Origin of the sequence: Methylobacterium sp. ap11 (assembly GCF_900110515.1) — a bacterium.
Classification (GTDB): Bacteria; Pseudomonadota; Alphaproteobacteria; order Rhizobiales; family Beijerinckiaceae; genus Methylobacterium; species Methylobacterium ajmalii.
In genome coordinates this window covers 82,880-139,307 of record NZ_FOEB01000015.1, presented here as the reverse complement: position 1 = coordinate 139,307, position 56,428 = coordinate 82,880, and the positions used below count along the sequence as shown (strand labels likewise).

Annotated in this window: 51 protein-coding genes (1 of these 51 only partly in view); 25 read left to right on the top strand and 26 right to left on the bottom strand. The window is 71.5% G+C overall.

Going from position 1 to position 56,428, the window contains the following annotated elements:
• Positions 1-29: the 5' end (the start) of a hypothetical protein gene (locus BMX97_RS21000; protein WP_091753216.1), read on the bottom strand. 244 nt of this gene lie to the left of the window's left edge; 29 of the gene's 273 nt are visible here — the first part of the coding sequence; it begins with the start codon at positions 27-29; its stop codon lies beyond the left edge, outside the window.
• A 68-nt stretch (positions 30-97) separates the two neighbouring features.
• Here BMX97_RS21000 and BMX97_RS20995 point away from each other — a divergent pair, with 68 nt between their 5' ends.
• The 3 genes from BMX97_RS20995 (at position 98) to BMX97_RS33825 (ending at position 2,682) form a co-directional block, all read left to right on the top strand.
• A complete protein-coding gene (locus BMX97_RS20995; RefSeq protein ID WP_091753215.1) occupies positions 98-808 on the top strand; it encodes a TetR/AcrR family transcriptional regulator in 711 nt (236 codons plus the stop codon).
• Between the two features lie 228 nt (positions 809-1,036).
• Complete coding sequence (locus tag BMX97_RS33830; RefSeq protein ID WP_244538557.1) at positions 1,037-1,681, top strand: DUF1007 family protein; 645 nt, start codon at positions 1,037-1,039, stop codon at positions 1,679-1,681.
• Positions 1,675-2,682 carry a nickel/cobalt transporter gene (locus BMX97_RS33825; RefSeq protein ID WP_348273129.1) on the top strand — a complete coding sequence of 336 codons (1,008 nt, stop codon included), beginning with the start codon at positions 1,675-1,677 and terminating at the stop codon, positions 2,680-2,682. Before BMX97_RS33830 ends, BMX97_RS33825 begins: the two co-directional genes overlap by 7 nt.
• 21 nt (positions 2,683-2,703) lie before the next feature.
• Here BMX97_RS33825 and BMX97_RS20985 read toward each other — a convergent pair whose 3' ends face one another.
• Together BMX97_RS20985 and BMX97_RS20980 are read right to left on the bottom strand one after the other, a co-directional pair.
• Positions 2,704-3,582 (bottom strand): MBL fold metallo-hydrolase, encoded by an 879-nt coding sequence (locus BMX97_RS20985; RefSeq protein ID WP_244538556.1) that lies wholly within the window; start codon positions 3,580-3,582, stop codon positions 2,704-2,706.
• Between the two features lie 177 nt (positions 3,583-3,759).
• Positions 3,760-6,474 (bottom strand): ATP-binding cassette domain-containing protein, encoded by a 2,715-nt coding sequence (locus BMX97_RS20980; protein WP_091753213.1) that lies wholly within the window; start codon positions 6,472-6,474, stop codon positions 3,760-3,762.
• Positions 6,475-7,013: 539 nt separating this feature from the next.
• Here BMX97_RS20980 and BMX97_RS20975 point away from each other — a divergent pair.
• From BMX97_RS20975 to BMX97_RS20955, 5 genes are all read left to right on the top strand, one after another.
• Entirely contained in the window at positions 7,014-7,712 is a 699-nt protein-coding gene (locus BMX97_RS20975) for a carbonic anhydrase (RefSeq protein WP_244538555.1), read from the top strand.
• A gap of 90 nt (positions 7,713-7,802) precedes the next feature.
• Positions 7,803-9,218 (top strand): MDR family MFS transporter, encoded by a 1,416-nt coding sequence (locus tag BMX97_RS20970; protein WP_091753212.1) that lies wholly within the window; start codon positions 7,803-7,805, stop codon positions 9,216-9,218.
• Between the two features lie 147 nt (positions 9,219-9,365).
• Positions 9,366-9,707 (top strand): hypothetical protein, encoded by a 342-nt coding sequence (locus BMX97_RS20965; RefSeq protein ID WP_060848228.1) that lies wholly within the window; start codon positions 9,366-9,368, stop codon positions 9,705-9,707.
• Positions 9,708-9,729: 22 nt separating this feature from the next.
• Positions 9,730-10,353, top strand: a complete 624-nt coding sequence (locus BMX97_RS20960) for a DapH/DapD/GlmU-related protein (RefSeq protein ID WP_244538554.1) — start codon at positions 9,730-9,732, stop codon at positions 10,351-10,353.
• A gap of 227 nt (positions 10,354-10,580) precedes the next feature.
• Positions 10,581-12,206: an acyltransferase family protein gene (locus BMX97_RS20955; protein WP_091753210.1), complete on the top strand. Its 1,626-nt coding sequence runs from the start codon at positions 10,581-10,583 to the stop codon at positions 12,204-12,206.
• A gap of 29 nt (positions 12,207-12,235) precedes the next feature.
• Here the strand turns inward: BMX97_RS20955 and BMX97_RS20950 are convergent, their stop codons facing one another.
• Together BMX97_RS20950 and BMX97_RS20945 are read right to left on the bottom strand one after the other, a co-directional pair.
• Entirely contained in the window at positions 12,236-13,546 is a 1,311-nt protein-coding gene (locus tag BMX97_RS20950; protein WP_091753209.1) for a 2-oxo acid dehydrogenase subunit E2, read from the bottom strand.
• 135 nt (positions 13,547-13,681) lie between these two features.
• Positions 13,682-14,800 (bottom strand): DUF2336 domain-containing protein, encoded by a 1,119-nt coding sequence (locus tag BMX97_RS20945; protein ID WP_091753208.1) that lies wholly within the window; start codon positions 14,798-14,800, stop codon positions 13,682-13,684.
• Between the two features lie 285 nt (positions 14,801-15,085).
• Here BMX97_RS20945 and BMX97_RS20940 point away from each other — a divergent pair, with 285 nt between their 5' ends.
• On the top strand, positions 15,086-15,328 hold the full coding sequence (locus BMX97_RS20940; protein ID WP_060848225.1) for a hypothetical protein: 243 nt from the start codon (positions 15,086-15,088) through the stop codon (positions 15,326-15,328).
• Between the two features lie 16 nt (positions 15,329-15,344).
• A complete protein-coding gene (locus BMX97_RS20935) occupies positions 15,345-16,139 on the top strand; it encodes a hypothetical protein (RefSeq protein ID WP_091753207.1) in 795 nt (264 codons plus the stop codon).
• A 60-nt stretch (positions 16,140-16,199) separates the two neighbouring features.
• Here BMX97_RS20935 and BMX97_RS20930 read toward each other — a convergent pair whose 3' ends face one another.
• Positions 16,200-16,787: a DUF1254 domain-containing protein gene (locus tag BMX97_RS20930; protein WP_060848224.1), complete on the bottom strand. Its 588-nt coding sequence runs from the start codon at positions 16,785-16,787 to the stop codon at positions 16,200-16,202.
• Positions 16,784-17,539, bottom strand: coding sequence for a DUF1214 domain-containing protein (locus BMX97_RS20925; RefSeq protein ID WP_091753206.1), 756 nt, complete (start codon positions 17,537-17,539; stop codon positions 16,784-16,786). The genes BMX97_RS20930 and BMX97_RS20925 overlap by 4 nt, the downstream gene beginning before the upstream one ends.
• A gap of 183 nt (positions 17,540-17,722) precedes the next feature.
• Here BMX97_RS20925 and BMX97_RS32235 point away from each other — a divergent pair, with 183 nt between their 5' ends.
• Positions 17,723-18,319 (top strand): acyltransferase, encoded by a 597-nt coding sequence (locus BMX97_RS32235; protein WP_143074668.1) that lies wholly within the window; start codon positions 17,723-17,725, stop codon positions 18,317-18,319.
• A gap of 218 nt (positions 18,320-18,537) precedes the next feature.
• Here BMX97_RS32235 and BMX97_RS32230 read toward each other — a convergent pair whose 3' ends face one another.
• From BMX97_RS32230 to BMX97_RS20910, 3 genes are all read right to left on the bottom strand, one after another.
• The gene (locus BMX97_RS32230; protein WP_143074667.1) at positions 18,538-19,548 is read right to left on the bottom strand and encodes an O-fucosyltransferase family protein; all 1,011 of its coding nucleotides are present in this window, start codon (positions 19,546-19,548) and stop codon (positions 18,538-18,540) included.
• Between the two features lie 310 nt (positions 19,549-19,858).
• Positions 19,859-20,878, bottom strand: coding sequence for a glycosyltransferase family 61 protein (locus BMX97_RS20915; RefSeq protein ID WP_177202295.1), 1,020 nt, complete (start codon positions 20,876-20,878; stop codon positions 19,859-19,861).
• 519 nt (positions 20,879-21,397) lie between these two features.
• Positions 21,398-23,611: a transglycosylase domain-containing protein gene (locus BMX97_RS20910; protein ID WP_091753203.1), complete on the bottom strand. Its 2,214-nt coding sequence runs from the start codon at positions 23,609-23,611 to the stop codon at positions 21,398-21,400.
• Between the two features lie 256 nt (positions 23,612-23,867).
• On the opposite strand from BMX97_RS20910, the gene BMX97_RS20905 reads away from it, so the two are divergent.
• Together BMX97_RS20905 and gshB are read left to right on the top strand one after the other, a co-directional pair.
• Positions 23,868-24,434, top strand: coding sequence for a YcgN family cysteine cluster protein (locus BMX97_RS20905; protein WP_091753202.1), 567 nt, complete (start codon positions 23,868-23,870; stop codon positions 24,432-24,434).
• Between the two features lie 211 nt (positions 24,435-24,645).
• Positions 24,646-25,602 carry a glutathione synthase gene (gene gshB / locus BMX97_RS20900; protein WP_091753201.1) on the top strand — a complete coding sequence of 319 codons (957 nt, stop codon included), beginning with the start codon at positions 24,646-24,648 and terminating at the stop codon, positions 25,600-25,602.
• Positions 25,603-25,855: 253 nt separating this feature from the next.
• Here the strand turns inward: gshB and BMX97_RS20895 are convergent, their stop codons facing one another.
• From BMX97_RS20895 to BMX97_RS20885, 3 genes are all read right to left on the bottom strand, one after another.
• Positions 25,856-27,013 (bottom strand): AI-2E family transporter, encoded by a 1,158-nt coding sequence (locus BMX97_RS20895; RefSeq protein WP_091753232.1) that lies wholly within the window; start codon positions 27,011-27,013, stop codon positions 25,856-25,858.
• Between the two features lie 88 nt (positions 27,014-27,101).
• The gene (locus BMX97_RS20890) at positions 27,102-27,524 is read right to left on the bottom strand and encodes a hypothetical protein (RefSeq protein WP_091753200.1); all 423 of its coding nucleotides are present in this window, start codon (positions 27,522-27,524) and stop codon (positions 27,102-27,104) included.
• Positions 27,525-27,732: 208 nt separating this feature from the next.
• On the bottom strand, positions 27,733-28,188 hold the full coding sequence (locus BMX97_RS20885; protein ID WP_091753199.1) for a molybdenum cofactor biosynthesis protein MoaE: 456 nt from the start codon (positions 28,186-28,188) through the stop codon (positions 27,733-27,735).
• A 159-nt stretch (positions 28,189-28,347) separates the two neighbouring features.
• Here BMX97_RS20885 and BMX97_RS20880 point away from each other — a divergent pair, with 159 nt between their 5' ends.
• From BMX97_RS20880 to BMX97_RS20870, 3 genes are all read left to right on the top strand, one after another.
• On the top strand, positions 28,348-29,376 hold the full coding sequence (locus tag BMX97_RS20880; protein ID WP_091753198.1) for a gamma carbonic anhydrase family protein: 1,029 nt from the start codon (positions 28,348-28,350) through the stop codon (positions 29,374-29,376).
• Positions 29,377-29,705: 329 nt separating this feature from the next.
• A complete protein-coding gene (locus BMX97_RS20875) occupies positions 29,706-30,389 on the top strand; it encodes a hypothetical protein (RefSeq protein WP_091753197.1) in 684 nt (227 codons plus the stop codon).
• Complete coding sequence (locus BMX97_RS20870) at positions 30,379-30,774, top strand: type II toxin-antitoxin system death-on-curing family toxin (RefSeq protein WP_091753196.1); 396 nt, start codon at positions 30,379-30,381, stop codon at positions 30,772-30,774. The genes BMX97_RS20875 and BMX97_RS20870 overlap by 11 nt, the downstream gene beginning before the upstream one ends.
• Positions 30,775-30,894: 120 nt before the next feature.
• Here the strand turns inward: BMX97_RS20870 and msuE are convergent, their stop codons facing one another.
• Positions 30,895-31,470, bottom strand: a complete 576-nt coding sequence (gene msuE, locus BMX97_RS20865; RefSeq protein WP_091753195.1) for an FMN reductase — start codon at positions 31,468-31,470, stop codon at positions 30,895-30,897.
• A gap of 124 nt (positions 31,471-31,594) precedes the next feature.
• Positions 31,595-32,290 (bottom strand): HAD family hydrolase, encoded by a 696-nt coding sequence (locus tag BMX97_RS20860; protein WP_091753194.1) that lies wholly within the window; start codon positions 32,288-32,290, stop codon positions 31,595-31,597.
• Positions 32,291-32,501: 211 nt separating this feature from the next.
• Between BMX97_RS20860 and BMX97_RS20855 the strand changes: the two genes are divergently transcribed.
• Positions 32,502-32,822 (top strand): PetM family of cytochrome b6f complex subunit 7, encoded by a 321-nt coding sequence (locus tag BMX97_RS20855; RefSeq protein WP_091753193.1) that lies wholly within the window; start codon positions 32,502-32,504, stop codon positions 32,820-32,822.
• 66 nt (positions 32,823-32,888) lie between these two features.
• The gene (locus BMX97_RS20850; protein ID WP_060848211.1) at positions 32,889-33,935 is read left to right on the top strand and encodes a YeiH family protein; all 1,047 of its coding nucleotides are present in this window, start codon (positions 32,889-32,891) and stop codon (positions 33,933-33,935) included.
• A 241-nt stretch (positions 33,936-34,176) separates the two neighbouring features.
• Here BMX97_RS20850 and BMX97_RS20845 read toward each other — a convergent pair whose 3' ends face one another.
• The 3 genes from BMX97_RS20845 to BMX97_RS20835 all read right to left on the bottom strand — a co-directional run bounded on the left by BMX97_RS20845 (position 34,177) and on the right by BMX97_RS20835 (position 38,452).
• Complete coding sequence (locus BMX97_RS20845; RefSeq protein ID WP_091753231.1) at positions 34,177-35,571, bottom strand: TadE/TadG family type IV pilus assembly protein; 1,395 nt, start codon at positions 35,569-35,571, stop codon at positions 34,177-34,179.
• A gap of 189 nt (positions 35,572-35,760) precedes the next feature.
• Positions 35,761-37,512, bottom strand: coding sequence for a L,D-transpeptidase family protein (locus BMX97_RS20840; protein WP_091753192.1), 1,752 nt, complete (start codon positions 37,510-37,512; stop codon positions 35,761-35,763).
• Positions 37,513-37,801: 289 nt separating this feature from the next.
• Positions 37,802-38,452 carry a hypothetical protein gene (locus BMX97_RS20835; RefSeq protein ID WP_091753191.1) on the bottom strand — a complete coding sequence of 217 codons (651 nt, stop codon included), beginning with the start codon at positions 38,450-38,452 and terminating at the stop codon, positions 37,802-37,804.
• 420 nt (positions 38,453-38,872) lie between these two features.
• Between BMX97_RS20835 and fliF the strand changes: the two genes are divergently transcribed.
• The 6 genes from fliF to BMX97_RS20805 are packed head-to-tail and all read left to right on the top strand — an operon-like array spanning position 38,873 to position 47,745.
• Entirely contained in the window at positions 38,873-40,600 is a 1,728-nt protein-coding gene (gene fliF / locus BMX97_RS20830) for a flagellar basal-body MS-ring/collar protein FliF (protein ID WP_091753190.1), read from the top strand.
• Positions 40,600-41,523, top strand: coding sequence for a hypothetical protein (locus BMX97_RS20825; RefSeq protein ID WP_091753189.1), 924 nt, complete (start codon positions 40,600-40,602; stop codon positions 41,521-41,523). The genes fliF and BMX97_RS20825 overlap by 1 nt, the downstream gene beginning before the upstream one ends.
• A gap of 1 nt (position 41,524) precedes the next feature.
• Positions 41,525-42,850 carry a MotB family protein gene (locus BMX97_RS20820; RefSeq protein WP_091753188.1) on the top strand — a complete coding sequence of 442 codons (1,326 nt, stop codon included), beginning with the start codon at positions 41,525-41,527 and terminating at the stop codon, positions 42,848-42,850.
• Positions 42,847-44,148: a chemotaxis protein MotC gene (locus tag BMX97_RS20815; protein WP_091753187.1), complete on the top strand. Its 1,302-nt coding sequence runs from the start codon at positions 42,847-42,849 to the stop codon at positions 44,146-44,148. Before BMX97_RS20820 ends, BMX97_RS20815 begins: the two co-directional genes overlap by 4 nt.
• Complete coding sequence (locus BMX97_RS20810; RefSeq protein ID WP_091753186.1) at positions 44,145-47,189, top strand: flagellar hook-length control protein FliK; 3,045 nt, start codon at positions 44,145-44,147, stop codon at positions 47,187-47,189. Before BMX97_RS20815 ends, BMX97_RS20810 begins: the two co-directional genes overlap by 4 nt.
• A complete protein-coding gene (locus BMX97_RS20805; protein ID WP_060849502.1) occupies positions 47,152-47,745 on the top strand; it encodes a transglycosylase SLT domain-containing protein in 594 nt (197 codons plus the stop codon). The genes BMX97_RS20810 and BMX97_RS20805 overlap by 38 nt, the downstream gene beginning before the upstream one ends.
• 35 nt (positions 47,746-47,780) lie before the next feature.
• Here the strand turns inward: BMX97_RS20805 and BMX97_RS20800 are convergent, their stop codons facing one another.
• From BMX97_RS20800 to motA, 8 genes are all read right to left on the bottom strand, one after another.
• Positions 47,781-48,503, bottom strand: coding sequence for a response regulator transcription factor (locus tag BMX97_RS20800; protein ID WP_091753185.1), 723 nt, complete (start codon positions 48,501-48,503; stop codon positions 47,781-47,783).
• Between the two features lie 495 nt (positions 48,504-48,998).
• Complete coding sequence (locus BMX97_RS20795; protein ID WP_091753184.1) at positions 48,999-49,442, bottom strand: hypothetical protein; 444 nt, start codon at positions 49,440-49,442, stop codon at positions 48,999-49,001.
• On the bottom strand, positions 49,439-50,503 hold the full coding sequence (gene flhB, locus BMX97_RS20790; RefSeq protein WP_091753183.1) for a flagellar biosynthesis protein FlhB: 1,065 nt from the start codon (positions 50,501-50,503) through the stop codon (positions 49,439-49,441). The genes BMX97_RS20795 and flhB overlap by 4 nt, the downstream gene beginning before the upstream one ends.
• A gap of 20 nt (positions 50,504-50,523) precedes the next feature.
• Entirely contained in the window at positions 50,524-51,555 is a 1,032-nt protein-coding gene (locus tag BMX97_RS20785; protein ID WP_060848197.1) for a flagellar motor switch protein FliG, read from the bottom strand.
• Positions 51,556-51,565: 10 nt separating this feature from the next.
• Complete coding sequence (gene fliN, locus BMX97_RS20780; protein WP_060848196.1) at positions 51,566-51,922, bottom strand: flagellar motor switch protein FliN; 357 nt, start codon at positions 51,920-51,922, stop codon at positions 51,566-51,568.
• Positions 51,923-52,015: 93 nt separating this feature from the next.
• A complete protein-coding gene (locus tag BMX97_RS20775; RefSeq protein ID WP_091753182.1) occupies positions 52,016-52,309 on the bottom strand; it encodes a hypothetical protein in 294 nt (97 codons plus the stop codon).
• Positions 52,293-53,231: a flagellar motor switch protein FliM gene (locus BMX97_RS20770; protein ID WP_091753181.1), complete on the bottom strand. Its 939-nt coding sequence runs from the start codon at positions 53,229-53,231 to the stop codon at positions 52,293-52,295. The genes BMX97_RS20775 and BMX97_RS20770 overlap by 17 nt, the downstream gene beginning before the upstream one ends.
• 67 nt (positions 53,232-53,298) lie before the next feature.
• Positions 53,299-54,171 carry a flagellar motor stator protein MotA gene (gene motA / locus BMX97_RS20765; protein WP_091753180.1) on the bottom strand — a complete coding sequence of 291 codons (873 nt, stop codon included), beginning with the start codon at positions 54,169-54,171 and terminating at the stop codon, positions 53,299-53,301.
• A 446-nt stretch (positions 54,172-54,617) separates the two neighbouring features.
• On the opposite strand from motA, the gene BMX97_RS20760 reads away from it, so the two are divergent.
• A complete protein-coding gene (locus BMX97_RS20760) occupies positions 54,618-56,396 on the top strand; it encodes a flagellin N-terminal helical domain-containing protein (RefSeq protein ID WP_091753179.1) in 1,779 nt (592 codons plus the stop codon).
• Positions 56,397-56,428: the final 32 nt, after the last annotated feature.

Genomic DNA, 56,428 nt, shown 5'->3' with positions numbered 1-56,428 from the left:
CGGGACGGGCACATCACCGTGCGGGCCATGGCGCGCTCCTTGAAGGCGACCCCTGTCTCGTACTAATAACTGACCAGGCAGTCAATAAGGGTACGAGATGGCAGTGGCGGGACAGCGCCGGCGGCGCAAGGAGGAGCGGCCCGGCGAGATCGTGGAGGCGGCGTTCGAGGAATTCGCCCGCAGCGGCTTCATGGCGACCAAGCTCGACGACGTGGCGGCCCGCGCCGGCATCACCAAGGGCACGATCTACCTGTACTTCCCGAGCAAGGAGGACCTGTTCCTCGCCACGATGCACGAGATGAGCCGTCCCTCGCGCGAGCACCTGGCGGCCCTCACCGCCGCCCCGCAGGGCTCCGCGATGGCGATCCTGCGCACCCATTTCGCCTTCGAATACGAGCAGATGGTCGAGGACCGGCGCACCCGCGAGATCATCCGGATGCTGCTTGCGGAGGTCAGCCGCTTCCCCGACCTCGCCGACCGCTGGCGCGCCGAGGTGATCGGCCCGGAGGTGGAGGCCCTGCGCCGGGTCGTCCGCTACGGGATCGAGCGGGGCGAATTCCGGCCTTCCGCCGCCGAGGAATTCCCCCACCTGCTCTTCGCACCCGTCATCATGGCCTGCACCTGGCGGCTGATGTTCGGCGACGACCACGCCCTCGACGGGCCGGCCTACCTGGAGGGGCATCTGGACCTGCTGGAGCGGGGGCTGATGTGCGGTTCCCGCCCGAACCCTCCCCCCTCTGCGGGGGAGGGTGCCCCGCGGAGCGGGGCGGGAGAGGGGACGACGTTTCCGGAGAGGTCGCGACCTTGATGAAGGACGCCTCATCCTGAAGTGTCGCGCTGCCCATCTCCCGGCCCGCTCCGGGGGCCACCCTCCCCCGCAGAGGGGGGAGGGCTCGGGCGCGAGCCTTCGGATCGGAAGCACGGCCCCACCGCCCCGCTCCCGCCGCAATGCGGCGGGACCAGTGCGCCACCGGGGGCGCGACGCGCTTCACCATCGCTTCACCACGACGGGCGAGCGTCGCCGAAGGACATCGTCATGCTGCGCCCGTCCCGTCTCCTCGTCGGCCTCCTGCCTGCCGCCCTCGCCGCGGCGACGCCGGCCCTCGCGCATCCGCACGTCTGGATCACCACCCGGGCCGAGCTCGATTACGGGCCCGACGGGATCCTGCGGGCGGTGCGCCACGCCTGGACCTTCGATCCGACCTATTCCGCCTTCGCGATCCAGGGGCTGGGCCAGTCGACGACCGGGCCGGTCAACCCGGCCGCGCTCGCCGCGCTCGCCCGGGACAACGCCGAGAACCTCTCCGACAACGCCTACTTCACGGTGCTGAAGGTCAACGGCCGCAAGGTCGATCTCGGCGCCGCCGCCGATCCGGCGATGACCTTCTCGGACGGGCAGCTGACCCTGCGCTTCACCCTGCCGCTCAAGGCGCCGGTCGCCGGCACGGCCTCGCTCGAGGTCTACGACCCGACCTACTTCGTCGCCTTCAGCCTCGCCGAGGGCGGCGAGGTCGCGACGCTGGTCGGCGCGCCGGCCGCCTGCCGCGTCACCGCGCACCGGCCCAAGACGACCGCGCCGGCGCCCGCCGCCACCGGCATGTCGGAGGCCTTCTTCGAGGCGATCACCGCCGCCTCGACCTACGGCGTGCAGTTCGCCAACCGGATCGTCGTCGCGTGCTGACCCGCGCCCTTCCCCTCGCTCTCCCCTCCCGCGGGCTCCAGCGCCTGCTGCTGGCCGCCCTCGCGGTCCTGGCCGCGGCCGCGCTGCTGGCCGCCCTGCTCGGGCTGCTGGCTCCCGGCTTCCGGGCGCCGCCGCGCTCGCCCTTCGGCATCGGCTTTCGCGAGGCGAGCCCGAACGGCGCCACCAGCCTCGGCGCCTGGCTGCTCGCCATGCAGGCCGGCTTCTCGCGGGCGCTCCAGGCCGCGGTCTCGGCGGTCAAGGACGGCCGGGACGGGGCCCCGACCCTCGTCGGGCTCGGCTTCGCCTACGGGGTGCTGCACGCCGCCGGGCCCGGCCACGGCAAGGCGGTGATCGCCGGCTACCTGATGGCCGGCGAGCGCGCCCTGAAGCGCGGCTTTGCCCTGAGCCTGCTGGCGGCCCTGCTCCAGGCGGTCGTCGCCCTGGCGCTGGTCGGCGGCGGCGCGGTGGTCTTGCGCCTCACCGCCGCCGGCCTCAACCAGGCCGGCACGGTGATCGAGACCGCGGGCTTCGCCTGCGTGGCGGTGCTCGGGGCCGCCGTGACCTGGCGCAAGGCGGGGCAGCTCGCGCGCCTTCTCAACCGGGAGGCGGGCCCCGCCTGCGGGCCGGGCTGCGGCCATGCGGGCCTTGCCGACGGAACCAGGGTCGAGCGGCTGGCGGGCTGGCGCGAGCAGGCCGGCGTGGTGCTGGCCGCCGGGACCCGCCCCTGCGCCGGGGCGATCCTGGTGCTGGTCTTCGCCCTGTCGCAGGGCATCCTGTGGGCGGGCGTCGCCGCGACCCTGGCGATGGCGCTCGGCACCGCGATCACCACCGGAATCCTGGCGGCGCTCGCAGTCTTCGCCAAGGCGCTCGCCCTGCGGCTCGCCGGGGGGCGCGGCCAGGGCGGGGCGATCGCGGTCGGGGTCCTCGAATTGTGGGCCGCCGCCTTCGTGCTGGTGCTCGGGGCGGGTCTGCTCTCGGGCTGGGCCGCGACGGCGTTCTGACCGGGCGACTTCAGGCGACTTTCAAGCGACCTGGGCGACCCGCCTGCGCGGGCTCGCCTCCGCGGCGACGGCCGCGAAGGTGATCTCCTGGCGCTCGCGGGCCACGAAGGCGCCGGGCATCTGGCCCTGCATCTGGACCTCCAGGTCGCGCAGCAGCGAATCGGTGTGCTGCGGGTAGAGGTGCACGATGGCGAGTTTGCCGACGCCGCCGGCCTGGCACAGCTCGACGCCCTTCTGCCAGGTCGAGTGGCCCCAGCCGCGGCAGGACGGGTACTCGCCCTGGGTGAACATGCCGTCATAGACCACGAGGTCGGCGCCGCGCACGAAGTCGAGAAGCGCCGGATCGGGCCAGGGCTCGGAATGCTCGAGGTCGCTGATGTAGCAGGCCGAGCGGCCGGCATGCCGGAAGCGGTAGCCGGTGGCGCCTTGGGGGTGCTGCAGCGGGATGGTGTCGACGACCGCCCCGTCCGGGAAGGTCAGGCTCTCGCCGGCCCGGAACCCGTGATGCACGAAGCGGGCGGGGAACATGTCGAGGGTGATCGGGAAGAGCGGCGGCGAGAAGAGCCGGTCGAGGGGCTCGGCGGCGCTCTGCCCGTCGAGGTTGCCGCACCAGGTGTGGATCTCGCGGGAGGGGTCGAGGATTGCCGGCTTCATGAACGGCAGGCCGCCGACATGGTCGAGGTGGAGGTGACTGAGCAGCAGGTCCACCCGCTGGGGCACCCGGTCGCGGTGGTGGGCGCCGAACGCGTTGATGCCGGTGCCGGCATCGATCACGAATAGCCGCTCGCCGCAGCGGACCTCGACGCAGGGCGTATGCCCGCCGAATTCCACGAAATCGGGGCCCGAGGCGCAGGTCGATCCCCTGACGCCCCAGAACCGGAGCGTCAAGCCGGCTTCCATGAGAGGACCCCTCGTTGTCATGCCGGTGACCGTGATGGGGGTTGCAGGGAATGGATGTGCGACAACGCACATGGCGAATGCTCCGGCCGGACAGGCCGGCAAGACATGGGTGGGAACTCTACACGAAAGATGTGCAGCACGAACGGTGAGCACAAGACGAAGGTTCCCCCGGACGGCCTAATCTGCCGTTAAGCGAGTGCGGGCCCGCACCGGCTCTGTGGATGACGAGGTCGCCGGGGACGACGCGGCGGCCCGGTCCCCGAACGGCGCGGTCTCCCCGGCATCCGGCGGCGCGCCGGCCCGCACCACGGTGGTGCGCTCGGCCCGCAGCACGACGTCGAAGGGGGCGGCCTCGTCCGGCCGGCACTCGGCCGGCAGGCAGACCACGAGGCCGCGCCCGGCCCGCGCCGCCCGCAGCCGCTCGATGCCCGCCATCACCTCGGGGGCGCCGCGGTCGTCGAGGGCGAGGCCGACCACCAGGATGTCGGGACGGCGCACCAGGCAGCGGGCGAGGTCGATCGCCGCGCGCTCGAACGGCGTGAAGCCGTCGCGGCCGGCCAATCCGCTCTCCGCCGCCCGCGGATCGACCTGGCTCGCCAGGCCGAAGCGGTAGACCGTGCGCTCGAGGCCGCGCTCGCGCAGCACCGCCTGCATCAGGGCGCGCACCCGGGCGCCCGCCCCGGCCTCCGCCCCGGCGACGCGGCCGAACAGCAGGTTCTCCTCCAGGCTCGCCGCCGCCGTGACCTTGCGGGGATCGTAGAACTCGACCGAGCCGGTGAGCGAGGCCGGCAGCAGGGCCGCGAAGGTGCGCCGCGCCGCGACGAGGCGCGCCTCCATCGCCTCGTCGATGAGGCCGAAGCGGTGCCGGGTCTCGCTGTAGCGCAGGCACAGGCCGATCAGCCGGGCGCGGTCGCGCTGGCCGGCGGGGCCGCGGCGCCAGCCGGAGGCCTCGGGCTGGCGCGCCACCAGGTCCTCGAAGAAGCCGCGCTCGCGGGCCGGAAACAGCGAGAACGCGTCGAAGAGCGGGTGGTCGTCCGGCAGGTCGGAAAAGATCTCGACGGTGGCCCGGGCGATGGCGAGCCCCATCTCGGTCATCGGCCGGGTCAGGCCTTCCGCCTCCAGCACCGCCCGGGTGAAGGGGTGGCCGGCGAGCCGCGCCTCCGAGAAGGCCGAGCCGACCGGCGCGCCGAACAGGATGTTCTCGCCCACCGTCGCCTGGCGGTTGTAGCGGGCGGGGTCGAACGGCTCGATCAGATGGGCGGCGTGGTCGGCGGCGAGCGCCGCCCGCAGGGCGTCCCGGGTCTCGACGATGGCCGCGGCGGTCGTGGCGTCGAGGCGGCGCGGCAGCACGCTGGCGAGCCCGCGCCCGTAGACCAGCCGGTCGAGCCCGGTGACCGACAGCGCCTCGACCAGGCGCTCCTCCAGCTCGCCGGCGTTGGGCGTGCTCGCGTCGGGGCTCGATCCGTCGGCGAAGGCGGGGTCGCCGTAGAGGATGTTCTGCAGGAGCGTGCCGTTCATCAGCACCGGCTCGCCGCCCGCATAGGCGATGCGGCGCGCCCGCTCCGCCGGCTCGACCGAGCGCAGGTCGGTGCCCGCATAGGTCACCGCCCCGGCGGTCGGCTCGAGCTGGCCGGCGATCAGGGCGGCCAGCACCCGGCTGCCGCTGCCGCGGTCGCCCAGGATCGCGACGTGGCTCGGCATCGGCAGCGAGAGATCGAGCCCGATCAGGCGTTCGCCCGAGGCCGGATCGTAGGCCGCGACGGTCGAGAGCACGATCGGCCCGCCGTCCGGCAGGGGAGCGGACTGGCTGCGCAGCCGGCGCGGCGCCCGGGCGCGGGCCTCCAGCGAGGCGGCGGCGCGGGCGATCTCCCGGAAGGCCGGCAGGGCGGCGCGGCGCCGCCGGCTCTGGCGCAGGAAGGCCGCCACCGCGCTCGAGGCGATCGCGAGCGCCCCCAGCACCGCCGACAGGCCGCCGGCGCTCACCGGCGCGGCGGGGGCGGGGGCCTGCCACAGGGCGGCCGCCAGCATCACGGTCGGCACCAGCACCGCCAGGGCGAGGGCCGGGGCGCGGGCGCGGGAGAGGTCGTTCTCGGTCTCGGTGAGGGCCCGGCGCGCCCGCTCGGCGACGTGGCCGAGGCGGGCATGCTCGAAGGCGGTGGTGCCGTGGGCCCGCACCGCCGGCAGCCGCCGCACGAGGTCGGTCAGTCCGCGCTCGAGGGCGGCCCCCTCCAGCCGGCGCTGGTCGTCCCGGCGCTCGGTCCGGGCGATGAGGAGCTGGCGGGCGAGCGCCGCGGCGACGAGGCTGATGCCCGCCGCGGCGACGAGGCGCGGCGCCACCGCGGCGGCGACCGCCAGCGCCAGGAGCACGCTGCCCGCGGCGAGCGCCGGGACCAGGATGCCGACGGCGAGGAGCCCGTCGGCGGCGCGGATCGCCGCCCCGACCTGGCCGGCGAGCGCCCGGGCGTCGTCCCGGGCGGCGGGCCCGGAGCGCAGGATCGCGTCCTCGGCCACCTCGCGCAGGCGGCGCACCGCCTCGGCTTGCGCCGTCACGCAGAGCCGCGCCACGCCCCAGCCGAGCCCGGCGAGCGCCAGGGCGACGAGGATCAGGGCACCGAGCGCCGACAGGGTCAGGGCGCTCTCGGGCAGCGGCCAGCCGCGCACCAGCACCAGCCCGTGGCCGCCGAGGCGCTCGGGCAGCGGCACGACGAGGTGCAGGAAGTGGATCGGCCCGCGTCCCGGCTCGGCGAGGGCCAGGAGCTCGTCGACGAGGTCGCGCAGGGCGAGCAGCCCGAGCCCGACCAGGGGCGCGCCGAGACCGAGGGCGACCGCGATGGCGGCGGCGTGCCGGCGCTTGGCACTGCGCCAGGCGAAGACGATCGGATCGCGGTCCATCAGAGCGGGCGACGGAACCGCGGGGCGGGGGCGCCCGGACGCCGCAGGGCCGGCGCCGGTCCGGAGCGCGGGGGCAGGCCCGGAGGCCGTCTCGCGGTGGTGACCATGGGCCTCCTCGATGCTGCCGGTGGTATGGGCCGCGGGGGCCGGAGCGGTCAAGCCGGGGCCGCCGGCCGCGACCGATTCCGCCCGGGCGGACGCCTCGCGCCGCCGTCCCGTCCGATGTCGTCCGGCGATCCACCGGTCGGCGCGTGCGCCGCCGCACGTCGCCGCCCGGTCCCGGGATTATCTCGCAGGATCAACCCGGGTGCGTACCCGCACATCCCCGGAACATCGTCTCCGTCATTGTTCTCGTCGTCGGTGAGACAACGACGGTTCGCCGGGAAATACAGTCGGTGACTTGCGGATCTACTCGCCTCCCCGCGCAAGCGGCGGGAGCGGGGTCCGTACGAGCCGGCCGCGAACCACCATCCCGACGGATCGCGGCGTTGTCCGCATCCTCCCGTTCCCGCATCTTCATTCCCGCACAAGGACACCTCGTGGACAGCAGCATCATCCAGGGCATCTCGACCTTCCGCGGCAGCGTGTTTCCGGGCCAGCGGCAGATGTACCGGCGCCTCGTGCGCGACGGGCAGCAGCCGAAGGCCCTGATCATCGCCTGCGCCGATTCCCGAGTCTCGCCCGAGCACATCACCCAGGCCGGGCCGGGCGAGCTGTTCGTCTGCCGCAACGCCGGCAACATCGTGCCGCCCTTCTCGCAGATGAACGGCGGCGTCTCCTCGGCGATCGAGTACGCGGTGGTGGCGCTCGGGGTTCGCGACATCGTGGTCTGCGGCCACTCGGATTGCGGCGCCATGAAGGGGCTGATGCAGCCCGGCGCCCTCGACGCGATGCCGAACGTCGCCGCCTGGCTGCGCCACAGCCACGCCGCCGACCGCATCGTCTGCGAGGCCTATCCGGCCGATCTCGGACCGACCGAGCGCCTGCGGGCGCTCGCCCTCGAGAACGTGGTGGCGCAACTCGCCCACCTGCGCACCCATCCGAGCGTGGCGGCGGCGCTCGCCAAGGGGCAGCTCGCCCTGCACGGCTGGTTCTTCGAGATCGAGACCGGCGCGCTGCTGGCCTATGACGGCAGCGCCTTCGTGACGCTCGCCGACGACGGCGTGCTGCCGGTGGCCCATGCCCCGGCGCCCCGCCGCGCGGCCGGCGACGGGATGCCCCCGGTGGCGGCCGCGTAACGCCGGGATCGGCCTGCCCCGCACGGATGACGGGGCAGGCCCCGCCGATTCGCGCTTCCGGCGTTCCGGGCGAGCGCTAGATACGGGGCCATGCGCACCGTTCGGATCGTCCCCCTCGTCGTCGCGACGGCCCTGTTCATGGAGAACACGGACTCGACCGTGCTCGCCACGTCGCTGCCGGCGATCGCCGCGGACATGGGCGAGGACCCGATCGCCCTGAAGCTGGCCCTGACCTCCTACCTGGTCAGCCTCGCGATCTTCATCCCGATCAGCGGCTGGGCCGCCGACCGCTACGGCGCCCGCACGGTCTTCCGCTGGGCGCTCGCGGTGTTCATGGCCGGCTCGCTCGCCTGCGCGGCCTCGAACTCGCTCGGCTGGTTCGTCGCCGCCCGCTTCCTGCAGGGCATGGGCGGAGCGATGATGGTGCCGGTGGGGCGCCTCGTGCTCCTGCGCAGCGTGCCCAAGGGCGAGCTGGTCCAGGCGCTCGCGACGCTGACCATCCCGGCGCTGGTCGGCCCGGTGATTGGCCCGCCGCTCGGCGGCTTCATCACCACGGCGCTCCACTGGCGCTGGATCTTCTTCATCAACCTGCCGATCGGGCTCGCCGGCATTTTGCTCGCCACCCGCTACTTCCAGGACGTCAAGGAGGAGGAGCGCCCGCCCCTCGACCTCCTCGGCTTCGTCCTGTCGGGGGCCGGGCTCGCCAGCCTGATGCTCGGGCTCGCCTCCAGCGGGCGCCACCTGCTGCCGGAGGCGGTGTCCTGGGCCTGCACCGGGGCGGGGGTCGTGCTGTGCGGGCTCTACCTCGCCCATAGCCGCCGGGTGGAGCATCCGGTGATCCGCCTCGACCTGCTGCGCTACCCGACCTTCCGGGCGGCGGTGCTCGGCGGCAGCCTGTTTCGCATCGGCACCGGGGCGATCCCGTTCCTCCTGCCGCTGATGCTCCAGCTCGGCTTCGGGCTCGACCCGCTGCATTCGGGCCTCATCACCTTCGCGGCCGCCGCCGGCGCCCTGTTCATGAAGACGATCGCGGCCCGCATCCTGCGCGCCTTCGGCTTCCGGGCGGTGATGACGCTGAACGCGGTGGTCGCCGCCGGCCTCCTCGCCGTCAACGGCCTGTTCACGGCGGGCACGCCGCACGCCCTCATCATCGCGGTGCTCCTCGTCGGCGGCTGCTTCCGCTCGCTGCAATTCACCGCCGTCAACGCCATCGCGTATGCCGACGTCGACCCGCGCGACATGAGCGCGGCGACGAGCCTCGCCAGTGTGGCGCAGCAGCTCTCCCTCAGCATCGGCGTCGCCTTCGGGGCCTTCGTGCTCCAGTCGGCGTCCGAGTGGCACGGCCGCACCGAGATCCGGGCGGAGGATTTCGGGCCCGCCTTCCTGGCCGTGGCGATCCTCTCGGGGCTCTCGGCGCTGTCGTTCCGCCGCCTCGCCCCGGAGGCCGGCGCCGAGGTATCCGGCCACCGCATCGTCCGGGCGAAGCCGACGGCCGACGCCGCATAGCAGGCTGAAGGAATCCTGTGCTCAAGCTTCAGCCTCCGTTCAGCCTGGCGGCGCGATAAACGGGACATCGAGCACGCAGGGACCACGGTCATCGGGTCTCATGTGCTCGCGAATGCTTGTTCAACCCTTACGTCATGGGGATCTGCCATGAAGCGCATCGCATCCATCTGCGTGGCCGCGGCCACCCTGGCGAGCGTGACCCTGGTCGGCGCCGCCCCGGCCGAGGCGCGCTGGCGGGCCGGGCCGGCCTTCGCCCTCGGGGCGGTCGGCGGCCTCGCCCTCGGCAGCGCCATCGCGGCCGGCTCGCGCCCGGCCTACGGGTATGGCTACGGCTACGCGCCGGCTCCTGCCTACGGCTACACCCCCGTCTATGGCGGGCCGGCCTACGGCTACGCCCCGGCCTACGGCCCCGAGTGCTACACCGTCCGCCGCCGGATGGTCGACGAGTTCGGCGACGTCTACATCCGCCGCGTCCGCGTCTGCGACTGAGCCCCCGGGGATCGTGACGGCCGTGAACCTGCTCGTCCGTCACATCCCGGCCCTGCCCGCCTCCGCCCTGGCGGATCTCGCCGCCGAGCCGCCCTGGGCGCTCACGAGGGCGGCCGACGACATCGTCCGCCGGCTGCTGGCCGGCCTCGGCGAGGATTTTTCCGTCGCCGACGAGGTGGCGGTGCATGCCAGCGCCCGGATCGAGCCCGGCGCGGTGCTCAAGGGCCCGCTCGTCGTCGGGCCGCGCTGCTTCATCGGCCACGGCGCCACCTTGCGGGGCGGCGCCTGGCTGGAAGAGGCCTGTACGATCGGGCCGGGCTCGGAGCTGAAGGCCTCGTTCCTGTTCGCCGGCACGGCGCTCGCCCACTTCAACTTCGTCGGCGAGAGCGTGATCGGCCGGGGCGTCAACCTCGAGGCCGGCGCGGTCATCGCCAACCACCGCAACGAGTGGCCCGGCGCCACGGTGGCCTTCCGGCACGACGGCAGGCTGATCGAGACCGGGCGTGCCAGGTTCGGCGCCCTCGTCGGGGACGGGGCGCGGCTCGGCGCCAACGCCGTCGTGGCCCCGGGCGCGATCCTCGCCCCCGGCACCGTGGTGCCGCGCCTCGGCCTCGTCGACCAGGGCGTGGCGCCGGATCTCCGGTGAGGCGGATGGCCGGCTGATGCGCTCAGTCGTCCTGGGCACGGGCATGCTCGGACCTGTTCCGTTCGGGCGCGGCGCGATCGAACCCGGGTACCGCGACCGTTGCCAAATTGTCATCGTGGACGGCCTTGCGACGGGCCGGACCGATTCCGTCTTGTTTCCAGCTCTTATCTGGCGCCGGCTGAGGACGGCGGCGCCCCCGCGCGCCGCGCCGTTCGAAGACGCCGGCGATGTCCATCCGATTCCATCGGGATTCCTTCCGCCGGGACCTGTCCGGCCCCGTCATCCTCCGGCCCCGCCGCGCTCCGGGGAGCGAGGCGCCGCCGGTCGCGAGCATTGCCCGGTCGGGCGGGGAACTCGCCAACCTGCAAGTGCTGCGCGCCCTCGCGGCCGGTCTCGTGCTCATCCACCATGTCGCGGTGTACGGGCAGACCCTGCGCGGGGCCGAGCGGCCCTTCGCGGTCCTCGACGGCCTGATGGGCGTGTGGGGCGTCGCGCTCTTCTTCGCCCTGTCCGGGTTCCTGATGGCGCGGCTCGTCACCCGCGATTCGCCCACGGTCTTCCTGGCGCACCGGGTCAGCCGCATCGTCCCGACCTATTTCGCGGTGGTCGCGCTGTTCGCCGGCCTGTCCGCGGCCCTGGGGCTCGAATTCGGCGGCCTCTCCGTGCTGGCCCTGTCGCTCGCGCCGGTGGGGCCACGCAGCACGCCGCTCGGCGTGGAATGGACCCTCGTCCTGGAGATGACCTTCTACGTCGGCCTGTTCGCGCTCGCCACGACCGGGCAGGCGCGCCGCCTCGTTCCGGTCGCCGCGGGTTGGCTCGTGCTCCTCGCCGTCGCCTTCCCTCTGCTGCCGCCCGACAGCCGCGCCATGATGCCGCCGCCGCTCTACCTCGTGCCGGTCACGGCGGCCTGCGTTCCGTTCGCCGGCGGGCTGCTGCTGCCGCGGCTGATCGCGTCGGGCCGCATCCGCCCCGCGACGGCGCTGCCGGCCCTGCCGCTCCTTATCGCCTGCTTCCTCGTCGAGACCGCCGCGGCGCGCTGGCTCGGCGGTCTCGCGGCGGTGCTGGTCGTCGGAGCGGCGGTCACCGCGCCGCCGGTCCGCCGCCAGGGCCCGGCGGCCCGGGGGCTGATCGCGTTCGGCGATTGGAGCTACGTGCTCTACCTCACCCATCCGCCGGTGCTGCTGCTCGCGCACTGGGCCTGCCCGCCGCACTGGTCGGGCCCCGCCTACGCGGCCGTCGGCCTCGCGGGGGCCCTCGCGGTCGCTGCGCTCCTCGGTCCCGTCGACCTGGCGCTCTACCGGCGCCTGCGCGGGCGGATCGATGCCCTGCGCCCGGCGACGCTGGCGCGGGCCCTCGCGGCCTTCCTGGTCGTGTTCGTGGGTTGTGCGCTCTGGGGCAGCACCGAGATGGCCCGCAACGACTGGGCCGAGGGCCGGGTCCGCCGCGCCATCGCCCGGCTGCCCGGGGCATGGGGCTCGGCGGCGGCAGCCGAGGCCGCCATCGCCGAGCGGGGCCTCGCCCTGCCGCCGACCCTGCGGGCGGGCGTGGAGACGCGGGAGCGGCTCTCGGCGGTCGAGGACCTGGTGAGCGCCCATGCCTTCGATCCGGCCCGCCCGGACCGGGCGATGCGGCTCGCGCTGTTCTGCGGCGGGCGCCTCGTCGCCCTGGACAAGCCGCGCCGCACGCGCCGGGACCTGGCCCGGCAGCCGGGCTACGAGGCCGTGGGCACGCGGCGGATCGGCTATCGCCTGCGCCTCCCCGCCGGGGCGTGCGGCGAGGAGCCCCCCGTCGCCGTGATCGTCGACGAGGCCGGCCCGATGGCGGTGCTGGCCCTCCCTCCGGCCGGCCCCTGACGGGCCCGGGCAGGGGGTCGGCGGCCGGCTTACAGGGCGCCCCGGCGCAGGTCGGCGAGCACCGCGGCGAGGTGCGACAGGAAGCGGGCCGCCGCCGCGCCGTCCACCGCCCGGTGATCCCAGGACAGGCTCAAGGGGAGGATCAGGCGGGGCTGGAAGGCGCTGCCGTCCCAGACCGGCTCGATCCGCGAGCGCGCCGCGCCCAGGATCGCCACCTCGGGCGCGTTGATGATCGGGGTGAAGCCGTCGCCGCCGATGCCGCCGAGCGAGGAGACCGAGAAGCCGCCGCCCTGCATCGCGGCGGGCGGCAGCGTGCCGGACCGGGCCTGCTCGGCGAGCGCCCCCATCTCCTGGGCGATCTCGACGAGGCCCTTGCGGTCGCAGTCGCGCACCACCGGCACCAGGAGGCCCCGCGGCGTGTCGACCGCGAAGCCGACATGGACGGTGTCCTTCAGGATCAGGCCGTCGCCGTCGAGCGCCGCGTTGAAGCGCGGATGGGCCCGCAGCGCCGCGGCGGCCGCCTTGATCAGGATCGCCACCATGGTGACCTTGTGGCTTCCGGGCCGGGCGGCCCCGTTCAGCTCGCGGCGCAGCGCCTCGGTCTCGGTGACGTCGGCATGGTCGAAATTGGTGACGTGCGGGATCGTCAGCCAGTTGCGGGTCAGTGCCTGGCCGGAGATCTGCTGGATGCGCGACAGGGATTCGCGCCGCACCGGGCCGAACTTGCCGTGGTCGACCTGCGGCCAGGGCGGCAGGCCGGCGCCGATCCCGGAGGCGGGCGCGGCCGGGGCGGCGGTGGGCGCCGGCGCCGGGGCTGCGGGAGCCGGGGCGGCCATCTGGCCGCGCACGAAGGCCAGCACGTCCTCGCGCAGGATGCGCCCCTGGGGGCCCGAGCCGGCGATGCCGGCCAGCGCCACGCCGAGCTCGCGGGCATAGGCGCGCACCGACGGGGTGGCGTGGGCCTCGGACGGGACGGGGGATTCGGGCGCGCTACCGGCCGCCGGGGCTGCGGGGGCCTCGGCGGGGGCGGGGGTCTGCGGGGCCGGCGCCTGCTGAGGGGCAGGCGACGATGCGGCGGGGGCGGGCGCCCCCGCCTCGCCGGAGGTGTCGACCATCAGGATCGGCGTGCCCTGCGACACCCGGGTGCCGGGCGCGACCAGGATCTCGGACACGATGCCCGACACCGGCGAGGGCACCTCCATGGTGGCCTTGTCGGATTCGATGCTGATCAGGAGGTCGTCGACGGCGATCCGGTCCCCGGGCTTGACCAGGATCTCGACCACCGGGACGTCCTTGAAGTCACCGATGTCGGGCAGCGCGACCGGCAGGCTGGCACTCACGAACGTCCTCCGCGACGGTTTCTCGTTCTTCCGCCGCGGCTTCGCCCGTCACGGGCGGCACGGCATCCGGGATGCCGTGCCTAGACCATTTCGCGGCCGAGGTGAAACCGCCGTGCCCCGCGCGCCGAGCCCGGCTCACCGGGTCTTGCGGGTACGCTCCGGCAGGGCGGGGCGCAGGGCCGGGGCGGCGGTCGCCGCCGGGCGCAGCCGCGGCGAGGCCGGGCCGTGGGCCGGGCGGTGCTGGTCGGGGGTGGCGCTGCGCGCGGCCGGCTCGCCGCCGAGGATCGAGGCGACGAGGTCGCGCGCCGTGGCGGCGTCCATCGAGCGAAACAGCCGGGTCAGGCCGAACACCGCGTCGACCGAGCGGGCGATCGAGGGATCGAGGCGCAGGAAGATGAACACCGCCTCCTCCTCGGCGAGGTCGGCGGCCCGCAGGGCGAGCGCCAGGAGGTCGCGCCGCTCCGGCTCGGTGGCGCGGAAGCTCGCCCCCGGCATGCCGAGCGCCTCGCCGAGCGCCGCCTCGAACCGCTCCGGCTCGCCCCGTCCCGCGAAGGCGGTGAGCGCCGCGCCGGCGGCACGCATCCCGGCCCGGCCCTGCGGCCGCAGGGCGGCGCGGGCGGCGACGCCCTCGCGGATCGCCGCACGGCGCTCCGGCTCGGCCTGGAGGTAGAGCGGCGCGAGGTCGACCGCCGGCAGGTCGTCGCGGGCGAGCAGCAGGGCGGCGAGATCGGGCCGACGGCGCGCCCGCTCCACCAGCCGCTCCAGGGCCGGCCCGGCGAGCGGCGCCCCCGGGTTGCCGGCGAGCGAGAGGTCGACCTCCGGGTCGCCGCGCAGGCTCAGGTCCTCGACCAGGGCCCGGCCGAGGTCGGGCCGGCGGGCCAGCACCGCGTCGAGGCCCGGGCCGCTGCCGGCGGCCTCGAGCAGGGCGGTCGTGAGCACCGGGCTCCCGGCCAGCACCGCGTCGCGGGCGCCGCCGCCTTGCGCGGCGAGCAGCGCCAGCACGCTCTGGGGCGTGTCGGGGAGCGGCGCGAGCTTCTGGGCGACGATCTCGGCGGTCGCGGCGTCCACCGTCGGGATCAGCCCGCAGGCCAGGGCCTCGAAGGCCCGGATCGTCGCGACGTCCCGCACCGGGGCGGCCCGGAAGAGGTCCGTCTGCACCCGCAACAGCACGGGTTTCATGTCGAGACGCCGGTCTCGTGCGAGATCGAGGAGGCCGGACAGGTCCGGCGGAGCGTCGGCGGCGGAGCGGGCCATGGGCGATCGGGTACGCAGGACATGAAAGCGATCCCGAGAATGCGAGGCGGCGCGTAAAGCGACGCTTAAGGCTGCGGGCACGGGTCGGCCCGGGGCCTGGGGACAACGGGGATGACGGCCCGGTCCGCGCCTCTCCGCTCACCGATGGTTTACGCCGAAGTCCCGGCGGCCCCTCGGGAATGGCGGCTTGGAAACAGTCCGTTAACCATGCCCGTGGTTTGGTCCATCCGCGAAGCCGCGACGGGCGGCGGTCCCGGAGGGACGTGGAGAGGCGGGAGAGCGCGCATGATCGGCCACCAGCGACGTCCCTCGGCGGACATCATCCCGTTCCGGGCCGGCGGCCCGCGCCGGGCGGGCGGCACGACCCGGGCGGGCGGCGCGGGCGAGGCCGCGTCCGGCCCGGTCGATCACCCTGCGGCGGACCCGGTCCGCGGCACGATTCTGCTGTTCACGGGAGTGCGCTATGAGAGGCTGCCCGATCCCGCCGAGACCGACCTGCCCGCTCCCGAGCGGCGCTGCACGCGCTGAGCCGAGGCTCCGGGCCATGGGTCTCCTGGCGACGTCCGCGCGCGGTCTCCTCGTCGGCGGCGTGCTGCTCGCCGCCCCCCTGGTGGCGTCCTGCGTCCAGCAGGGCGATTTCGGCCGCCCGGCTCCCACCGCCTGGAACAGCCTGATCGACGCCGCCGGCACGCTCGCCGCGCGCGAGCGGGGCGAGGCGGCCTCGCTGTTCCCCTTCACGGAGGACGAGCGGGCGCTGCGCGACCGGGCCTGGCGCTTCCTGATGCCGGCGCGCGAGCGCAGCCTGTTCGAGGCCGCCCTCGACAACCTCACCCGGGCCCGGGTGCTGCCGGTCGGCTGGCGCCTGTCGGACCCCGCCGCCTATTACGAGGCGATCACCGCCGGACCGTACCGCTCGGTGATCTCGCGCTACCGGCGCCTCTCCGACGACATGGTGGCGGACGGCCGCCTGGTGCCGGCCTTCGCCGAGACCGCGTCCCGGGTGGTGCGCGCGGACCTGACGCGGCTCCAGAGCCTGCCCTTCATCACCACCCTCGACGACCGCGACGTGCGCAGCGCCGCGATGCGGGTGGCCGAGAACCGCTGCCTCATCGCCTGGGTGCGGCTGGAGACGGGCGCCCGGGCGGCGTCCTACCGCTACGCCCTCGAGCACCTGCTGGTCGCGGCCCCCGAGGAGGAGGCGGTGGCCGGCGAGCGCGCCCTGGCGTTCCTCGACTCGCGCCGCAGCCTCCTCGACCCGCTGCTGCCGCCGGATGCCGAGGCGCGCTGCGGCCTCGTCCCGCCGGAGCCCGGCCCGGCGGTGCTGGTGCGCAAGGGATAGGTTCGCCGCGCCTACGATCGGATTCGCGCGACGACGCGAGGGTCGAAGGCTTTCGTGCCGCTACTCGTCCGGCCCGTCGATGGTGCAGGAGACCGAGCGGGCGGCCTCGTTGGCGAGCGCCTGCTGGCTCGGCAGGGCGGCCAGCACCCGGATGCTGACGAAGCCCTCCCGGCTCGGGGCGACGATCCGCATGTCGCGGTTGCGCTCGTCCTCGTCGGCGCTCGCCAGCGCCTCGTCGTACTGGCGCTTGGTCATGATCACGAGCTCGACGGTGCCGCGCAGGGCCGCCTGGTCGGTGATTGCGTAGTAGGCGCCGTTGCGGCCGTGCAGCGCGATCGTCTCGAGGAGCGGGCCGGTCTCGGCGGTGATCCGCACCGGGCCGTCGTCGAGGTCGTAGGCGCAGACGCCGACCGCCACCGCCGGGTCCTGCCGCGGCAGCCAGCCCGCCGCCGGCGCGCCCTCGGCCTTGCCGCCGGTCTCGACGGCGTGGACCAGCACCGAGGTGTCGTTGGCGAGCGTGGCGCGGGCCTGGCTCAGCGCGTCCCCGGTGGCGAGGTAGGGGATCGCCAGCACCGCCGCGACGTGGACGAGCCCCGCCAGCACGAGGCCGCACAGGGTGGCGAGGATGAAGCGGCCGAGCGGCGTCACGGGCAATCCTCCCGGGTGATCGAGGGCACGCCCTCGCGTTCGAGCACGCCCGTGCTCGCCGCCACCGGCGTGTCGTAGAGGCGCAGGACCAGCCGGATCGAGCCCTCGCCCGCCGGCATCGGCAGCCAGTTGCCGGGCTGCACGACCGGGCCCAGGGTCACGGCGAACCGGCCGTCGCGGTCGCGCAGCACCTCCGTGGAGGTGAACCCGGTGCGCGGCGCCCCCGCATCCCCCGCCCCCTCGGTCTTCGCACCCTCGGTCTTCGCCCCCTCGGTCTTGGCGGCATCCGTCGTGGCCTCGGCCCTGGCCCGGCCGCGCCGCTCCACCGTCAGGGTCCAGGCCCGGGACGGCGGGGTGGCCCCGGCGATGCGGTAGCGGCAGGACGGATCGAGCCGGCGCCCGGAATCGTCGGTGAGCGCGGTGAGCAGCAGGCCCTCGCCGAGCGCCAGCGGCACCTCGCCGGTGCGGGCATGGATCGCCCGCACGTAGGGGTCGGCGTCGCGCGCGCCGATCTTCGGCCAGGCCGTCCAGGCATTGAGCGTGACACCCCCGAACGGGTAGCGCCCCCGCGTCGCCCAGTTGGCGGAGGCGAGGCCCAGGACCGCGCCAAGGGCTAGCGCGTAGAGCACCAGCCCGACGTTTCCCATCCGGCGCAGCCGTGCGGCTCCCCGCAGGAGCCTCGGCACAGGCCGGCTGAGGGGGGAGGGCGCAGCGCGCCCGGACTCCCGGGGGAGGACTTTCTCGGTCAGCATCGTGGGGCGTGTCTAGCCCAGGTCGGGCTGGGGCCGAACGGGTTTTTGGTCCGGCACTCCGGATTGTGGCCATGGCCCACGACCGGATGATCGACGGGTGGGCCGGGCGTCACCGGAGCGGCATCGACACCCGGGTGCGAAACCCGCTAGATCGCATCCCTACGCCCATCAAAGGACCTCTCGATGCCGGTCAGAATCTTCGAAGAGCATGTGGGGCAAAATCAAATCGACATATCGGAGCAAATGCTTGAATCAGGGAATGGATTGATCGAAATACTTGGAATAAGTAATGCTCTAAGCATAAAAAATCCAATTGCTTGCGCGCATATTCATTTGAAAGTTCATGGAAATAATCACGTTTACATTGGTGAACAGTGTGTGTTGAACGGAGTCAATATTCAGCTGATCGCCCCGGGCTCGCTTCGCATCGGCGCACGAACCGGTTTCAACGGCCATTCCCACATCCACATGCACGAGAGCGCGAAAATCGAAATCGGCGAGAATTGCCTGATCGCCGAAGGCACGAATTTCTCGACGTCGCACGTTCACAAGATCATCGATGTCGCGACCGGTGAGCGCCTCAACCCGCCCGGTGACGTGATCATGGAGGATCACGTCTGGAGCGCCGGCAGCGTCTCGCTGTGGGGCGGCGCCCATATCCGCCGGGACAGTATCGTGGGGAGAGGGTCCTTCGTCTCGAAACAGAACTTCCCTCCCAACAGCCTCATCATCGGCGCACCGGCCAGGGTGGTCCGCGAGGGCGTCACGTGGGAACATTGACGATCCGCGCTGGGGCCAAGTCTCCCGTGTGAGGCTTTCGGCGGGTGGGGATGGCGCCCCGCCCTCGTCGGAGTTTCGTGTGCGCCCGGTGGCCCGATCGAGCGATCTCGATTCAGTCCCGGCCGGCGCCCGGACATCGACACGTCACCCTTCGCGGGGCACCAAAAGCGGGGCGAACTCGGCGGCAGCGATGAGCCAAAACTCGCCGGGTGCGCGGCTCATCCTGCCAGAACGGCACTCGGAGTGTCCCGCGTACCGAGATCGCGACGACGGCCCAAAGTCCCTCCCGGCGCATTGTAGATGTAATCCGAAGCGGATTTGTTGAAGTTGGCGCAGTATCGTTCGAATGACAAGGTGTTCGAGAATGTGCTGCGCGAATTTCCGACATAAATTTTCGCCATTTTCGCGATTTCAAAATCAACAATCGAGGAATTCAGCTGATTCATCGCCGAGAGTGTGGCGTGATCTCCCACGTCCGATTTAAAAAATATATCGATGCCGCTGGCCGCTTTGACATTTTGTCTGATCGTTTCTTTTGATTGCCTTAAGTAGCGCTCATCACAAGTTACGTACAGGCTGGGCTGGCCCATATCGATGCTGGCTTGTATTTTTTTGGAAATATCCTCGGGATCTAGATAAATATCTTCGGACTCTTTCAAAGTGTGAGAAAGATGATTTACGCAGAAAACATGCCAATCTTCTTCAATTCTAAATTGCGCGACTGTATTTATATCTTTATCAATGTATATTGATTTACAAACGTCGATGAAAGACTTATCGAATTTTATCTTGGGAACCAGCGACCTGAAGAAATCGGACGACAGGTCCTCGAATATCGTTTCCCGACGATGGGTGCAGAGATCGGCGAGATGGCAGGACGCCTCGCCGAAATAGGTCCATCCGCCACGGGCGATCCGTTCCTGGTCGAAGAAGAGAGGTCTACCAACGATCTCGATGTTCCAGCGTCGGGCGAAATCGCGAAAAACGTCTTCGAAAAAGACATCGCCGAACGGGACGCGCGCCGACCGCGTCTCGTCATGGTGTTTGCTGTAGAGGTCCGGTAGAAACATCCTGCGTTTGCGCGGCTCGCTCTGTTTGTCGACCGAGAGCACGAGGCCGAGCAGAGCCAGTTTCTGATTGCTCAATCCTCCGTCGTTGTAGTCGTATCCGAAAGCTGCAGGTCTCAGCTTTCGCTCTGCGCGGAGCATCAGGGAGCGTATATCGGGCATGGTTCACTCGTGGATGATGGGGCATGGACCTGGTCCCGAGGGGACGATGTCCCCGATGGCGATGGACGTCCATGGTTGACGAGTTTGGTACCAATGCGCGCGCCGCCCCATGCCGGTGGGCGGCGCACCGGTCTGGTTCGGTGGCGGTGATGGCGACCGGGCGGAGCCGACCGCTCCGAAGACTCCATCGCGGGTTGCGCGGGACCATCGTTCGTCGGGCGGGTATCCACTCCGCCCGACAGGCCGTCGGGTCATCGATCTAGCCGCATCCGCTGTCGACGAACCGAAATCCACTTCGCCGGACAATGCTCTACGCGGACACGATCCTCGCGAGCCTGTCCGGATCGATCTGGATCGAACGGTCCCAGGGCAGACTGCCGGTTTGGGGCCCGACTTCCGTGCAGCGGATTTCCCGATAATCGAGGCGCCGTGCCTGGGCGATCATCCAGAACAGCACCTCGGATGCCGTGTTCGGCATGAAACAGAAAATCGTCGTTCCAGGATGGCAGAAAGCGATGTTCGTGAGGTCTGCCCCCATCACTCCGACGATGCGCTCCGCGCCTTTGAACATCTTGATTTGCGACTGAAAATCGAGAGTGCCGGAGAATTTTTCGCTGTATCCCAGCTCGATCAGCTTGCGCGCGGCGACATTTTCCTCGTGGAAGTTGCGCGACGAGTGAGCTCCGCGACTCGCATAAATCCTTTTGTCCGAATCGGCTTGAATATTTGCTGATATTTCGTCGAGGCATTGAAAAACAAATGGTGATAAATAGTATGAATGTTGCGTTAAGCCGTCAACGAAGATCAAATGTTTGACGAAGGTCGGTTCTTCACCTGTAATAATGATCTTGTCGTCGGACACGCCAATGGCGTTCAAGGCCTGCGAGGCGGTTCGAACGAGATCCGCCGAGGCACGATGGATCAGGACCGGCCAATCGTCCACTTGGAGGTGCTTGCGAGCCATCCACGCTCGGGGGAGCATCTCAAGAATGAAATGCCCGTAATTGGTTGCTCCCCGGCTCTTCCCCAGAATGCATCGATCGATCGACGCACCGCCCCCGGACAGAGCGAACGATCTGGCTTTCTCAAGTCCTTCGGCGACTTCGCCGTCGCTATGATATGTCCGCGTTTCTGGAATCAGATTGAGATTGCGATCGAAGACAAGTCCTTCCTTCGCAACGAAAACATCAAAAAACTGTAGAATCCTGATTTTCCGACCTTCGTGGACCGAGCGTCGCCACAAATATTCGAGCGTTCCCTTCACGTTTTCCGGAATCGCTTCGAGTTCAAGCAGGTTCGGATAGGCATAATACGAATTTACGCAACTCATCTCGAAAACGCATGTATCGGCGTCGTTATGGGTTTGTCTGGTGAGCAAAGAAGGGGACATTAGCTTACCAATAATTCATATTCTAGATTGCAATAACTTTGAAAGATTTCGATGTCAACGGTGCGGTTCGGCGCCTTCGGTCCAGCGGTGAGATGTGTCCTTGCGGCCTGCGCGGGCCAGTCGAAGGCGGCGTGAGGGCTCGTCGCCGCCGTCGTGTCGCCCCCGCTCAACCGAGGCCATCGTCCATCCCCGCAGGCCCGTTCGGTCGCCGCCGGCACCATCCCGCGAGATCGCGGGACGGCGTTGCGGAATGACGCGGTGAAACCAGGGCGATCGGCGAGCGGGGCGTCGCCGGGCCACCGCCCATCCCGGACTGAAACGGATCCCGGCAGGTGCCGTTCGAAGGATTGAGCGACGCCACGCTTCTCCCCTGCGGCATCGATGGGTTCGGCGGGATCGATGCGGTCTCCGCCGAAAGGCGGCGTCGCGCCGGCACGGCCGAAGCGACCCGCCCATCCCTCACGGCACCCCGACCTGCCCCCCCACCGCGTTGAACGCCGCCCGCCCGGGCGGCGGGCTCTCGACCGAGCGGAACAGCTGGCCGAGCCCGCCCAGGACCTCGAAGGAGCGGCGCGAGAGGGCGCCGGCCGGGGCGCCGGGGGGTGGAGCGGTCGGGGCGGGGCCTTGCGCTGCGCGGGCGGCGGCCTTGTCGGACTCGAAGCCCGGCAGGGGCTTGAGTTCGATGCCCTGGTGGGCCGGGGCCATCACCTCGTGGAAGGTCATCGCCGGCAGCGAGCCGCCGGTCATGTTCTTGGTCGAGGAATGGTCGTCGTTGCCGTACCAGACCGCAGTGACGAGGTTGCCGGTATAACCGACGAACCATGCGTCGCGGTAGGCGTTGGTGGTGCCGGACTTCCCGGCGGTGCGCACGCCCTCGATCGCCGCCTTGCGGCCGGTGCCCTCGTCGACGACCTTGTTCAGCATGAAGTTCATGTCGGCGACGACGCGCGTCGAGAGCACCTGCTCGGGCGCCGGCTCGCTGGTGTCGTGGCGGTAGATCACCTCGCCGGCGCCGGTGCGGATCTCGGTCGCCGCGTAGGGCTTGGCCCGCTTGCCGCCGTTGGCGAAGACCGAGTAGCCGGCCGCCTGGTCGATCACCGTCACCTCGGCCGAGCCGATCGGCAGCGAGACCGAATCGACCAGGTTCGAGGTGATGCCCATCTTGTGGGACAACTCGATGATCTTGGCCCGGCCGAGCTTGGCCGCGCGGGCGTCGTGGGTCTCGCCGAGCTGCTTGCCCATGGCGATCGAGAACTGCACCGGGATGGTGTTGATCGATTTGGCCACCGCGACCCAGAGCGGCACCGTGCCGGCGAACGAGCGGCCGTAATTCGCCGGGCACCAGTTGCCGATGCAGACCGGCCGGTCGACCACCTTGCTCTCGGGCCGCCACTGCCCGGTGGCGAGCGCCGCGGCGTAGACGTAGGGCTTGTACGACGAGCCGGGCTGGCGCAGCGCGTCGGTGGCGCGGTTGAACTGGCTCTGGCCGTAATCGGCCCCGCCGACCATCGCCCGCACGGCGCCGTCCGGGTCCATGGTGACCAAAGCCGCCTGCTCGACGTCGAAGGCGTCGCCGAACTGGCGCAGCACGTTCTCGACCGCCTGGTCGGCCCGCTTCTGGATCGCGAGGTCGAGCGGGGTCTTCACGACCAGCACCCGCTCCTTCTTGAGCTTGCCCTCGTCGACGAGCTTCTTGATGTCGTTGAAGGCCCAGTCGAGGTAGTAGTCGGCGCTGATGTCGCGCGAGCGCGTCACCGGCGTCGCCGGGTTGCGCAGGGCCGACTGGATCTGGCCCTCCGTCAGGTAGCCGGCCTCGACCATGTTGTGCAGCACGTCCGCCGCGCGGGCCCGGGCCGCCGGCAGGTTGACGTGGGGCGCGTATTTCGTCGGCGCCTTGAACAGGCCGGCCAGCATGGCCGCCTCCGGCAGGGTGATGTCCTTGAGGTTCTTGCCGAAATAGTAGTCGGCCGCGGCCGCCGCCCCGAAGGTGCCGCCGCCCATGTAGGCGCGGTCGAGGTAGAGCTTCAGGATCTCGTTCTTGGTCAGGTGGCATTCGAGCCAGAGCGCCAGGAACGCCTCGTTGACCTTGCGCTCGAGCGAGCGCTCGTTCGACAGAAAGAGGTTCTTGGCGAGCTGCTGGGTCAGCGAGGAGCCGCCCTGGACGTGGCCGCCGCCGCGCGCGTTCACCGTCACGGCGCGGAGCGTCCCGATCGGGTCGATGCCCCAGTGCTCGTAGAAGCGCCGGTCCTCGGTCGAGATCAGCGCCTTGATCAGGATGTCGGGAAACTCGTCGATGCGCAGCGAATCGTCGTGCTTGATGCCGCGCCGCCCGACCTCGGTGCCGTAGCGGTCGAGGAAGGTCACGGCGAGGTCCGGCGCCTTGAGCCAGTTCTCGCTGGTCTGGTTGAAGGCCGACTGCGCGAGCGTCAGCATCACCACGCCGCCGGCGAGCCCGAGGGTCACGCCCTCGCTGGCGAGGTCGAGGACGAGGCGCTTGACGCCGGTGACCCGGAAGCGCCGCTGGATCTTCTCGGCGTAGCGGCCATAGGCCTCGCCGAACGAGCGGCTGCCGCTGAAGAGCGCGTCGTTCAGCCAGGCGTCGAAGCCGAGGGCCCCGCGGGACAGGCGGGTCCGGAGCTGGGTCAGCCGGTTGGTGGGCCGGTTCTCGGGCACGACGGGTCCTCGGGTGGGCGCGCGGTCGGGTCTATCAAGCCCCGCACTCTAGCGCGAGACCGGGGCGGCAGAGAGGCGGATCGCTCCTCTGCCCGCACTATATGGGGCACGGATGCGCCGACACGACGTCGCAGGATTGCGCAGCCTCCCGCCGCCGCGCTTGCCCTCGACGCCGGCCTGCGGCAGGGGAGGGGTCTCCCGTCCGTTCGTCCCGCATCCGCGCCCGGTTTCCCGGCGCCTTCGAGGCCCAGCACCCGTGGCCGACGCCCGCAAATCTCCTCCCGGCACGCCTGGTCCGGGCACCTCTCGTCCGGGCAAGCCTGCCCCCGTCTCTCTCAAGGCCGAGAACTCCCTCAAGGCCGAGACGCCGTTCTGGCGCGGGAAGAGCCTGGAGGCGTTCAGCCCGGCGGAGTGGGAGAGCCTGTGCGACGGCTGCGGCCGCTGCTGCCTCCTGAAGCTCGAGGACGAGGACACGGCCGAGATCCACTACACCGATATCGGCTGCACGCTCCTCGACGCCGCTACCTGCCGCTGCCGCGACTATCCCCGGCGCCAGAAGAAGGTGCCGGACTGCGTGCGCCTGACGCCCGAGGCGGTGCGCACCCTGACCTGGCTGCCGCCGACCTGCGGCTACCGCCTGGTGCGGGACGGGCACGACCTGCCCTGGTGGCACCCGCTGGTCTCCGGCACCCGCCGCACCGTGCACGAGGCCGGCATCTCGGTCCGCGGCCGCGTCAGCGGCACCGAGGAGGAGTTCGAGACCGAGGAACTGCCGGACCGCATCGTCGACTGGCCGGGGCAGGACCCGCAGGCCGGGGCCTGACCGACCGGTCTGGGGCGCGATCCGGCGCGTCGGCGCGCCCTTGTGCGCGAGTTGGCGCGCGACTTGCGAGGCCTTCCGCCGACGCTCATGGGCGTTTCCTCCCCGACTTGAGGCCCCGCCGCGACCTTCGCGCGGGGCCTCCCTTCTTTCGCGGCCGTTGCCATCGGGCGCGGGCCGCCCGATAACCCCGGGCGACCGGAGATCTCCCGACATGGCCCTCACCGTCGCGGTCCAGATGGACCCGATCCAGGCGATCCGCATCGCCGGCGACACCACCTTCTCGCTCCTGCTGGAGGCGCAGCGGCGCGGCCACACGCTGCTGCACTACACCCCCGACCGGCTCTCGATGCGCGACGGGCGCGTCACCGCCCGGGCCGAGCCCCTGCGGGTGCAGGACGTCGAGGGCGACCACGCCCATCTCGGCGCCCAGGAGCGGATCGATCTCGCCGAGGTCGACGTGGTGCTGATGCGCCAGGACCCGCCCTTCGACCTCGCCTACATCACGGCGACGCACATGCTGGAGCGGATCCACCCGCACACGCTCGTGGTGAACAACCCGTTCGAGGTGCGCAACGCCCCCGAGAAGCTGTTCGTCACCGCCTATCCGGAGCTGATGCCCCCGACCCTGATCACCCGCGACAAGCAGGAGATCGAGGCGTTCCGGGCCGAGCACGGCGCCGTGGTGATGAAGCCGCTGCACGGCCACGGCGGCGCCGCGGTGCTGCGGGTGCTGCCCGACGACCCGAATTTCGGCTCGATGTTCGACCTGTTCTCGGTCACCTTCCGGGAGCCCTGGGTGGTGCAGCGCTTCCTGCCGCGCATCACCGAGGGCGACAAGCGCATCATCCTGGTCGACGGCGAGCCTCTCGGCGCCGTCAACCGGGTGCCGGCGGCCAACGACATCCGCTCCAACATGGTGCGGGGCGGCACCGGCGGGGCCACGGCGCTCACCCCGCGCGAGCGGGAGATCTGCGCGGCGATCGGCCCGGAGCTGCGCCGGCGCGGCCTGATCCTCGTCGGCATCGACGTGATCGACGGCAACCTGACCGAGATCAACGTCACCTCGCCGACCGGCATCCGGGCGATCAAGCGCCTCGGCGGCCCCGACCTCGCGGTCGCGGTCTGGGACGCGATCGAGGCCAAGGTGACGAAGCCGCAGAGCGCCTGACGCCGCCGGAGCCGAGAGGCCGTTCAACCGGGAGGACGGCTTTCATCCTACCCGCGACCTCATCCCGAGGTGTCGGTCCGTCAGTGATGGGCTGATCTCGAAGGGGGCTCCGGAAGTCTCCGAGATCGCTGGAGCCCTCCTTCGAGGTTCGTCGATCTTCGATCGACCAACACCTCAGGATGAGGTGGGAGGACAGGATGGGACGATCCCCGGGTCCGTCCCGGGCCGTCGCGCCTCCCTCGAAGGGAGAGCCTTAGCCCGCATCCTCCCCCAGCGTGTCCTCGATGTAGAGCCTGTCGAGCAGCACCTTCACGACCGCCATCAGCGGCAGCGCCAGGGCGACGCCCCAGAGGCCGAACAGCACGCCGAGCAGGATCTGGCCGGCGAACAGGGTGGCGGGCGGGATGTCGAGGGCCCGCTTCTGCACGAACGGCGTCAGCACGTAGCTCTCGAGCGTCTGCACCAGGAGGTAGACGGCCATCCCGGCGACCACGCCCTTCAGCCCCGAGGCGAGGGAGGCGAGCACGATGATGATGCCGGCGACGAGCGCCCCGATGGTCGGGATGAAGCAGAGCAGCCCGGCCTGGAGCCCGAGGATCAGGGACCCGTCGATGCCCACCAGCGTCAGCCCGAGCCAGACGCAGACGAAGATCGCCGCCATCACGACGAGCTGGCCGAACAGCCAGTGGCGCAGCGTGATGCCGATGTCGTCGGCGACGGAGGCCGCGTGGGTGCGCTGGCGCGAGGGCACGAAGCGCAGGAAGCCGTCGCGGTAGGTGCGCGGCTCGGCGGCCACGAACAGCCCGAGCACGACCACGATGAACACGTTGCCGATGGCGCCGAACACCGCCAGCGCCACCGTGGAGGCCTGGCCGAGCACGCTGCCGGCACCCGAGAGCAGCGTGCCGGGGCTCGGCAGGCTCGGGCCCTTCGGGCGCTCCTCCTCGGCCGTGCCGCCCTGCGCCCCGCCGCCCTGGGCGGCCGCGTCCTTGAGCTTGCCGAAATCGAGGAAGCGGGTGTCGACCCCGCGGGCGTCGAGCCAGGACTTCACGGTGCCGGACTGCTCGCGCAAGGTCTCCCCCAGGCGCTGGGCCTGCCCCGCCACGGTGGCGCCGCCGAGCCCGACCATGCCGAGGACCATGACGGTGAGGAGCAGGCTGACGATCGCGAGCCGGAACCCGTGGCCGAGCGGCACGACGCGGCCGAGATAGTGCGTGAGCCCGTCGAGGAAGACCGCGAACAGGATGCCGGCGAAGATCAGGAGCAGCGTGTCGGCCGAGTGCCAGGCCAGCAGCAGCGCCGCCGTGAACGCCACCACCCCGATTCCGGCGAGGACGAGCGAGCGGGTGCTCGTCCAGGCGGGGCGGGGGGCGCCCGGGGCGAGGGCATCCGGCGAGGGGGAAACGGGCATGTCGGGGAGCTTTCCGGCCGGCGGCACCGGGCCGCCCTGCCGGCACACATAGCCTTGCGCGGCCATCCGGCGACCGTCGTACCGCTGCCTAACCCTCCTCGCGCCGGCGCCGCACGCCGGCGAGCACGGCGGGATGCGCCGGGGTCTGCCAGGCCGGTTCCGCCGGGGCGGCCGGCTCGGGCGCCGTCATCCCCTTGGGCAGGGCGATGGGCTTGGGCAGCGCCAGCGCCGGGGCCGGGCGGCGGGGCGCCCATTCCTCCGGCTCCAGGATCTCGACGACCGGCATCGGCCGGCGGCGGGGCCGCTTCCGGACCGGCTGCGGCGCGCGCCCGAAGACCCGCAGCAGGGCCCAGCCGACGAGGCCGCCCCAGGCGAGCAGCACGCCCCCGGGCGTCGGCCGCTCGGAGATCAGGAGGGTCACGAGCCCGACGAGCGCGCAGACCATCGCGAGGTTGCGCGCGCTGAAGGGATCGAACGGCAGCGGGTCGGAGGATCTGTGGTCGCGGATCATGGGACGAGCTTGCCCGAGCCCGGTCAGCGAATCCTCAGTTCGACCGCTCGAATTGTCCGCAATCCCCGCTTCCCACGATTCGAATGCTGTCGTTTTCGTGGATTCGCCCACGAAGGAGCGCTTGCCCGCCCGGGCCGGTGCGGCGCGCAGGGTGTCATGTCGATCCGTGCGGGGCCCGCGTCGCGACGGTCGGGGCGGGCGCCCGCGCTCACCAGCGCGCGGCGGCCGCCGCGTCGTGCTCCATCGCCTCGACCCAGCCGCCCAGGGTGCCGTCGGCCCGGTGCTCGCGCTTCCAGAACGGCGCGCGGGTCTTGAGGTAGTCCATCAGGAAGCTCGCGGCCTCGAAGGCGGCGGTGCGGTGGGCGGAGGCGGCGAGCACCAGCACGATGCCCTCGCCCGGCCGTACCAGGCCGTGGCGGTGGATCGCCGCCGCGCCCTGGAGCGGCCAGCGCCGGGTGGCCTCGTCGAGCACGCGGCCGATCTCGGCCTCGGCCATGCCGGGATAATGCTCGAGCTCGAGGGCGGCGAGCCGTCCGTCCTCGTCGCGGCACAGGCCGGTGAAGCTGACGATGGCGCCCGCCCGCCCGCCGAGCTCCGCGGTGAGGGCGGCGATCTCCGCCGCGACGTCGAAGGGCTCGGGCTGGATCGAGAGGCGAGGGGTCATGGCGGGTCGGGTCATGGCGGGTCCGCGCGGAGAGATCTTCACCGGGCTCTCTAGCACGAACGCCTCCCGGGCCGCGCGCGGCGGGCTGTGCGCGGCGCCCGCGCGGGGGTAGACCTGGGCGAGGAACGGCCGGCCTCGTGCGGCCGGAGGATCGCCCCCGTGACCCCTGACCTCCTCCTCCCCTACGACGACACCGAGCCGACCTTCGCGGCCCGGCCGGTCTGGTGCGGCCGCGGCAGCGCGGTGATCGGGCGGGCGAGCCTCGGCGCCCAGGCCTGGCTCGGCGACGAATCGGTGATCCGGGCCGACGGCCACGACGTGGTGGTGGGCGACCGGTTCTGGCTCGGCGCCCGCTCGACCCTGCACATCGCCGCCGAGATGTACCCGTGCATCGTCGGCGACCGGGTCACGGTCGGGCGCGACGTGGTGGTGCATGCCTGCACGGTCGGCGACGACTGCGTGATCGCGGAGGAATGCGTCGTCCTCGACGGGTCCGTGATCGAGGACGGGGTGCTGCTCGAGGCCGGCAGCACGGTGTTTCCGCGCACCACCCTGCCGGCGGGCTTCGTCTGCGCCGGCAGCCCGGCCCGGCCGGTGCGGCCGCTCGCCCCCGGCGAGCTGGCGGAGCGGGCCGAGCGCCTGCGCGAGGCCGCCGCCGCCGAGCCGGCCCCGGGCCCGGGCGAGGCCTTCGCGGCCGATCCCGCCGTCTTCGTCGCCCGCACCGCCCGGCTGCACGGCCGGGTCGCCCTGGCGCCGGGGGCGAGCGTGTTCTTCTCCTGCCGGCTGGAGGCCGGGCTCGGGCCGATCGTGATCGGGTCGAACGTCAACGTGCAGGACAATTGCGCGCTCCACACCCGCGCCGACGGCCTAGTCATCGAGCACGACACGACGCTCGGCCACAACGTGCGCGCCGGCGACGGCCGCATCGGCCCGCACTGCCTCGTCGGCATGGGGGCGCGCCTCGGCCCCGGCACGGTGGTGGAGGCCGACGTGCTGCTGGCAGCCGGCAGCGCCACCGATCCCGGGCAGGTGCTGGATTCCGGCTGGCTCTGGGGCGGGCGCCCGGCCCGGAAGCTCGCGCGCCTCGATTCGGAGCGCCGCGCCATGATGGCCCGGACGGTGGCGAGCTACGCGGCCTACGGCCGGACCTTCCGCCGGCTCCAGGCGCGGTCGGGCGGGGAGGGTTAGGGTCGAGCCGTCCCTGATGGGCTGCCGCAGGTGAGGTATGCCGTCGCAATCGTCTTTCGGAAGGGAGGCGTCCGCAGTCAGGCCCGACCGAGCCGCTCGTGAGTTGCCCGACGGCCATCGATGCGTCCTACCCGGGGACCGACGGCGGGTGTTCGGCAGCCTCCGGATGGCATCGTCGGCGGAGTTCGGACGCTCGGATACGCGAGGCCCCAGGACTGTCCGGGATCGCGGCGTCGGGTCGGCGAAAGCGGTGGCGACGAGGGGAGGCGAGACGCCGGATTGCGTCATGAGCGGCCGGCGCCCTACATTCCGTCCGTCAGGAGATCCCGATGGGCTTACCCGCCTTCGATATGTCGGCCTTCGAGGCTGCGCAGAACGCAGTCACGAGTAAGCCGCGAGCTGCGACGACCGTGTTTCTTGCGCCAAGGCTCAATTTCGGCACCTCGACCGATGAAGCAAGAGAGCAGGTTCGCGCTTCAACGGACGCGATAATCGAGAGCTATATATCGTGGCGCGCCCACGTCTTGCACGGTATGTCCGAGATGCCGAGGCAGATTGAGGGCGCGTGTCGGTCGCAGTCCCTTGCGGTGCTTCGAAATATTTCGGCTCATCTCGCTATTCAGCTAGAGGAGGTCGAAGAAGGCCGCAAGATCTACGCCGATATGGACGGGGAGAATATCCGTAACGCCCTTTCGACAGAAGAAAAAGTCAGCCAGATCTCTCCTGATGCCGGTCGGTTCGTGCGGAAAGAGATCAGGCGCGTTGAGCAGATGGCGAAAGCTAGGGCAGATACGTATGAAAAAATTCTAGGCCGGATCGGGGAGGTCAAGAAACGTCTCGACGACTTCATATCGTCTCAAGTTTTGGAATCTGCCTCAGTGCCGGAAGAGGGCAACAGGGCGGAATACATGCAGAATGCCCTTCGGCGGGAGGCCGATATCGAGGGCGTGAGAGAGCGGACGGCGCGCCGGTTGAAGCAGTTCCCGAAGACGGCTGCCTACCTTGCCCGCTGATCCTCCTGTTTGGATCACAGCGGATGAAATCGAAGCGATCAATCGGGAAATCCTGAGCGAGACCTCGGAGCCCTTCCACGTCCTGAACCGTGGCGGCCTGGAAAGTGCCGCGGCGCGGCCCCTCAATGCCTGGGCCTACGAGGGGGAAGACGATCGCATCGTGCTGGCTGTGCGCCTTCTGGAAGGCGTCGGTCAGAACCACTGTTTTCAACAAGGTAACAAGCGCACGGCGTTCTTCGCCGCCTTGGAATTCATCGAACGCAACGGCGGTGAGTACGCGGTGGTGGATGGCGAGGATCTCGGTCGGCTCTGCGAAGCCGTGATCCTCCGCCAAGCCGCCCCTATGGAACTGGTTGCCATGCTGCGTCGGCGGGTGCGGTTCTGATCGCGGTTGGACGGTGGCCCGCTCTGCCCACGAGCAGAGTTGCACGGGACAACTCCGCTTGGATCCCCGATCCCGCATCGGTTTTGTCGCCGAACCTGTAATCGCGTCGGCGAACGATTTTCAGAGTGCCGCCGCCCGTCCCGATCCGGCCCGGCGGGCGGCCTCGGCCACGTCGAGGAGGTGGCCGAGCTCGGCCGCGGCCGCGGCCACCCGCTCGGCGACCCGGGCGTCGGTGACGATCCCGTCCTCGATCTCGGCCTCGCCGGCATAGACCGCCGTCGGCGCGACGTGGGCGGTGAAGAAGCCGAAGAGCGGGCGCAAGGCGTGCTCGACCATCAGGGCGTGGCGCGGCCCGCCGCCGGTCGCGGTCAGCACCACCGGCTTGCCCGCGATGGCGGCGGGATCGAGGAAGTCGATGACGTGCTTGAACAGGCCCGAATAGGCGCCGTTATGCACCGGCGAGCCGACGACGAGCCCGTCGGCGCCCTCCATCGCCTCGATCATGTGGGCGATCGGCAGCGGCAGGGCCTGCCGGGTGGTGGCGCCGAGGCCCGTGCCGATCTCGGCCAGGTCGTAGACCTTGAGGTCGATGGGGCGCTGCCGGCCGAGCTCGGCCGTGACCGCCTCCACCAGCGCGCGGGTCCGGGACGGGCGGCGGACGTTGCCCGAGAAGGCGACGATGCGGGCTGGTCTCACGGCGGGCTCCGGTTGACGAGGACGGGTTCCCGGAACGGATCGCTGGACCGGTCGCGGCGGCCCCGGACTGTGCCGGGAGCGCGCGCGAGGTCAATGCGAAACCGGTGCCAGGGCTCCCCGTCCCTTAACGGGACACGCGGTCCCACGTCCCGAGTAGATGGGGCAGGTCGGCGAATTCGTCGAAGACCCGGACGGCACCGGCGGCCAGAAGATCCGCCCCGGCCCGGTCGTGCGACCAGTGGCCGCCGCCGCAGAAGCCGAGCGCCGGGATCCCGGCGGCCCGCGCCGCGGCGACGCCCGGCACGCTGTCCTCGATCACCACGCAGGCCTCCGGCGCCACCCCCATCTGCGCGGCGGCGTAGAGGAAGAGGTCCGGGAAAGGCTTGCCCCGCGACACCATGGTGGCGCTGAAGACGTGCCCGTCGAAGTGCCGCAGGAGGCCGGTGAGCGTCAGCGCGTGGCGCAGGCGCTGCGGATCGCTGCTCGAGGCGACGCAGCGCCGGTCCGGCATCGTCTCCAGCACCGCGGCGACCCCGGCGATGGCCTGCAATTCGGCGTCGAAGGCCCGCAGGGTGTCGGCCCGCACCGCGTCGACGAAGCCCTCGGGCGTCGGCACGCCGTAATCCGTCGCGATGTGGGCCATGATCGAGGTCATGCTGGTGCCGGTGAAGCGCCGGGCCACCGTGGCGAGGTCGATCGGCACGCCGATGCGCTGCAGGTTCTCGGTCAGGCGCGCGAGGCTGATCGGCTCGCTGTCGATCAGCACGCCGTCGCAATCGAAGATCACCAGTTCCGGTCGCCCGCCCGTCCTGCCGCTCATGCCGCTCCCCTCATGCCGTTCCCCTGGCCGCTCCCTTGGCCATCTCTCTGGCCGTCGGTCCGCCGGGGCCGTGGCACGCCGGGTCGTGTGGGATCAACCCGCCACGGTGCCGCGCTCACGCTTGCTCCGCCCCCGCAAATCCTTGCGCCGGCAAGGGCCTCTCACTACTCAAGGTGCCGCGCGTCCCGGGGGGCGCGGTCCGGAGCCCTGGATGATCCGCTTCCTCTGCCGTTGCCTCGGCCTCTTGCTTCTCGCCGCCGGCTTCGTCGGGATCGTCTATGACGGCGCCCGCTCGATCGCCAACAACGCGGTCCTGGTCACCTCGGTCAGCGATTTCGCCTCCGCGCTGATGAAGGACCGGGCCGCCAGCCTCCAGGCCATGGCGGAAGGCGGGCAGCCGGCCCTGTGGAAGCTCCTGGGCCTGCCCTTCACCCTCTCGCCGGCCGCGCCGGTCGCCCTGGTCCTCGGCTTGGCGCTGCTCTGGCTCGGCCAGCCGCCGCGGGCCGGCATCGGCACGGGTTTCCGCCCGTGACCGCGGGCCGACCCCTTCCCCCACGACCGTCCGTCCAGAGACCTTCCTGCGCGAGCTTGCCCGGCGATGCGGCCTGACACGATGGGGCGCACCGCGATCGCGGTCCTGCCCGGCCTCTCCCTCTGCGTCGCCGTCACGGCGGCGGCGAGCCTGGTCCAGGCGGCGGAGGAGCACCTCGTCCACCACCCCTACGTCGAGGCGCTGGTGATCGCGATCCTCGCCGGCATCGCGATCCGCTCGCTGTGGGAGCCGGGGCCGCGCTGGCGCATCGGCATCGCCTTCAGCGCCAAGCAGCTGCTGGAGGTCGCCGTGATGCTGCTCGGCGCCTCGATCAGCCTCAAGGCGCTCGTCGCCTCGGGGCCGGCCCTGCTCACCGGCATCGTCGCCACCGTGGTGATCGCGCTCGTCGCCAGCTACGTCATCGGCCGGCTGCTCGGCCTGCCGGCCCGGATGTCGATCCTGATCGCCTGCGGCAACGCGATCTGCGGCAACTCCGCCATCGCGGCGGTCGCCCCGGTGATCGGGGCGAGCGGCGACGACGTCGCCTCCTCGATCGCCTTCACGGCGATCCTCGGCGTGCTGGTCGTGCTCGGCCTGCCGCTCCTGATCCCGCTGCTGGGCACCAACCCGACCGAGTACGGCGTGCTCGCCGGCCTCACGGTCTACGCGGTGCCCCAGGTGCTGGCCGCCACCGTGCCGGTGAGCCTCGTCAGCACCCAGGTCGGCACGCTGGTCAAGCTCGTGCGGGTGCTGATGCTCGGACCCGTCGTGCTCGGCCTGTCCCTCGTCGCCCCGCACCTGCGCGACGAGCCCGGTGCGCCGGCCGGGGCGAGGAAGAAGCTCGGCTTCTTCAAGCTGGTGCCGTGGTTCATCCTCGGCTTCCTCGGGCTTGCCGCCGCCCGCTCGCTGGGCCTCGTGCCCGATGCTGCGCTCGCGCCGCTCACCCGGACCGCCGGCATCCTCACGGTGATCGCCATGGCGGCCCTCGGGCTCGGCGTCGACGTGCGGGTGGTGGCCCGGGTCGGCGGCCGGGTGACGCTGGCGGTCGTCGCCTCGCTCGCCGTGCTGCTCCTCGTCAGCATCACGCTGGTGCGGGGGCTCGGGATCTCCTGAGCGCCTGCTCGAGCTGAGTGAAGCTCTTGTCCCATTCTCGACCTCATCCTGAGGCGTCAGTCGATCGAAGATCGACTGACCTCGAAGGAGGGCTCCAGGAAACCCTGCGCCGACTGGAGGTCTCCTTCGAGGCCAGCCCATCTCCGATGGGCCGACACCTCAGGACGAGGTTGCCGATGGGATCAGAGGTCCTCCCGACGACCATGGCATCGGTCGAGCAGGCTCTGAGCCGGGCCGGGCATCAGTTGCGCAGCGTCGCCGCGCCCGCGCGAGGCCCCACGCCGTCGGGCACCGGCACCGAGGTCGCGCCGTAATTGGCGTTGAGGTGGAGGTTCGGGCCTTCGTAGAGGTTGATCTGCCGGGCGACGATCACCGTGTAGGCCGACTGGTCGGCCACCGGGCGGCTGCTGTCGACGATCAGCCGGCCCGCCGGCAGGTAGATCGTCCCCAGCATCGTGCGGGTGTTGTCGCTGAGGATGCGGTACTCGCGCATCGGCTTGGCGCCGCCCGGGGGCGGCGGGGGCGGGGGCGTGATGTAGGTGTCGATCGGCACCGGGATCGGATCGAAGACCGTGCGGCTCTCGGCGATCAGGAGCCCCGCCATCAGCCCGCTCGTCGGCGCCGTGAGGCTCACCGTGGTGTCCTTGTCGAACAGCATCCCGCCCTTGCTGCCGGTGAAGTAGAACGCCACTCCCTGGCCGGTCAGGTTCGCGGTCTTGTCGACGATCAGCGGCCCGTCCTTCATCACGTAGGTGCCGGGGCGCAGGGTGACGATCGCGGTCTCGGTGACGCGAAGGCCGCCGCAATAGGTGCCGGGATCGAGGGTGACGACGCCCGTCACCATGTTGATCGGGCCGGGCGGCGGCATCTTCTTGCCGGGATTGGCCGACGGGCTCAGGATCACGCAGTCGTAGCTGGGGCTCGGCAGCGGCCGGTCCTTCAGGGGGTCGTCGATCGGCGTGCAGTCGGTGATCGGCGCCGGCGTGAACAGGGCCTTCGAGCCGTCGAAGCCTCCCGCCGAGCAGATCGAGAGCGCGCGGGCGGTGGCGCTGTCCTTGCCCTGGATGCCGCTCGCGCTCCTGGAGTTCGAGTAGAGCGTGCAGCCCTCGGCGGTGACCTGCGCCCGTTTCTCGAGGTCGAGGGCGCCCTTGGCCGAATTGTCGAGCGCGAGCAGGCAGAGCCGGAACGAGCCGACGAGCTGGGCGGTCGCCCGGACCACGATCGTGGTCGAGGGCAGGCTGAGCAGCTTGCCCATGAGCGACGGCACCGTCTCCTCGACCACCGTCGAGACCGAGCGGCGCCCGTCGCCGACCTCCGCCCCGATCAGGCTCCGGCGGTCGGCCGGCGTGCGCGCCTGCGCCTCGATCGCCTGCCGGGTGATGCTCGTCACCGCCGTGTCGTCGGCGTTGGCGAGCTTGAGCATGTTGGCGCCGGCCAGCACCCCGGAATCGGCGGCGCTCTGCAGCTGCGCCTTGCGGTAGAGGAGCCGGCTGTACTCGACGGCGGCGCTCACCGCCCCGAGCAGGACCGGAAGGGCGACCGCGAAGGCGATCAGGAAGGCCCCGCTGCGGTCCCGGGCGAAGCGCGCGAGCGGGTGCGGGTCACGCGCCGGGTCCTTGCCGGGGCGCGGGGTCATCGGCGGGTCGCCGCCGCGCGGCAATGGGGTTTTCGGGTCGGGGCCATGCCTGCGGCGGTACCTGGAAGCTAACACGTTAGCTTGGGCGCGACAGATCATAACGAACGATGAAAGATACCCATCCCTGGCATCATTATGCTGGGGGCGGCAGGCCCGGCACTGCGATGACGCCCCGTGGCCTCCGGCGGATCAGGTCGCCGGTGTCGCGGGCCGGCGCTCGGCGTCCGGGCCGGTCTTGGGGGCCGGTACCGTCCGGCTCGGCACCGCCTTGGCGGCGGGCTTCGGTGCGGCCTGCGCGGCATCCGATGCCGGCTTCGCATCGGCCGGCTTGTTCGCGGAAGGTTTTGTCGTGGAAGGCTTGGTCGCGGAAGGCTTGGCCGGCACCGCCTTGCCGGACCCGACCGGGCTCGGGACCGCCTTGCCGGGAACCGGCTTGGCGATCGCACCCGTCACCGCCGGCTCCGCCGGCTTGCCGGTATCGAGGCCGTAGACGTCGTCGCGGAAATGCACCCGGCCGTCCGGGGTGGCGTAGCCGGTGAGGTAGACGAAGGTCACGGGGATCGGCTTGGCGAGCTTGATGTCGCGCCGCTCGCCCGTGGCGATGCCGGTCTCGATCTCCATCGGGCCCCAGGTCGAGCCGGGGCCGTTCGGGCCCGGCGTGCCCTCGAGCAGCCAGCCGACCAGCGCCTTCACGTCGGCAACCCGCACGCAGCCCGAGGAGTGGAAGCGCACGTCGCGGGAGAACAGCCCCTTCGAGGGCGTGTCGTGCATGTAGACCGCGTGCCGGTTCGGCATGTCGATCCGCACCTGGCCGAGCGAGTTGTCGAAGCCCGGATCCTGGCGCAGCGTGTAGTTCACCGCCCGCTCGGTCGACCAGTCGACGGCGGTCGGCTGCACCTCCTGGCCCTGCCCGTCGAGCATGCGGATGTGCATCTTGGCGAGGTAGCCTGGATCCTTGCGCATGTGCGGGATGATGTCCTTCTTGATGAGGGACACCGGCACGGTCCAGGTCGGGTTGAAGTTGATGTTGGTGATCTTTGTCTCGACCGACGGCGAGGCGCGCTCGGGCTTGCCCACCACCGCGACGTAGCGGCGCGCGACGCTGCCGTGATCGACCGCCTCGACGGCGGCCGACGGGATGTTGACCGCGACGTAGCGCTCCCCGAACGGGAAGCTCGACCCGATCAGCCGGTTGGCCGAGGCCGCGAGCTGGCGCTGGCGCACGCTCGCCGGCACGTTGAGGGCGGCCAGCGTCTGGCGGCCGAGGAGCCCGGTCTCGGGCAGGTTGTGCCGCGCCTGGTAGCGCTTGAGCGCCGCGACGAGGCCGGGATCGAGTTGGTCGCCCTCCGGGCCGCCGGGCGCGAGGTCCTCGGTCATCACGAGGTGGCGGCGCAGAAGCGGGATCGCCGGGTTGCGCTCGCCGGGCTTCACCGCGAGGTCGGCCGGCAGGGACGGCCAGCCGCCGGCCTCGACCAGGCCCTGGTAGCGCTCCGCCGCCCGCAGGGTGTCGAGGAAGGTCGCCGGGGTGAGCGTCGGGGTGGTGTCCTGCGACATCCGCGCCACGACGAGGGGCGGCAATTCGCGCGAGACCTTTTTGGGGGCCGGCTTGCCCTCCGGGATGCGCGACTCGGCCGGTCTCGGGTCCGCCGGTCTCGCGTCACCCGTCCTCGGGGCGGCGCCGGGCTTGATCGGGCCGACCGGCAGCGGCGGCGCGTCGCCGGGCGGGGGCTCGGGTGCGGTCGTCGTCTCGCGCCGCGCGGGCTCGATCGCGGCCGGCGGGACGGGCGCGGCCTGGACCTGGACGGCTTGCGCCGCGGGGGCAGGCACCGGGGCGGGCGGCACCGGAGGCGCGGGCTCGACGGCGGCCGCGAGGCCGGTGCCGAGCATCCAGGCCACGGCCGCCGCCGACGTCAGGTACGGAAACGCAACACGCAATACCATCACCGGCCTCGGGCAAGGACGCCCCCAGCTTGGTCACGCGAGGGTTACCAAAAGCCTGCCGACCCGCCTCGATGTCCTCCCCTTTAACGTCCGGCCGCCCGCAGGCGGGCTTCCGCGTCCGGCGATCCGCCTTCCGGTCACCGGCGAACCGACCTTCGTCGCGGCATGGGGCGATTGAAAGATGGGGGCAACGAAGAGAAAGGAGATGATCGAAGCCTGGGTAACGATCGAACGCGATGCCGTCCTCCGAACCTCCCAACGCGGCGGGAGGTTTGGGAATGACCCAAGGTTAGGGCGTCCGCACCTTCATGCCGGGGACATCGACGACCGTGCAGCTTGCCTTGAGTAGCGGGAACTGTTCCTCTATCTTGTCTGTCGCGAGAAATTCGTTGGGTGCCTGTGGATCGATCATGACGTAGGGACACTGCGTCATAACTGGATTCTTATCACCATCTTGGATCTGGTTTTCCATGATGGCGAAGCCGACATAGACCGTCGTCGGGATTTTTTGCAACTGCACCGCATCTAAGACGTAGACGCCAAGGCCGCGTGCCGGGCCGCGATGGTTGATTACCATGCGATCAGAGTTGTAGTAGCCAGATAGACTGTATTTCACTCCGTCATCCGCAATAAAATATCCCTGGACGCGATGATTGATTTTAAAATTTTTTAGGACAATATTTGCTCTGCGAACGAGCCGATTGCCGTTGTTGACGTCAACGTAGAACGACGTGAATTCGAGTGGCTCAGAGGTCTGGACGTCGAAATTCAGAGATGTTCCCAAGGCTTTGTAGGTAGACAGGTTGAGCGGATCGAAGTCCTTCAGCTTGTCGAACGAGACGCTCAGGGACGCGGTATTTAGGAACCCGATGATCCCAGTGACGATCGTGCCGAGGATGGCCAATGCGATGCCGATCAGAGTGTTGCGAAGTGCAGGCATTGGAAACTCGCAGTCCGGATATGTCCACTGAGAATGATCCAATTATCATTAATTATTCAGTAAAACAATATTGGCGCACCGTTTTTTGCACTGGGATAGAAGATCAATCGTGAAGTATACAAAAATATATTTCGCGCTTATTTCTAAAATTTACAAATTAAAACACAAAAAACATCAAATAAAAATCGATTATTACAAATATAAATAAAAATCACATTTGCTGCACGCAGCGACAATATATCATATAAGGGAGATTTCGAATTATCCTCGCCTGGATCGTCGCGGGATTTGCTTTCGGCTGGCTTCCGGTGGGAATGGGATAACCATCGTGCCCGCCGCCGCAACCTCCGCACAAGGCAGCGCCGTCAAGAGAGCCATGAGGCAAAGTCGCCTGCGCTGGGACGGGATTGGCGAACAGAGATGTCCGGTCGCGAGCAAGCCGAGAGGCTGTGGAGCAACATCGTCGAGCTCGGGCCGCGTCGCCTTGCGGCGCTCGGGCTGATCGGTCTCGTGGTGTTCCTGGCGGTGGGCCTGGGCGCCTACTACCTGAGCCGCCCGGCGCAGGAGACGCTCTATACCGGCCTCTCGCGCGAGGACGTGGCCCGCATCGGCGGCGTGCTCAAGGATGCCGGCATCCGCTTCGACGTCAGCGCCGACGGCGCCGCCGTGCTGGTGCCCTACGGCAATACCGCGCAGGCCCGGATGCTGCTCGCCGAGAAGGGCCTGCCGCAGAGCTCGAAGTCGGGCTACGAGCTGTTCAACGACCTCGGCTCCCTCGGCATGACCTCGTTCATGCAGGAGGTGACGCGGGTCCGGGCGCTCGAGGGCGAGATCGCCCGCACGATCCAGGGCATGAAGGGGGTGCGCGCCGCGCGCGTCCACATCGTGCTGCCCGAGCGCGGCTCGTTCCGGCGCGACCAGCAGCCGCCCTCGGCCTCCGTGGTGGTGCGCACCGAGCCCGCCGACGACCGCAGCGGCGCCCAGGCGATCCGCCAGCTCGTCGCCTCGGCGATCCCCGGCATGAAGCCCGACCGGGTCACGGTGATCGGCGCCGACGGCACCCTGCTCCTGTCGGGCGACGATGGCGCCCAGGCCCCGACCGGCAAGATGGCGAGCCTGGAGAAGGACGTCAGCCGCGAAGTCCAGGACCGCATCCGCCGGGCGCTCACCCCCTATCTCGGGCTCGGCAACTTCGAGGTCAGCGTCGCGGCCCAGCTCAACACCGACAAGACCTCGACCAGCGAGACGATCTACAACCCCGACCAGCAGGTCGCCCGCTCGGTCCGCTCGGTGCGCGAGAACGAGAACAGCCAGAACCGCAGCGCCCAGCGCCCGACCAGCGCGCAGCAGAACCTGCCCGACCAGCGCACCCGCTCGGACGGCAACGACACCGCCAGCAACGAGACCTCCAAGAAGGAGGACCTGACCAACTACGAGATCGGCCAGAAGAGCATCCAGACGGTCAGCGACGGCTACGCGGTCAAGCACCTCTCGGTGGCGGTGCTGGTCAACCGCTCGCGCCTCGCCGCGCAGGGCGCGACCCCGAACGGCCAGCCGCCCGCGGATTCCGTCGTGGCCGCCGCGATCGAGAAGCAGATCGCCGAGATCGAGCAGATCGTCGCCTCGGCGGCCGGCGCCAGCAAGGATCGCGGCGACACCGTGAAGGTGGCGGCGGTCGGCTTCATCAACGACGGCCAGGCCCTGGAGCCGGTGCCGCCGCTCAGCCTCGCCGACGTGATGATGCGGCAATCCGCGACCCTCATCAACGCGGCCACCATCCTGATCGTCGCCGGCCTGCTGATCTGGTTCGGCCTGCGCCCGGCGCTGCGCGCCATCCTGGCGGTGCCGGAGGCGGCCCAGGCGGAGATGGCCGCCCTCGAGGCGGCGGGCGCCGCCGCGGCCCTGCCGGGCGGCGAGGCCGGCGCGCTCCCGGCGCCGGGCGCACAGGGCGTCGCCGGCCAGGCGATGCCGGGCCAGCCGGCGCTGGCCGGGCCGGACGGGATGCCCGCCATGGCGAGCCTGATCGAGGACATGGCCGAGAAGGCGAAGAACTCGCCGCAGAAGCGCCTCGAGCAGATGATCGACCTCGACGAGGAGCAGGTCGCCGCCATCCTCAAGCGCTGGCTGCTGCGTGAGGAACTGGCGTGATGAACGCGGCGATCTCACGCTACCTGCCGGAATTCCCCGCGGCCCCGGCCGGCGGCCCGTCCGCCCTGCCCGAGACCTTCGCCGACCCCTTCGCCGATCCTTGGGCCGGCCTCGCCCGGGCCCCGCGCCGCGCGGCGGCCCCGTCCGGGACGGATCGGTCCGATATCCCCGTGACCGATCGCTGCGTGGCCGATCTGCGGGTCGCCGAGGCGCTGCTGCGCGAGGTCGTGCAGCCGGCGCCCCGTCCGGCGGCGCCCCCTGCGCCGCCGCCCCCGGCCGCGGAGGCCTTCGCGCCGATCCGGTTCGCGTCGCTGCGCCCCGGGGAGCCCGCCGGCGAGGATCGCCCCGCCGCGCCCAAGGCCGCCGTCGCGGGCGAGCCGCGGCGCGAGTCCCGGCGCGAGACCCCCGAGGAGCGCGCCGCGCTGCTCGCCGCCGCCGAGGAGCGCGGCCGGCAGCAGGGCCTCGCCGAGGCGCGGGAAGAAGCCGAGATCGCCCGCCGCCAGGCCGACGAGGCGGCGGAGATCCGCCTCGAGGCGGCGCGCCGGCACTGGAGCCAGGCCGAGGCCGAGGCCCTGGCCGACGGCTTCTCGGCGGCGCTCCGCGCCCTCGACGCGACCCTCTCCGACCGGATCGCCCGGCTCCTGGCCCCGGTCCTGACCGACGCGCTGCGCCGCCAGGCGGTGGCGGAGCTGAGCGGTGCGCTGTCGCGGCTCCTCGGCCAGCCGCAGGCCGCCAACGTCCGGGTGAGCGGGCCCGAGGACCTGCTGGCGGCGCTCGCCGCCCGCCTCGGGCCCCTCGCCGACACCGTGTCGTTCACGCCCTCCGAGACCGCGGAGGTGCAGGTGAGCGCCGACCAGACCGTGATCGACACCCAGCTCGGCGCCTGGACGCGCCTCATCGCGGCGGCGGTGGCGGAGATCTGACATGTCCGAGGGCCACCAGGAAATCATCATCATCAAGCGCCACGGCGACCACGAGGACGGTCACCACGGCGGCGCCTGGAAGATCGCGCTCGCCGACTTCATGACCGCCATGATGGCGCTGTTCCTGGTGATGTGGCTGATCAACTCGACCAGCAAGGAGCAGAAGCAGACCATCGCCGAGTACTTCAACCCGGTGAAGCTCGCCGAGGTCACCCACGACAAGAAGGGCCTGCGCGATCCCCACGACACCCCCTCCGAGCCCGGCGCCGAGGGCGGCAAGGCCGAGGGCAAGGGTGGCGAGGGCAAGGGCGAGGGGAAGGGCGACGGCAAGGCGAGCGAGGCCGCGCCGGGCAGCCGGGCGCGGGAATCGGCCCTGTTCCAGGACCCCTACGCGGTGCTGGCGCGCCTCGCCGCCGAGACCGACCGCGGCGACACCGCGAGCGCCGACGCGGCCGCGCTCGAATCCGGCCAGCCCGGGATCAGTGGCGGCGACGCGGCGCGCGATCCCTTCGATCCGCTCTACTGGCAGGTCGAGCCGCTGCCGCGCCACCGCACCGAGCGGCCCGGCAAGGTCGGCACGACGGTGTCGGCCCCGTCCGAGAATCGCCTCGACGCCGCCGGGCAGGTCGCGTCGTCCAAGCCCCGCGACCCGAAGGACGCGCCGACCCGCGTCGCCTCGGCCGAGGACGGCCTGCCGCTGACGCCGCGGGACCCGGCCAAGGACCCTGCGAAAGACGCGTCGAAGGACGGGGGCGCCAAGGTCGCCGCCCTGAAGGAGCCGGTGGTCAAGGAGGCTCCGAAGGACCCGGCCAAAGATCCCGCCAAGGATCAGGCGAAGGATGCCGCGAAGGCGGCCGAGACCGCCGCGGTCGCCGCGATGAAGGCCGAGATCGCCAAGGCGGTGGCGCCCGCCGGCCTCGGCGCGCCGATGCCGAACGTCGAGGTGCGCCGCTCCGGCGAGGGCATCCTGATCAGCATCACCGACGACATCGGCTTCAGCATGTTCAGCGTCGGCTCGGCCGAGCCGACCCCGAAGGTGGTCAAGGCGATCGAGAAGATCGCCAAGATCATCAACGCCCGGCCCGGCCGCATCGTGGTGCGCGGCCATACCGACGGCCGGCCGTTCCGCTCCGAGACCTACGACAACTGGCGCCTCTCGACCGCCCGGGCCCAGATGGCCTCCTACATGCTGGTGCGCGGCGGCGTCGACGAAGCCCGCATCGAGCGCATCGAGGGCTATGCCGATCGTGCGCCCCGCAACACCGCCGATCCGAAGGCGGCGGAGAACCGGCGCATCGAGATCCTGGTGCGGGGGCTGCCCGAATGAGGCGGCTGCGGGTCCTCGCGACCGCCGGCCTGCTCCTGGCCGGGCTCGTCACGGCCGGCCTCGTCCCGGCCGCGCTGCCGGCGCATGCCGGCGGCGACGGGCACGGCGCGCCGGCGGCCGACGCGCATGGCGGGGGCGGTGGCGGGCACGGGGGCGGCGGCCACGGCGAGCCGCCCAAGCCGATCGAGCCCCTGCCGGTGGCGGCCCGCGGCCTGCCGGTCGAGCTGGTGCGCACGCTGCAGCTCCTGCAGGACCGCATCGCCCGCGGCTCGACCCAGGCCCACCTCGCCCAACGCCAGCTCCTCGGCCATATCGAGCAGCGCCTGCTCGCCCTCGAACCCGAGACCTGGGCGGCGCCCGAGAACCTGCGGGCGGCGGTCGTCTTCGCGCTCAGCGGCGGCGGTCCGGCCGTGCTGCGGCGGATGATCGAGACCGGCAAGCTGCCCGAGGGCGACGCGGCCCTGGTGATCGGCTCGCTCGCCTACCTGGAGGGCCGGGAGCGCGAGGCGCGCAGCCTGCTCGGCCGCTACGATCCCCGGACCCAGCCCCCCGGGCTCGCCGGCCAGCTCGCCCTGACCCAGGCGGCGGTGACGGTGCGGGAGGCGCCCCGCCGGGCGATCGAGCTCCTCGACCTCGCGCGGCTGCTGGCCCCCGGCACCCTGGTGGAGGAGGGCGCGCTGCGCCGCGAGATCTTCATCCACGCGCAGGGCGGCGACGCCAAGCGCTTCGAGGTCCTGTCGATCCAGTACCTGCGGCGGTTCCGCCGCTCGGTCTATGCCGGCAACTTCCGCCAGCGCTTCGCCACGGCGCTGACCCGGCTCGACTTCGACAGCGACCGCTCCCGCGTCGCCCAGCTCGAACGCATGCTCGACGAGATCGAGCCGAGCGAGCGGCGTGACCTCTACCTCCTGGTCGCCCGGGCCGGGCTCGACCAGGGCCGGCGCGAGACCGCGATCTTCACGGCCGAGCGGGCGATCAGCCTCGCCGGTCCCGACGGAGAGGCCGCCGCCCGGGGCCGGCTCTACCGCGCCGCCGCCGTGATCGTCGCCGAGGGCCGCTACGACGAGGGGCTCGAGGCCCTGCGCGGCGTCGACCGGGCCGGTCTCGCCCCGGCCGACCTCGCGCTCCTCGATGCCGCGCTCTCCACCGCCCGCCAGATCCGCGGCGGCGCGCCGCCGCCGCCCGCCGCCGAACCGCCCTCCACCCGCCGCCCGATTCCCGAGGCCGCCTCGATCACCCGCGCGCAGGAGGCGCTCGCGCGGGTCGATCGGATGATCGACAGGACCGACGACCCGTGACCCCTCTCGACGCCATGCTGCAGGGTCCGCGGACGCGTCTCGACGGTGCCCGCAGCGCCGCCGAGCCGGCCCGCCCCGACGCCGCCCCCGGATTCGATTCCGTGCTCGAGTTCCTCGAAAGCCGCGAGCGGCCGGAGCCGCCCGTCCCGCCGGATGCCGGCACCCAGGCCGCCACCGACGCCGCCCCCGCGCAGGCCGAGCCGGCGCCCCGCGCGGCGGGCCTCGGCGCGCTCCTCGCCGGCCCGGCCGCCGGGAGCCCCGCCCGACCGGGCGCCCCGGACATCGCCGCCCTGATGGAGCGGGCCGCCGGCCGGGCGGGCGCGCCGAACCCGGCCACCCCGGCGCCGGTCATCCCGGTCGCCGCCGGGGCTGCGCTGCCGGCCGTTCCTGCCGCGCCGCCCATCCCCGGCGCGACGGTTCCGACCACCCCCCCGTCCGTCGGGACGCCGCCGTCCGCCGCCGCGCCCGTCCCGCAGGACGACGCGGCGCCCGTTCCCCCACCGCTCCCCGCACCGGGTGGCCTCCCGCTGCGGGCGGCGGTGCGGAACCTGCCGGCCATGGCGACCCGCGAGGCCCCGGCCCGCCCCGCCTCCGTCCGGGCCGCGCCCGCGGAGGCGTCCGCCCCGGCCGATCCCGCGACGCCGGCCCCCGACGCCGCCGAGGCGCCGGCCGCGCCGACACCCGACAGGGCCGCGTCCCCGCCGGCCGATCCCGTGCTCGCGGCTCCCGCGCCCGGCACTCCCGTGCCGATCGGTTCCCTGCCCGTCGCACCGTTCGTCGCCATCGCGTGGCCGACGCGCCTCGACACCGCGACACCCGCCCCGGCCGGCGGCCCGGCCCCCCGGGCCGCGGCCTCGGCCCTGCGTCTCGTGGCCGACGCCGTTCCGGCGCCGTCGGGCCCGCTGCCGGCTCTCGCCTCCGGCGCAGCCGCGCAGCCGGTCGCCGCGGTGATCGCGCAGGAAACCCATTTCGCCCCGGTCTCGGCCGGCCGCCCGGCCCGCCCCGCGACGGCGCAGGATGGGTCCGCTCCGGCGCCGTCCGGGGTCCGGGCTGCCGCACCGGCCCTGGCGCCGCCCGGCCTCGCCCCGGCCACTCCGGTCGCGCCTGCGGCCGGCGCGTCCGCCATGGCCGCGCCGCTCCCGGCCCCCGCTGTCGCGACCAGTTCGGCCGGGCCGGCGGGACCCGGCTCGGTGCCTGCCGTTCCGGTGCCGCCGCCCGCAGCGATCTCCGCTGCGGCCGCTCCGGCCGCGTCCCCGGCGGTCGCCGCCACGGTCCCGGCCCCGGCCGCGTCCGGCACCGTGTCGCCGCCCGTCGGCGGACCGGCCGCCTCGCCGGCATCGCTCGATCCGGCGCCCGCCTCGACGTCCGTGCCGGCTCCGCAACCCTCACCCGCCAAGGCGGCACCCGCGGCGGCGTCGCGCATCGGCGACGGCTCCGGTTCGGCGGCCACGACATCCGGCGAATCCGTCGACGGGCGGCCTGTGACGACCGCGGCCGCTCCCCGCGCGCTGGTCGCCACAGGCTCCGACGCACAGGCGGGCCCCGCGACCGCCCGACCACGCGATCCCGCGCAGCCGCCTGCGTCGGCGCCTGTCGTGACCGACGGCGCATCGTCGCCTGCCGCCGCCGAACCGCCGGCCGGGCAGTCCACGAGCCCCGGGCCCGCCCCAGTTCAGGACCGGACCGGCACGCCCGCCGCCCCGGCGGCGCAACGCCCCGTCCTCGCCGACCCGGCCGCGACGCTCCCGCCGCGCGAGGCGGTCGCGCCCGCCCCACCTCGGACATCCCCCGACCAGGCCGCGCCAGCCGGGCCCTCGCCCGGCGTGGTACCCGGCAGTGCGGTCTCCGCCGCTCCCGCCTCCAGGCCTGCTCCGGGCAGCGCGGCTCCCATCGGCGCGGCCCCGAGCGAGGTGCGCAGCCGAGCCGTCGCCGGCGCGATGCCCGATGCCGGTTCGAACCCGAGGCCCGAGGCCGGTTCCGCGCCCCGGGCCGAGCCCGCATCCCGGGGCGAGCCCTCGCCTGTGGCCGGACCGCTGATGCGGGCCGCGGCCGCCGGCGTCCTGCCGGGTGCGGTGCCGACGAGCCCCGGCTCCCCCGTTTCCGGCTCCACCTCGACTTCCTCGGCTCCCGCGGGCACGGCTCTGGATGACGTCCTCGGCCGAGCCGCCGCCGGACCCGCCGACGGGGGCGATGCCGCCCCGGATGCAACGTCCGGGGCCGGTGCCGCGACCCGGGCCGGGCCGGCCGTCGCGGACGGCGCCTCTCACGCGACCCGATCGCTGACGGCTGAGTTGGGAGCCTCGGAAGGGAAGACGATCGAGAAGTCGACTGAGACCAAGTCGACTGAGACCAAGTCGACCGAGACCAGGACGATCGAGGCGAGACAGGCCGAGGCGAAGGTGTCGGCCGCCTCCGGCGACTGGCGCACCGAGGCGCCGGCCCAGCCGGCGGCTGCCGCGACCGCGTCCGGGACGGTTCCGCCGGCCCCCTCGGCGCTGCCGCAGACGACCCTGCGCCAGATCGCCGACGCGGTGGCGACCGGCGCCGCCGCGCTGCCGGATTCCGCCTCGGTCCGGGCCGGCGCGGTCGCGGCGGCCTGGAGCGCCGCCGCCCAGGCGGAGGGGCCGGTACGGCTCCTGACGCTGCAGCTGCGTCCCGCCGAGCTCGGACAGGTGCAGGTGCGGATGCGGCTGCAGGACGGCCGCCTCGAGATGAGCCTGCGGGCCGAGCGCGAGGAGACCGCCGAGCTCCTGCGCCGTGACGGCGGGCTCCTGACCGCGCTGGTGCGCGAGGCCGGCTACCAGCCCGACCTCGTCACCGTCCAGTCGGGGCGTGTGCCCGGCGAGGCGGCGCCGCAGCCCGGCCAGGGCGGCGGCCCGGCGGGGCAATCCTTCACCGCCGCCGGCGGCCAGCAGCAGGGCGGCGCGAGCCCGGACCAGCCGGCCCGCCGCATCCCCGACGCGCCCGAGGAAGGCGGGCGCCGGGCCATGGAGCAGAGAGATGATGCGCAGACCGGCGATCGCAGCGGCCTTTATCTTTAGCACCGTCGCGGCCGCGCACGCCGCCGCTACGGTCTCGGGCGCCGCCAAGGCGCCGCTGCCGGCGACCGGCAACGTCTGCGAGCAGCAGATGGCGGCGGCCGCCGCGCGCCACGGCGTGCCCCTCGGCATGCTGTACGCCGTCGGGCTGACCGAGAGCGGCAACCGCGGCTCGCTCCAGCCCTACGCGATGAACATCGCCGGCAAGGCGTATTTCGGCGCGAGCGCCGCCGACGTGATCCGGCGCCTGGGCGAGGCGCAGGCCAGCGGCGTGCGCCTGGTCGATCTCGGCTGCATGCAGATCAACCACCATTACCACCGGGCGAAGTTCACCTCGCTCGAGGCGATGATCGACCCGCGCCAGAACGTCGAGTACGCGACGGTGTTCCTGAAGGAGCTCAAGGCCCGGGAAGGCAGCTGGACCCTGGCGGTGGCGCGCTACCACGCCGGCCCGAACAACAACCCGGCGCAGAAGCAGTATGTCTGCCGGGTGATCGCCAACATGGTGGCCTCCGGCTTCGGCCAGTGGACCCCGGGGGCGAAGACGTTCTGCCGGTGAAGGCGGGGTCGGACGGGCCGCGCCGCGCGGGGCGGTCAGCCGACGTAGGTGTAGCCGATGTAGCGCTTGGCCTCGATCGGGTCGTGGCCGAGCGCGTGGGCCAGCTTCTTGCGCAGCTTGCTGACGTGGCCCTCGACCACGCTCTCCTCGACCCCGTCGCTGTACACGCCGTAGACGCCGTTGAAGAGCTGGGTCTTGGTCACCCGCCGGCCCCGGTTGCGCACCAGGAATTCCAGGATGTGCCGCTCGCGCCGCGGCAGCGAGACGGGGGCGCCGTCGATCTCCGGGTCGCGCCCGTCGAAGAACACCTTGAGGCGCTCCGGGCGGGGCGGGGTCGTGCCGCCCTGCGGCTCCTCCGGATCGGCCACCGCGCAGTCCGGGGCCGGCTCCGGCGCGCCGTTGACCCGGCGCCAGATCGCCTCGGCCCGGGCCAGGATCTCGCGGACGTGGACGGGCTTGGGCAGCACGTCGTCGATCCCGGCGTCGAACAGGACGAGGGTCTGTTCCAGCGAGCGCGAATCGGCCAGCGCGATGATCGGGGCGCGGGACTGGCGGCGGATCGCGCTCGCGCAGCGCGCGCGCTCGTCGAAATCGCCGAGCAGGAAACCCTGCACCGCATCGAGGTCGCTGCGGGACGCCGACTCGATCCAGCTCGTGAACTCCTCCGGCGACAACGAAAAGGACGACACGCCTTCTCGGTCGAAACCGGCTTTGAAGCCCGCATTCACGGATTTCCTGGCATCAACCAAGAAATACATCTGTCGTACCCTCATCGAGCCCGGCCGGATGGCGCAGCGGCAGGTCGTTCCGATCTGCTTCCCGACTGTTGCCCCCGGTGCGGAACCTGCGGCCGCGGCGTGCCCAGCATGTGGCGCCGGTCCGAAATCCTGCGGTGTCCGAGTTGTGCCGATCGAATTCATGTCGCGGCCGGGGCGGTCGGTCAATGATTGCTGCGCCGCAGCAAGCCCGCTTCGCAGGGCTTTTTTAAGAATCGCAGGGGGGTGTGTGCGCGCGGACGCGTTAGACGCCGGTTAGCTCGACCGGAGGTAGCGCAAACGCTGCCACAACCGGCTCGGAGGGCGAGCTTGGCGGCGCGGGGCCGTGCGACGCGCGGGCGGTGGCGGGCCGAATCACCCGCGCCGGCCCCCGGGACAGGCCGTCTAGGAAAGAAATCGGGCGCGGACGCTCCCGGTGGACAGGAGACGCCCGCGCCCGATCATCGACGGAAAGATTTTTTGCAGCGCCGCCGTGGCTCAGGCGGAGAGCCGGGCGTCCGAGAGGGCGCGCGCGAAGGCGTCGAGGCGCAGGGGCGGCGCGTCCTCGGCCAGGATGCGCTGGATCGCGACGCCGACGAAGCAGCCGTCGAGGACGAGCTTGAAGAACACCGTCACGGACTTCGCCGCGAATTCCATGTCGAGGACCACCTTCATCGAGCGGCCCCAGTCGAGGCACACGTCGGAGGCGTCGGCGTAGGTCAGGGTGGCGTCCTTGAAGAACGGCTCGGCCGAGGAGGCGACGAGGTCGGCGATGTTGCCGTGGCGCTCGCCCCGCACCCAGCCGATCAGCACGCTGCCGTCGAGCAGGCAGAACTCGGTGATGAAGTCGCGGATCGCGGTGGCGAAGACCTCCTCGGCCGCCGCGACCACGTCGCCGGGGATCGCCCGGGCCTGCGCGAGATCGTGGTCGTGAGGGATCATCGTTGTCTCGCGAACAGGAAGAACAGGATCTGCGCGACCGCGCGATAGAATTCCGCCGGAATCATCTGGTCGACCTGGACAGCATCGTACAGCGACCTTGCCAGAGGCTTGTCTTCGATCACCGGGATGCCCTTCTGCTCGGCGATCTCGCGGATGCGCAGGGCGATGAGGTCCTGGCCCTTGGCGAGCACGATCGGCGCCGGCCCCTCGGAGGGCTCGTAGCGGAGCGCGATCGCGAAGTGGGTCGGGTTGGCGATGACCACGGTGGCGCGGTCGACCTGGCCGAGCATCCGCTTGCGGGTGCGGTCCTGGGCGAGCGAGCGCAGGCGCGCCTTGACGGTCGGGTCGCCCTCGACCTGCTTGTGCTCGTCCTTGATCTCCTGGCGCGACATCTTGAGCGAGCGCTGCCAGCGCAGGCGCGCCCAGACGAGGTCGCCGGCGACGATCACGATGGTGGCGATGCTGACGGCCGAGACCAGGCGGATCGCGGTCGTCAGGATCAGCTCGGGAAGCTGGCTCGGGTCGACGAACATGGCACTCACGGCTTTGCCCTGTTCCGAGCGCAGGAGCAGGAGGACGACGAGACTGACCGAGGAGACTTTAAGGACGGCTTTCAGGAACTCGACCTGGCCGGAGCGGCCGAAGATCCGGCTCCAGCCCGAGGCCGGGGAGACGCGGTTCCATTTCGGGGCGATCCGGTCGGCGACGAGGCTGGGCACGTTCTGGGCGAGGGAGGCGACGAGCCCGAAGCCGATCAGGACGAGGAGGATCGGCGTCAGGAACCGGGCGAGCGCGAACCCGGTGGCGTGCATCAGGGTCAGGGCATCCTCGGCGCTGCCGAGGGCGAAGCCCCCCGGATGGTCGAGGAAGGAGGAGAGGTCGCGGGCCAGCGCCGCGGCCCGGTCCCGCACCACCAGGCTGAGGCAGACCAGCAGGCCGAGGATCGAGGCGAAGACCGGCGCCTCGCGGGAGAACGGGACGTTGCCCTTCTCGATCGCGTCGCGCACCTTCCGCTCGGTCGCGGCCTCGGTCTTGCTCTCCTGGTCGGTCTCCTCAGACATGGTCGAGGCCCCGGGCGTGCTCAGCGGATGAGGGCTTCATCCTCGCCTCCCGGGTTGATCTCGATCTCGCCGCGGCCCGCCATGTCCATGGCGAGGTCGGTGATGCTGCGGCGCGCCTCCATCACGTCGCGCTGGGCCGCCGGATCGCCGCCGTTGAGCTCGTGCTCGACCATGCGGCGCACGCGGGCCGAGAGCGCGCTGAGCACCACGGTACGGAACTCCGCCTCGGTGCCCTTGAGCGCCAGCACCAGCCGGTCGTTGGGGACCGCGTCGAACAGGGTGGTGCGCGCGCGGGGCGCCAGCTTGACGATGTCGTCGAAGGTGAACAGCAGGCCCTTGAGGATCTCGACCGATTTCGGCCGCGTGTCGGCGAGGCTGGTCAGCGCCTCGTCCATCTGCTGGCGGTCCATCTTGTTGATGATGTCCGCCATCTTGGCGTGGGTGTCGGCGCCCGAGTTGCGCGAGCCGTTGATCAGGAAGTCCTCGTGCAGGCCGCGCTCGATCGCCTGCATGACGTCGTCGGTCACCGGCTTGAAGCTCAGCATCCGGCGCATCACGGTGTTGCGCACCGGCAGCGGCAGGTGCCCCATCACCTTGGCGGCGAAGGCGGGCTTGACCCGCGACAGGATCAGGGCGGCGGTCTGCGGGTGCTCCTTGACGAGGTAGCTCGCCAGCACGCTCTCGGAGGCCGAGGACATCCGCTCCCAGACCGAGCGGTTGGCGTTGCCGCGCACCTCGGCCAGGATGTCGGCGAGCTGGTCGGCCGGGATCAGGCCGGTGAGCAGCTTCTCGACCTCCTGCACCGTGCCGACCAGGCTCGCCCCGCCGGCGAACTCCTCGGCGAAGTGCTCGATCACGGTGTCGACCTGGTCGGGGCTCACCGCCCCGAGCCGCGAGGCCGAGTGGGTGATCCGCTTGATCTCGTCCGGCTCGAAGTACTTCAGCAGCCGTCCCGCCGCGGGCTTGCCCATCGCCAGGAGCAGGGTCGCGACCTGGTCGACGGGCGCGAGCTGCCGGGAGGCGCCGCGCAGGGCCGGGGGGGAGGCCGCCATGTTCACGCGATCAGCCGTTCTGCGCTGCGTCGGCCGGGCCGACCACCTCGGTCAGCGAGACGCCGAAGCGGGAATTGTCCTCCTCGACGATGACGATCTCGCCGCGCGCGATCACCCGGCCGTTGACCATGATGTCGACCGGCTCGCCGACCCGGTGGTCGAGGGCGACGATCGCGCCGCGGCCGAGCTTCATCAGGTTGGCGACCGGCATGGTGGCCGAGCCGAGCACCACCTGCACCAGGACCGGGATGCGCAGGATCGAATCGAGGTTGCGCGGGTCCTCGCCCACCGGAACGCCCGGCTGTGGGGCGCCCTGGCTCGGGAAGACGGGGCTGGCGCCGGCATCGGAGAAGGGGCTCGTGCTCATCGCGGGCTCGCGTGGGATCCTGAAGTCCGTGACAGTCCTAAGTGGTCAAGCTGATCCGAGGCTTGCGGGCGGCGGCGCCACCCCGCCGGAGGCTCAACGCCCGCTTTCGGCCCGCACCGCGGCGCGGCGGCCGGCCTCGAGGGCCTCGAGCGTCGCCTTCGCCTCCTCGATCTTGGCGCTCAGGGCTTCCAGCACCTCGCGGCCCTCGCCGGTGAAGCTGCGCACCGCCTCGCCGGCGCTGGCCAGCGCGTGGCCCGAGGCCGCGACCGCCCGGCCGTACTCGGCCTGGGCGCGGTCGAGGCGCTTGAGCTTCAGGTAGAGCGGCAGCACGCAGGCGGTGGTGCCCACCAGCGCGGCGAGCAGCACCCCGTCAACCAGCGACACCATGCTCCGCCCCTTCCTTGTCCTGGTTGATGGCCTCGTCGATCCGCAGGACGTAGGCGCCTTGGGACTGCCCGGCATGGCACCAGAACAGCGGCTTGTCGTTGCCCTCGAGCTTGATGCGCGTCGCCGGAGTGGCGTCGAGGGCGATCACCTGGCCGACCTTGAGCCCGGCGATCTCGCCGAGGCTCAGGTGGCGCTCCTCCAGCACGGCCCGCAGGTGGACCGCGGTCTTCTGCACCTCGGCGGCGATCTGGCTCGTCCAGCGCGGGTCGCGGCGGGTGCTGGTCTCGCCGGTGAGCACCTTGGCGAGGCTCGGCCGCAGCGGGTTGAGCACCGTCTGCGGGATGATGATGAACATCTCGCCGCCGCGGTTGAGCGCCTGGAGCAGGAACTTGGCCTGGATCGCCTTGTTGCTGCGCCGGCCGATCACCGCGAACTCCATCCGGGTCTCGGTGCGCTCCAGGGTGAAGGCGGTCTTCGAGACGAGGCCGAAGGAGGATTCGAGCGCCCGGCCGACCTGCTCCAGGATCATCTGGGCGATGCGCAGCTCGATCGCCGAGAAGGCGCGCTCGTCGTCGACCGGCTGCTCCGAGCCGTCGGCGCCGAACAGCACCTCCACCATCGTGAAGATGAAGTCGCGGTCGAAGCCGACGAGGATGTGGCCGTCCCAGGCCGGGGCCTGGAAGATGCCCACCACCGCGTTCGAATCGTAGACGTCGAGGAACTCGCCGAAGCGCCCGCTCTCGACCCCGCTCAGGGAGTAGAGGATCGAGGAGGCGGCGAGGTGCTTGAGGCCGTCGCCGCAGGCGGTGGCCAGGCGGTCGAAGATCAGCTGCAGCATCGGCAGCCGGTCCAGGGAGAGGCCGGCGGCCTCCTGGATGCGGGCGCGGATGTCGGCGGGGTTCTTGAGGATCGTCGGGTCCATGGCTGGCGGTGTCCCGGCCCTCAGGCCGCTGCGCGGGTGGTCGGGGTCGGGCCGCGTCGCGACGGGGTCACGCCGCCTCGCGGTTCTGGGCGCCCGGCACGGTGGCGGCCTCGACCTCGTCGATGGTCGGGCGGTCGGCGGCGGCGATGCCCTTGCGGCCGTGCTCGATCGCCACCTGGGGCAGGGCGCCGTTCATGTAGGCGATCAGGCTCTGCTTCACGATGGTGTAGACCGAGCACTGCTTCTCGCGCACGCCCTTCACCTTGATGGCGAGCGGCGCCAGCACGCCGTAGGAGGCGAACACCCCGAAGAAGGTGCCGACGAGCGCCGCGCCGATCAGGCCGCCGAGGATCTGGGGCGACTGGTCGAGCGCGCCCATCGCCTTCACGATGCCGAGCACCGCCGCGACGATCCCGAGCGCCGGCAGCGCCTCCGCCACCGTGTTGATCGCGTTGTAGGGCTTCAGCGCGTACTTCTTGTGCGTGCTGATCTCCTCCTCCATCAGCCCCTCGATCTCGTGCGAGCGGGCCCCGCCGATCAGGATCAGCCGGCAATAGTCGCAGATGAACAGGACCAGGCCCTGGTCCTTGGTCACGTCCGGGTAGCTCTTGAAGATCTCGGAATTCGCCGGATCGTCGAAATGGGTCTCGACCTCGTTGCGCGGCTTGGTCTTGATCTCGCGCAGGAGGGCGTGGATCAGGCCGAGCAGGGACAGGAAGTCCTTGCGCTTCGGTCCCTTGCCGCTGAACGCCTCCATGGTCGCCTTGCCGGAATCGACCACGGTCTTCATCGGGTTGGCGATCACGAAGGTGCCGGCCGCCATGCCGCCGATGATGACGAACTCCCAGGGCTGCCAGATCACGATCAGGTGGCCGCCCATGGCCACGAAGCCGCCGAGCATGCAGCCGATGGCAATGAGCAGGCCGACGAGGATTCCCATGTCCCGCAACGCTCCGTCTTGATGCGGTACGGCTGTAGGACCGGTGGCTTGCGCGGGGCTTTTTCGCGCGACGGCCGGCCCGCCGTCCCGGGGCCGGCGGGCGGGATTCTCTCCGATTCCTCCGTGCGTTACCCGGAAGTTATCCCGGGTATCCCCAGGCTTCCCGACGCGGCGGCGCCGGCTTAATCGCTTGATAAGGCGGGAATCGCGATAGTCCCTCCTGTCGGCGGGGCCAACTAAGGCCGCCGCGGCAGGCGCAGCGGATGGGCTTTTACAAGCTCAAGACATGATGTCGAACCGCTGACCCCGGTGAGAAGCCGGATGTGTATGAGTGCGCAGACGGATCTGTGCTTCGCGACGGCGAGCACTGGACCATTCCTCTGCCCCGGTGCGAGCCCGGAGACCATCCCACATTCCCGCCCACGCGCAAGACCGGAATCATCGCCGTGACCAGCCTGCTGACCAACAACGCCGCGATGACTGCCCTGACGACCCTCAAGTCGATCAACAGTCAGCTCGATACCACCAGCAACCGCGTCTCGACCGGCCAGCGCGTCTCGGCCGCGTCCGACAACGCCGCCTACTGGTCGATCGCGACCTCGGTGCGCACCGACAACGCCTCGCTCTCGGCGGTCAAGGACTCGCTCGGCCTCGGCTCGTCGTCGGTCGACACCGCCTATAACGGCCTGAACTCGATCATCACCGACCTGCAGAACATCCGCGGCAAGCTGCAGAGCGCCCTGACCCCGGGCGTCGACCGCGCCAAGGTCCAGACCGAGATCTCGGCCATCCAGTCGAAGATGAAGGCCACCGCCGACTCCTCGAACTCGAGCGGCCAGAACTGGCTCTCGGTCGACTCGACCGCCACCAACACCAACTACCAGGCGACCCAGAAGGTCGTGGCCGGCTTCTCCCGCGCCTCCGACGGCACGATCAACTTCTCGATGGTCAACATCGACGTCAACGGGATCAAGCTCTACGACCGGACCGCCGGCTCCACGGTGACCAAGCCCGCCACCGCGGCGCTCGTCGTCGGCTCGACCTCGCTCACCGGCACCGGCGCCTTCACCCCGGGCGGCACCGCCGACTTCTCCACCGTGACCGCCGGCCAGACCAAGCAGGTCAACCTGGTCGTCGACCTCGGCGGTACTGCCGTCGCCACCATCCAGCTCGACAAGGACACGCTGAAGTCCACCGCCAAGGACCTGAGCAAGGTCACCACCGACGAGCTGCTGTCGGCGATCAACAACCAGATCGCGGCCTCCGGCACCGCCAAGCTCGGCGGCAAGGTCACCGCCGGCCTCGACACCGCCGGCCGCCTGACCTTCACCACCGTCGGCACCGGCACCGCCGCCACGATCAAGATCGGCGTCGCCAACGCGACCGACTCCACGAAGTTCGTCGCCGCCGACATCGGCTTCGGTGCGACCTCGAACGCGCCGGCCCTGACCGCGGCGAGCAACTACTCGGCGGCGTTCGACATCTCGGGTGCCAACACCCGGGCGATCACCATCAACGACGGCACGACGACCACGACCGTCACGCTCAGCTCGGCCGCTTACGACGCTGCCGGTTCGGCGGTGAGTTCGGCCAAGGCGACGCTGAGCGGCGCGGACGCGGCGACCCTGATCAACATCGCCCTCAAGGCGGCCGGCAACACCGCGAGCGCCAGCTTCGCGGGTGGCAAGCTCAGCCTGACGACCTCGGGCGCCGACACCAACTCCTCGGTGACGGTCACCGCGCCTGACGCCCTCTACGGCTTCACCGCCGGCCAGACGGCCACGGGCACCAACGCGGCGGCCGGCGCCGGCACGGCCTCCACCACCACCACCGCCAAGGGCATCCTCGACACCACTGCCGGCAACTACAACGCCTCGTTCGGCGCCGGTGCCTACTCGGTGGCGAACTTCAACATCTCGAACCTCGTCGGCTCGAACGGCGACGCCGACGTGCAGAACATCCTGAACATGGTCGACAAGGCGATCGCCAGCGTGACGGATGCGGGCACGAAGCTCGGCGCCAACAAGACGCAGATCGACGGCCAGAAGACCTTCGTCGATACGCTGATGAAGGCCAACGACCGCACCATCGGCGTGCTGGTGGACGCGGATGTGGAGGAGGAGTCGACCAAGCTGAAGGCGCTGCAGACCCAGCAGCAGCTGGCGGTTCAGGCGCTCTCGATCGCCAACTCGGCGAGCCAGAACGTCCTCTCGCTCTTCCGCTAAGCGGGGGAGGGCGGTCCCTCCGGGGACCGCCG

Bases quoted from the DNA above. Each gene is read 5' to 3' on its own strand.
- BMX97_RS32230 (WP_143074667.1), bottom strand. From the start codon at position 19,548: ATGCCCGATATACGCTCCCTGATGCTCCGCGCAGAGCGAAAGCTGAGA.
- BMX97_RS20805 (WP_060849502.1), top strand. From the start codon at position 47,152: ATGCGCAGACCGGCGATCGCAGCGGCCTTTATCTTTAGCACCGTCGCG.
- BMX97_RS20820 (WP_091753188.1), top strand. From the start codon at position 41,525: ATGTCCGAGGGCCACCAGGAAATCATCATCATCAAGCGCCACGGCGAC.
- BMX97_RS20835 (WP_091753191.1), bottom strand. From the start codon at position 38,452: ATGCCTGCACTTCGCAACACTCTGATCGGCATCGCATTGGCCATCCTC.
- BMX97_RS20775 (WP_091753182.1), bottom strand. From the start codon at position 52,309: ATGGTGTCGCTGGTTGACGGGGTGCTGCTCGCCGCGCTGGTGGGCACC.
- BMX97_RS20995 (WP_091753215.1), top strand. From the start codon at position 98: ATGGCAGTGGCGGGACAGCGCCGGCGGCGCAAGGAGGAGCGGCCCGGC.
- fliN (WP_060848196.1), bottom strand. From the start codon at position 51,922: ATGAGCACGAGCCCCTTCTCCGATGCCGGCGCCAGCCCCGTCTTCCCG.
- BMX97_RS20840 (WP_091753192.1), bottom strand. From the start codon at position 37,512: ATGGTATTGCGTGTTGCGTTTCCGTACCTGACGTCGGCGGCGGCCGTG.
- gshB (WP_091753201.1), top strand. From the start codon at position 24,646: ATGGCCCTCACCGTCGCGGTCCAGATGGACCCGATCCAGGCGATCCGC.
- BMX97_RS20965 (WP_060848228.1), top strand. From the start codon at position 9,366: ATGAAGCGCATCGCATCCATCTGCGTGGCCGCGGCCACCCTGGCGAGC.
- BMX97_RS32235 (WP_143074668.1), top strand. From the start codon at position 17,723: ATGCCGGTCAGAATCTTCGAAGAGCATGTGGGGCAAAATCAAATCGAC.
- BMX97_RS20770 (WP_091753181.1), bottom strand. From the start codon at position 53,231: ATGGACCCGACGATCCTCAAGAACCCCGCCGACATCCGCGCCCGCATC.
- BMX97_RS20925 (WP_091753206.1), bottom strand. From the start codon at position 17,539: ATGCTGACCGAGAAAGTCCTCCCCCGGGAGTCCGGGCGCGCTGCGCCC.
- BMX97_RS20875 (WP_091753197.1), top strand. From the start codon at position 29,706: ATGGGCTTACCCGCCTTCGATATGTCGGCCTTCGAGGCTGCGCAGAAC.
- BMX97_RS20980 (WP_091753213.1), bottom strand. From the start codon at position 6,474: ATGGACCGCGATCCGATCGTCTTCGCCTGGCGCAGTGCCAAGCGCCGG.
- motA (WP_091753180.1), bottom strand. From the start codon at position 54,171: ATGGGAATCCTCGTCGGCCTGCTCATTGCCATCGGCTGCATGCTCGGC.
- BMX97_RS20935 (WP_091753207.1), top strand. From the start codon at position 15,345: ATGGGTCTCCTGGCGACGTCCGCGCGCGGTCTCCTCGTCGGCGGCGTG.
- BMX97_RS20885 (WP_091753199.1), bottom strand. From the start codon at position 28,188: ATGACCCCTCGCCTCTCGATCCAGCCCGAGCCCTTCGACGTCGCGGCG.
- BMX97_RS20855 (WP_091753193.1), top strand. From the start codon at position 32,502: ATGATCCGCTTCCTCTGCCGTTGCCTCGGCCTCTTGCTTCTCGCCGCC.
- BMX97_RS20940 (WP_060848225.1), top strand. From the start codon at position 15,086: ATGATCGGCCACCAGCGACGTCCCTCGGCGGACATCATCCCGTTCCGG.
- fliF (WP_091753190.1), top strand. From the start codon at position 38,873: ATGTCCGGTCGCGAGCAAGCCGAGAGGCTGTGGAGCAACATCGTCGAG.
- BMX97_RS20895 (WP_091753232.1), bottom strand. From the start codon at position 27,013: ATGCCCGTTTCCCCCTCGCCGGATGCCCTCGCCCCGGGCGCCCCCCGC.
- BMX97_RS20785 (WP_060848197.1), bottom strand. From the start codon at position 51,555: ATGGCGGCCTCCCCCCCGGCCCTGCGCGGCGCCTCCCGGCAGCTCGCG.
- BMX97_RS20800 (WP_091753185.1), bottom strand. From the start codon at position 48,503: ATGTATTTCTTGGTTGATGCCAGGAAATCCGTGAATGCGGGCTTCAAA.
- BMX97_RS20860 (WP_091753194.1), bottom strand. From the start codon at position 32,290: ATGAGCGGCAGGACGGGCGGGCGACCGGAACTGGTGATCTTCGATTGC.
- BMX97_RS20915 (WP_177202295.1), bottom strand. From the start codon at position 20,878: ATGAGTTGCGTAAATTCGTATTATGCCTATCCGAACCTGCTTGAACTC.
- BMX97_RS20815 (WP_091753187.1), top strand. From the start codon at position 42,847: ATGAGGCGGCTGCGGGTCCTCGCGACCGCCGGCCTGCTCCTGGCCGGG.
- flhB (WP_091753183.1), bottom strand. From the start codon at position 50,503: ATGTCTGAGGAGACCGACCAGGAGAGCAAGACCGAGGCCGCGACCGAG.
- BMX97_RS20890 (WP_091753200.1), bottom strand. From the start codon at position 27,524: ATGATCCGCGACCACAGATCCTCCGACCCGCTGCCGTTCGATCCCTTC.
- BMX97_RS33830 (WP_244538557.1), top strand. From the start codon at position 1,037: ATGCTGCGCCCGTCCCGTCTCCTCGTCGGCCTCCTGCCTGCCGCCCTC.
- BMX97_RS20825 (WP_091753189.1), top strand. From the start codon at position 40,600: ATGAACGCGGCGATCTCACGCTACCTGCCGGAATTCCCCGCGGCCCCG.
- BMX97_RS20845 (WP_091753231.1), bottom strand. From the start codon at position 35,571: ATGACCCCGCGCCCCGGCAAGGACCCGGCGCGTGACCCGCACCCGCTC.
- BMX97_RS20985 (WP_244538556.1), bottom strand. From the start codon at position 3,582: ATGGAAGCCGGCTTGACGCTCCGGTTCTGGGGCGTCAGGGGATCGACC.
- BMX97_RS20850 (WP_060848211.1), top strand. From the start codon at position 32,889: ATGCGGCCTGACACGATGGGGCGCACCGCGATCGCGGTCCTGCCCGGC.
- BMX97_RS20955 (WP_091753210.1), top strand. From the start codon at position 10,581: ATGTCCATCCGATTCCATCGGGATTCCTTCCGCCGGGACCTGTCCGGC.
- BMX97_RS20795 (WP_091753184.1), bottom strand. From the start codon at position 49,442: ATGATCCCTCACGACCACGATCTCGCGCAGGCCCGGGCGATCCCCGGC.
- BMX97_RS20945 (WP_091753208.1), bottom strand. From the start codon at position 14,800: ATGGCCCGCTCCGCCGCCGACGCTCCGCCGGACCTGTCCGGCCTCCTC.
- BMX97_RS20970 (WP_091753212.1), top strand. From the start codon at position 7,803: ATGCGCACCGTTCGGATCGTCCCCCTCGTCGTCGCGACGGCCCTGTTC.